This is a genomic window from Flavobacterium sp. MFBS3-15, assembly GCF_026107645.2.
Taxonomy (GTDB): Bacteria; Bacteroidota; Bacteroidia; order Flavobacteriales; family Flavobacteriaceae; genus Flavobacterium.
Window position 1 is genome coordinate 1 of record NZ_JAPCHV010000005.1, and the last position, 57,005, is coordinate 57,005.

57 protein-coding genes and 1 pseudogene (1 of these 58 running past the window's edge) are annotated in these 57,005 nt (G+C 45.9%); 26 read left to right on the forward strand and 32 right to left on the reverse strand.

The genetic code is table 11. The annotated features are described in order from the left end of the window. Both OGH69_RS05815 and OGH69_RS05820 read right to left on the reverse strand, forming a co-directional pair. Positions 1-1,091 (reverse strand): annotated as a pseudogene (locus tag OGH69_RS05815) (collagen-like protein); the annotation flags it as partial. Further along, positions 1,088-1,573 (reverse strand): T9SS type A sorting domain-containing protein, encoded by a 486-nt coding sequence (locus OGH69_RS05820; protein ID WP_265173509.1) that lies wholly within the window; start codon positions 1,571-1,573, stop codon positions 1,088-1,090. The pseudogene OGH69_RS05815 and the gene OGH69_RS05820, both read right to left, overlap by 4 nt. Positions 1,574-1,972: 399 nt before the next feature. Between OGH69_RS05820 and OGH69_RS05825 the strand changes: the two genes are divergently transcribed. Then, positions 1,973-2,605, forward strand: coding sequence for a class I SAM-dependent methyltransferase (locus tag OGH69_RS05825; RefSeq protein ID WP_265173510.1), 633 nt, complete (start codon positions 1,973-1,975; stop codon positions 2,603-2,605). On the opposite strand, the gene OGH69_RS05830 is transcribed toward OGH69_RS05825, so the two are convergent. From OGH69_RS05830 to OGH69_RS05840, 3 genes are all read right to left on the reverse strand, one after another. Continuing rightward, entirely contained in the window at positions 2,602-3,012 is a 411-nt protein-coding gene (locus tag OGH69_RS05830) for a hypothetical protein (RefSeq protein WP_265173511.1), read from the reverse strand. The two genes, OGH69_RS05825 and OGH69_RS05830, sit on opposite strands and share 4 nt — an antisense overlap. A gap of 84 nt (positions 3,013-3,096) precedes the next feature. Then, entirely contained in the window at positions 3,097-4,212 is a 1,116-nt protein-coding gene (locus OGH69_RS05835) for an AI-2E family transporter (RefSeq protein ID WP_265173512.1), read from the reverse strand. A 71-nt stretch (positions 4,213-4,283) separates the two neighbouring features. After that, the gene (locus tag OGH69_RS05840; protein WP_265173513.1) at positions 4,284-4,844 is read right to left on the reverse strand and encodes a DUF6642 family protein; all 561 of its coding nucleotides are present in this window, start codon (positions 4,842-4,844) and stop codon (positions 4,284-4,286) included. Positions 4,845-4,931: 87 nt separating this feature from the next. Here OGH69_RS05840 and OGH69_RS05845 point away from each other — a divergent pair, with 87 nt between their 5' ends. After that, positions 4,932-6,620 (forward strand): RluA family pseudouridine synthase, encoded by a 1,689-nt coding sequence (locus OGH69_RS05845; protein WP_265173514.1) that lies wholly within the window; start codon positions 4,932-4,934, stop codon positions 6,618-6,620. A gap of 57 nt (positions 6,621-6,677) precedes the next feature. Here the strand turns inward: OGH69_RS05845 and OGH69_RS05850 are convergent, their stop codons facing one another. Continuing rightward, positions 6,678-7,505, reverse strand: a complete 828-nt coding sequence (locus tag OGH69_RS05850; RefSeq protein ID WP_265173515.1) for a helix-turn-helix domain-containing protein — start codon at positions 7,503-7,505, stop codon at positions 6,678-6,680. A 619-nt stretch (positions 7,506-8,124) separates the two neighbouring features. Here OGH69_RS05850 and OGH69_RS05855 point away from each other — a divergent pair. Next, positions 8,125-11,370: a T9SS type B sorting domain-containing protein gene (locus OGH69_RS05855; RefSeq protein WP_265173516.1), complete on the forward strand. Its 3,246-nt coding sequence runs from the start codon at positions 8,125-8,127 to the stop codon at positions 11,368-11,370. Between the two features lie 48 nt (positions 11,371-11,418). On the opposite strand, the gene OGH69_RS05860 is transcribed toward OGH69_RS05855, so the two are convergent. Continuing rightward, positions 11,419-11,862 (reverse strand): DUF4268 domain-containing protein, encoded by a 444-nt coding sequence (locus tag OGH69_RS05860; protein WP_265173517.1) that lies wholly within the window; start codon positions 11,860-11,862, stop codon positions 11,419-11,421. Between the two features lie 59 nt (positions 11,863-11,921). On the opposite strand from OGH69_RS05860, the gene OGH69_RS05865 reads away from it, so the two are divergent. Continuing rightward, positions 11,922-12,563: an NUDIX hydrolase gene (locus tag OGH69_RS05865; RefSeq protein WP_265173518.1), complete on the forward strand. Its 642-nt coding sequence runs from the start codon at positions 11,922-11,924 to the stop codon at positions 12,561-12,563. Between the two features lie 39 nt (positions 12,564-12,602). Continuing rightward, positions 12,603-13,406: a lysophospholipid acyltransferase family protein gene (locus OGH69_RS05870; RefSeq protein WP_265173519.1), complete on the forward strand. Its 804-nt coding sequence runs from the start codon at positions 12,603-12,605 to the stop codon at positions 13,404-13,406. A gap of 72 nt (positions 13,407-13,478) precedes the next feature. Here OGH69_RS05870 and OGH69_RS05875 read toward each other — a convergent pair whose 3' ends face one another. From OGH69_RS05875 to OGH69_RS05900, 6 genes are all read right to left on the reverse strand, one after another. Beyond that, on the reverse strand, positions 13,479-15,620 hold the full coding sequence (locus tag OGH69_RS05875) for an outer membrane beta-barrel protein (protein ID WP_265173520.1): 2,142 nt from the start codon (positions 15,618-15,620) through the stop codon (positions 13,479-13,481). Between the two features lie 111 nt (positions 15,621-15,731). Further along, positions 15,732-16,589, reverse strand: a complete 858-nt coding sequence (locus OGH69_RS05880) for a TraB/GumN family protein (RefSeq protein ID WP_265173521.1) — start codon at positions 16,587-16,589, stop codon at positions 15,732-15,734. A 26-nt stretch (positions 16,590-16,615) separates the two neighbouring features. After that, entirely contained in the window at positions 16,616-17,470 is an 855-nt protein-coding gene (locus OGH69_RS05885) for a TraB/GumN family protein (RefSeq protein WP_265173522.1), read from the reverse strand. Positions 17,471-17,489: 19 nt separating this feature from the next. Beyond that, on the reverse strand, positions 17,490-18,131 hold the full coding sequence (locus OGH69_RS05890) for a hypothetical protein (protein ID WP_265173523.1): 642 nt from the start codon (positions 18,129-18,131) through the stop codon (positions 17,490-17,492). Positions 18,132-18,135: 4 nt separating this feature from the next. After that, complete coding sequence (locus tag OGH69_RS05895; RefSeq protein ID WP_265173524.1) at positions 18,136-18,630, reverse strand: RNA polymerase sigma factor; 495 nt, start codon at positions 18,628-18,630, stop codon at positions 18,136-18,138. A 41-nt stretch (positions 18,631-18,671) separates the two neighbouring features. Then, on the reverse strand, positions 18,672-19,733 hold the full coding sequence (locus tag OGH69_RS05900; protein ID WP_265173525.1) for a DUF3810 domain-containing protein: 1,062 nt from the start codon (positions 19,731-19,733) through the stop codon (positions 18,672-18,674). 221 nt (positions 19,734-19,954) lie between these two features. Between OGH69_RS05900 and OGH69_RS05905 the strand changes: the two genes are divergently transcribed. The 6 genes from OGH69_RS05905 (at position 19,955) to OGH69_RS05930 (ending at position 25,810) form a co-directional block, all read left to right on the forward strand. Next, positions 19,955-20,215, forward strand: coding sequence for a (2Fe-2S) ferredoxin domain-containing protein (locus tag OGH69_RS05905; RefSeq protein ID WP_265173526.1), 261 nt, complete (start codon positions 19,955-19,957; stop codon positions 20,213-20,215). 20 nt (positions 20,216-20,235) lie between these two features. Next, a complete protein-coding gene (locus OGH69_RS05910; RefSeq protein ID WP_265173527.1) occupies positions 20,236-20,529 on the forward strand; it encodes a nucleotidyltransferase family protein in 294 nt (97 codons plus the stop codon). After that, positions 20,519-20,875: a HepT-like ribonuclease domain-containing protein gene (locus tag OGH69_RS05915; RefSeq protein ID WP_265173528.1), complete on the forward strand. Its 357-nt coding sequence runs from the start codon at positions 20,519-20,521 to the stop codon at positions 20,873-20,875. Before OGH69_RS05910 ends, OGH69_RS05915 begins: the two co-directional genes overlap by 11 nt. After that, positions 20,876-22,336 (forward strand): aminoacyl-histidine dipeptidase, encoded by a 1,461-nt coding sequence (locus OGH69_RS05920; protein ID WP_265173529.1) that lies wholly within the window; start codon positions 20,876-20,878, stop codon positions 22,334-22,336. A 209-nt stretch (positions 22,337-22,545) separates the two neighbouring features. Then, entirely contained in the window at positions 22,546-23,583 is a 1,038-nt protein-coding gene (locus OGH69_RS05925; protein ID WP_265173530.1) for a hypothetical protein, read from the forward strand. Next, the gene (locus OGH69_RS05930) at positions 23,543-25,810 is read left to right on the forward strand and encodes a hypothetical protein (RefSeq protein ID WP_265173531.1); all 2,268 of its coding nucleotides are present in this window, start codon (positions 23,543-23,545) and stop codon (positions 25,808-25,810) included. Before OGH69_RS05925 ends, OGH69_RS05930 begins: the two co-directional genes overlap by 41 nt. 49 nt (positions 25,811-25,859) lie before the next feature. On the opposite strand, the gene OGH69_RS05935 is transcribed toward OGH69_RS05930, so the two are convergent. The 4 genes from OGH69_RS05935 to OGH69_RS05950 all read right to left on the reverse strand — a co-directional run bounded on the left by OGH69_RS05935 (position 25,860) and on the right by OGH69_RS05950 (position 28,936). Beyond that, positions 25,860-26,381 (reverse strand): DUF6265 family protein, encoded by a 522-nt coding sequence (locus tag OGH69_RS05935; protein ID WP_265173532.1) that lies wholly within the window; start codon positions 26,379-26,381, stop codon positions 25,860-25,862. 163 nt (positions 26,382-26,544) lie between these two features. Next, positions 26,545-27,360: a helix-turn-helix domain-containing protein gene (locus OGH69_RS05940; RefSeq protein ID WP_265173533.1), complete on the reverse strand. Its 816-nt coding sequence runs from the start codon at positions 27,358-27,360 to the stop codon at positions 26,545-26,547. A gap of 85 nt (positions 27,361-27,445) precedes the next feature. Then, the gene (locus OGH69_RS05945) at positions 27,446-27,847 is read right to left on the reverse strand and encodes a hypothetical protein (protein WP_265173534.1); all 402 of its coding nucleotides are present in this window, start codon (positions 27,845-27,847) and stop codon (positions 27,446-27,448) included. Between the two features lie 186 nt (positions 27,848-28,033). Continuing rightward, on the reverse strand, positions 28,034-28,936 hold the full coding sequence (locus tag OGH69_RS05950) for an NAD(P)/FAD-dependent oxidoreductase (protein ID WP_265173535.1): 903 nt from the start codon (positions 28,934-28,936) through the stop codon (positions 28,034-28,036). Positions 28,937-29,236: 300 nt separating this feature from the next. Here OGH69_RS05950 and OGH69_RS05955 point away from each other — a divergent pair, with 300 nt between their 5' ends. The 8 genes from OGH69_RS05955 to OGH69_RS05990 all read left to right on the forward strand — a co-directional run bounded on the left by OGH69_RS05955 (position 29,237) and on the right by OGH69_RS05990 (position 36,641). Beyond that, positions 29,237-29,614 (forward strand): Fur family transcriptional regulator, encoded by a 378-nt coding sequence (locus OGH69_RS05955; protein ID WP_265173536.1) that lies wholly within the window; start codon positions 29,237-29,239, stop codon positions 29,612-29,614. Positions 29,615-30,015: 401 nt separating this feature from the next. Beyond that, positions 30,016-31,089, forward strand: a complete 1,074-nt coding sequence (gene prfA, locus OGH69_RS05960; protein WP_265173537.1) for a peptide chain release factor 1 — start codon at positions 30,016-30,018, stop codon at positions 31,087-31,089. Between the two features lie 339 nt (positions 31,090-31,428). Then, positions 31,429-32,001 (forward strand): ATPase, encoded by a 573-nt coding sequence (locus OGH69_RS05965; protein ID WP_265173538.1) that lies wholly within the window; start codon positions 31,429-31,431, stop codon positions 31,999-32,001. Continuing rightward, complete coding sequence (locus tag OGH69_RS05970; protein WP_265173539.1) at positions 31,988-32,167, forward strand: hypothetical protein; 180 nt, start codon at positions 31,988-31,990, stop codon at positions 32,165-32,167. Before OGH69_RS05965 ends, OGH69_RS05970 begins: the two co-directional genes overlap by 14 nt. A 1,138-nt stretch (positions 32,168-33,305) precedes the next feature. Continuing rightward, entirely contained in the window at positions 33,306-33,596 is a 291-nt protein-coding gene (locus OGH69_RS05975) for a helix-turn-helix domain-containing protein (protein WP_265173540.1), read from the forward strand. Beyond that, a complete protein-coding gene (locus OGH69_RS05980) occupies positions 33,577-34,431 on the forward strand; it encodes a reverse transcriptase family protein (protein ID WP_265173541.1) in 855 nt (284 codons plus the stop codon). Before OGH69_RS05975 ends, OGH69_RS05980 begins: the two co-directional genes overlap by 20 nt. 427 nt (positions 34,432-34,858) lie before the next feature. Further along, positions 34,859-35,698 (forward strand): orotidine-5'-phosphate decarboxylase, encoded by an 840-nt coding sequence (gene pyrF / locus OGH69_RS05985; protein WP_265173542.1) that lies wholly within the window; start codon positions 34,859-34,861, stop codon positions 35,696-35,698. 133 nt (positions 35,699-35,831) lie between these two features. Continuing rightward, on the forward strand, positions 35,832-36,641 hold the full coding sequence (locus OGH69_RS05990; protein ID WP_265173543.1) for an ABC transporter substrate-binding protein: 810 nt from the start codon (positions 35,832-35,834) through the stop codon (positions 36,639-36,641). A 234-nt stretch (positions 36,642-36,875) separates the two neighbouring features. On the opposite strand, the gene OGH69_RS05995 is transcribed toward OGH69_RS05990, so the two are convergent. The 3 genes from OGH69_RS05995 to OGH69_RS06005 form a co-directional block, all read right to left on the reverse strand. Next, complete coding sequence (locus tag OGH69_RS05995) at positions 36,876-37,313, reverse strand: thioredoxin family protein (protein ID WP_265173544.1); 438 nt, start codon at positions 37,311-37,313, stop codon at positions 36,876-36,878. Positions 37,314-37,594: 281 nt separating this feature from the next. Continuing rightward, on the reverse strand, positions 37,595-38,308 hold the full coding sequence (locus OGH69_RS06000) for a DUF4197 domain-containing protein (protein WP_265173545.1): 714 nt from the start codon (positions 38,306-38,308) through the stop codon (positions 37,595-37,597). Between the two features lie 12 nt (positions 38,309-38,320). Continuing rightward, positions 38,321-39,049, reverse strand: a complete 729-nt coding sequence (locus OGH69_RS06005) for a DUF4197 domain-containing protein (RefSeq protein ID WP_265173546.1) — start codon at positions 39,047-39,049, stop codon at positions 38,321-38,323. Positions 39,050-39,208: 159 nt separating this feature from the next. Between OGH69_RS06005 and OGH69_RS06010 the strand changes: the two genes are divergently transcribed. Beyond that, a complete protein-coding gene (locus OGH69_RS06010) occupies positions 39,209-39,334 on the forward strand; it encodes a hypothetical protein (RefSeq protein WP_265173547.1) in 126 nt (41 codons plus the stop codon). Here OGH69_RS06010 and OGH69_RS06015 read toward each other — a convergent pair whose 3' ends face one another. From OGH69_RS06015 to OGH69_RS06035, 5 genes are all read right to left on the reverse strand, one after another. Further along, positions 39,335-39,832 carry a hypothetical protein gene (locus OGH69_RS06015; RefSeq protein ID WP_265173548.1) on the reverse strand — a complete coding sequence of 166 codons (498 nt, stop codon included), beginning with the start codon at positions 39,830-39,832 and terminating at the stop codon, positions 39,335-39,337. Between the two features lie 100 nt (positions 39,833-39,932). Continuing rightward, positions 39,933-40,490, reverse strand: coding sequence for a DUF3226 domain-containing protein (locus tag OGH69_RS06020; protein WP_265173549.1), 558 nt, complete (start codon positions 40,488-40,490; stop codon positions 39,933-39,935). Beyond that, positions 40,490-41,560 carry an AAA family ATPase gene (locus OGH69_RS06025; RefSeq protein ID WP_265173550.1) on the reverse strand — a complete coding sequence of 357 codons (1,071 nt, stop codon included), beginning with the start codon at positions 41,558-41,560 and terminating at the stop codon, positions 40,490-40,492. The genes OGH69_RS06020 and OGH69_RS06025 overlap by 1 nt, the downstream gene beginning before the upstream one ends. A gap of 154 nt (positions 41,561-41,714) precedes the next feature. Next, entirely contained in the window at positions 41,715-45,137 is a 3,423-nt protein-coding gene (locus OGH69_RS06030) for a methylmalonyl-CoA mutase family protein (protein ID WP_265173551.1), read from the reverse strand. Positions 45,138-45,529: 392 nt separating this feature from the next. Then, positions 45,530-46,177, reverse strand: a complete 648-nt coding sequence (locus OGH69_RS06035; protein WP_265173552.1) for a VOC family protein — start codon at positions 46,175-46,177, stop codon at positions 45,530-45,532. Positions 46,178-46,312: 135 nt separating this feature from the next. Between OGH69_RS06035 and OGH69_RS06040 the strand changes: the two genes are divergently transcribed. Together OGH69_RS06040 and OGH69_RS06045 are read left to right on the forward strand one after the other, a co-directional pair. Beyond that, positions 46,313-47,233 carry an EamA family transporter gene (locus tag OGH69_RS06040; protein ID WP_265173553.1) on the forward strand — a complete coding sequence of 307 codons (921 nt, stop codon included), beginning with the start codon at positions 46,313-46,315 and terminating at the stop codon, positions 47,231-47,233. A 58-nt stretch (positions 47,234-47,291) separates the two neighbouring features. Beyond that, complete coding sequence (locus tag OGH69_RS06045; protein ID WP_265173554.1) at positions 47,292-48,533, forward strand: T9SS type A sorting domain-containing protein; 1,242 nt, start codon at positions 47,292-47,294, stop codon at positions 48,531-48,533. A gap of 67 nt (positions 48,534-48,600) precedes the next feature. Here the strand turns inward: OGH69_RS06045 and OGH69_RS06050 are convergent, their stop codons facing one another. From OGH69_RS06050 to OGH69_RS06070, 5 genes are all read right to left on the reverse strand, one after another. After that, positions 48,601-49,245 carry a hypothetical protein gene (locus OGH69_RS06050; RefSeq protein ID WP_265173555.1) on the reverse strand — a complete coding sequence of 215 codons (645 nt, stop codon included), beginning with the start codon at positions 49,243-49,245 and terminating at the stop codon, positions 48,601-48,603. A gap of 11 nt (positions 49,246-49,256) precedes the next feature. Continuing rightward, the gene (locus tag OGH69_RS06055; protein WP_265173556.1) at positions 49,257-50,408 is read right to left on the reverse strand and encodes a DUF4274 domain-containing protein; all 1,152 of its coding nucleotides are present in this window, start codon (positions 50,406-50,408) and stop codon (positions 49,257-49,259) included. A gap of 21 nt (positions 50,409-50,429) precedes the next feature. Next, positions 50,430-51,587, reverse strand: a complete 1,158-nt coding sequence (locus OGH69_RS06060; RefSeq protein ID WP_265173557.1) for a DUF4274 domain-containing protein — start codon at positions 51,585-51,587, stop codon at positions 50,430-50,432. Between the two features lie 6 nt (positions 51,588-51,593). Beyond that, entirely contained in the window at positions 51,594-52,196 is a 603-nt protein-coding gene (locus OGH69_RS06065; protein WP_265173558.1) for a DUF7822 domain-containing protein, read from the reverse strand. A 127-nt stretch (positions 52,197-52,323) separates the two neighbouring features. Then, a complete protein-coding gene (locus OGH69_RS06070; RefSeq protein WP_265173559.1) occupies positions 52,324-52,911 on the reverse strand; it encodes a DUF1543 domain-containing protein in 588 nt (195 codons plus the stop codon). A gap of 113 nt (positions 52,912-53,024) precedes the next feature. Between OGH69_RS06070 and OGH69_RS06075 the strand changes: the two genes are divergently transcribed. The 4 genes from OGH69_RS06075 to OGH69_RS06090 all read left to right on the forward strand — a co-directional run bounded on the left by OGH69_RS06075 (position 53,025) and on the right by OGH69_RS06090 (position 55,002). Beyond that, on the forward strand, positions 53,025-53,537 hold the full coding sequence (locus OGH69_RS06075) for a hypothetical protein (protein ID WP_265173560.1): 513 nt from the start codon (positions 53,025-53,027) through the stop codon (positions 53,535-53,537). 154 nt (positions 53,538-53,691) lie between these two features. After that, positions 53,692-54,255: a YeeE/YedE family protein gene (locus OGH69_RS06080; RefSeq protein WP_265173561.1), complete on the forward strand. Its 564-nt coding sequence runs from the start codon at positions 53,692-53,694 to the stop codon at positions 54,253-54,255. Between the two features lie 8 nt (positions 54,256-54,263). Continuing rightward, positions 54,264-54,677: a DUF6691 family protein gene (locus OGH69_RS06085; RefSeq protein ID WP_265173562.1), complete on the forward strand. Its 414-nt coding sequence runs from the start codon at positions 54,264-54,266 to the stop codon at positions 54,675-54,677. 7 nt (positions 54,678-54,684) lie between these two features. Next, the gene (locus tag OGH69_RS06090) at positions 54,685-55,002 is read left to right on the forward strand and encodes a hypothetical protein (protein WP_265173563.1); all 318 of its coding nucleotides are present in this window, start codon (positions 54,685-54,687) and stop codon (positions 55,000-55,002) included. Positions 55,003-55,130: 128 nt separating this feature from the next. Here the strand turns inward: OGH69_RS06090 and OGH69_RS06095 are convergent, their stop codons facing one another. Both OGH69_RS06095 and bglX read right to left on the reverse strand, forming a co-directional pair. Next, a complete protein-coding gene (locus OGH69_RS06095) occupies positions 55,131-55,898 on the reverse strand; it encodes a glycoside hydrolase family 16 protein (protein WP_265173564.1) in 768 nt (255 codons plus the stop codon). After that, positions 55,895-57,005 carry the 3' end of a beta-glucosidase BglX gene (gene bglX, locus OGH69_RS06100; RefSeq protein WP_265173565.1) on the reverse strand. Its footprint extends 1,193 nt past the window's final position, so only the last 1,111 of its 2,304 coding nucleotides appear in the window; its start codon lies off the right edge, out of view; it ends in the stop codon at positions 55,895-55,897. Before bglX ends, OGH69_RS06095 begins: the two co-directional genes overlap by 4 nt.

Consider the following 57,005-nt stretch of genomic DNA (forward strand, 5'->3'; position numbering starts at 1 on the left):
AAGCCTATTGGCCCGGTCGCGCCAATGGGTCCGGTTGCACCCGTTGCCCCTGTGAGACCTATTGGCCCTGCCGGTCCGGTTGCACCAACAGCACCTGTTGCACCTGTAGCTCCTGTAAGGCCCGTTGGTCCTGCAGGTCCTGCAGGTCCCGTAAGTCCGATTGGCCCTGTTGCGCCAATGGGTCCTATTGGTCCTGTTGCTCCTGTTGCCCCTGTGAGACCTATTGGCCCTGCCGGTCCGGTTGCACCAACAGCACCTGTTGCACCTGTAGCTCCTGTAAGTCCTATTGGTCCTGCGGGTCCTGCAGGTCCCGTAAGTCCTATTGGTCCGGTTGCGCCAATGGGTCCTGTTGCGCCTGTAGCTCCTGTAAGTCCTATTGGTCCTGCTGGCCCTGCTGCGCCAGCAGCTCCGGTTGCTCCTGTAAGACCAACTGGTCCTGCTGCTCCGGTTGCGCCAGTAGCTCCTGTAAGCCCGGTTGGTCCTGCTGGGCCTGCCGGTCCTGTTAATCCAATCGGTCCTGTTAATCCAATCGGTCCTGCTACTCCCGTTTCTCCTATTGGCCCTTGTGGTCCGGCAGGTCCGGTTAATCCTATTGGTCCTTGTGAGCCTGTAGCCCCATCAGCTCCGGGTGTTCCTGCCGGTCCCTGCGGTCCCTGCGGTCCCTGCGGTCCCGCCGGCCCTGCCGGTCCCTGTGGCGAGTTGGCCGCATAAAGTGCATAAGGTACACTCATCAGTTGGCTGGTGCCCGAGATGGTATAGTTCGTACCTCCCTCCGGGTCGATTTCGGTCTTGATGAAGTAAGGTCCCGAAGCCCAGTTTATGCCTGCAAAAGTTCCTGTTACGGCGGTTCCTCCGCCTATTTCCATACTCAAAAGTCCGTTGACGTTGGTATTGGAATTGTGGGTTTCTGAAAATACCGGCGTTCCGTCGGGTGAGCCTTGCAATACACTTATCTGTACACCGATTGGGGAATTGGTCACAAGGTTACCTCCTGAATTTCGAACGACCGACTGGTAGCTCATTTTTTGTGGGGCCTGGGCAAATACCATGGCGCCGAATAATAATGCTGCTAAAGTAAATCTCTTTTTCATATACTCTTTTTTACTATTTTAAATGTCTTTGCTTCAAACCTGCCGGAGTATACCTTTAGTATATAGGTTGCGGCCGGGTAGTGATCTACGGGGATTATGGTTTCTGCATCCTTAATGGGCTTTTCGGCAAGGATCCGCCCGTTAAGGTCAAATAGTTCATACCTCAGCCCATCCATGCTTTCGGACTCTATCCGCAACATTAATGTTGAGACTGTGGGGTTGGGGTATGCCACTACGTTAAGAAAAATGGGGCCATGCTCATCATTCCCCAGTACTAAAATCTCGTAAGGCTGCTGCACCCCTTGGGTTATTATCGCTTCCGCACCCGTGAGTGTGGTGTAGGCGACCTGCCCGGTAGAGATTGATGCGCTTCCTCCGCTTCCGGAAGCTTCGGTTCCCGAAGCGGTCACGGCCTCCTGCGCGAGTAGTGCGGGTGCACTTAGGAATGCCGGGATAATAATTAAACGGGTAAATCTTTTCATAAGCTCATAATGTTTATTTTTAGTTGGTTTATAAAATGTGAAAAATATCTGTCGTTATTCTTACCTGATTAAAATTTAAACAGGCGATATACTTTACGGCTATGTTTTTAGGAGGGCAGGTGTTTGTTAAAACTTTACTAAAATTAGCTACAATCCATATTGGTTATCAATTTTTGTTGCGAAATGCAGGAGTTTGTATGCGGAATGCATTATAACGCCCTTACAAAGGTTAAAAAAGTATAATCTTGGGCATCGCTCGTAAGTGTGATTTACAATACCCCAAAAGAGGTATTGTGAAAAATGAAGGAGTGTTCATTTTCTAAACAAATTCGAATTCGAAAGATTTTTATCGTGTACTGAAATAAGGGTATGTTTTATATTTTTGATAAAAACTACGGTATGGATAAAAACGCGAGGCTTGTGAAAGAGGTCTTCAATAAGAATGCTTCCTTCTATCAGGAGCGGTTTATGGACGTAAGTCTGTATGCTGAATCTATAGGCCTGTTTTGTAAAAACCTTCCTTATAATGGTTCCGTACTCGAACTGGCGTGTGGGCCGGGCAACATAACGCGCCATATGCTGGATAAATACCCGGGGCTTAACATACTGGGCACGGACATTGCCGAAAACATGATTGACCTGGCAAGGCAAAATTGCCAGGAAGCTAACTTTGAGCTTTTAGACTGCCGTGACATCGGGAAGCTGGATGAAAAGTTCAATGGGGTTATGATTGGCTTTGTATTTCCGTATCTTTCGAAGGAGGACTGCCTGCAGGTTATTGCTGATGCTGCAGCGTTACTCGAACCTAAGGGTATGATATACATCAGTACCATGGAAGATGATTATGCTACTTCAGGATGGCGCACTTCTTCCAAAGGGGATAAGGTATATATGTACAATCATGAGGAAGGTTACCTTGCCGGCGCATTAAAGGATAGCGGCTTCCGGATTGTGGATACGCAACGAAAACACTATGACGGCTGGGACGGCAAACCTGTAACCGACCTGATACTTATCGGGATTTTGGGTTAGTGGATCCCATTGATGTTATCTTTTTCCTCCTCCACGCTTTTTTGCATAACCTTGATTTCTGTTTTTTCTTTTTTGATAGCCTGGCGCAAAAAGGCAAAGATGCTCATGTAGGCGTTGGCGACAAAAACAAGGGCAAAACCTGCAATGAGGTAGCCCCGCCAGTCATCCAGCAGTAATTTATAGCCTGTAAGTATCAGGAAGAACAGGGTAATGTAGTGGCTAAAGCAATATTCGCAGGTGAAGAGGTAAAAGAATTTTCGTTCAAATATGCTTTTACCGTGCTTGCTGCGGCCAACGCAATACTCCCTGGGCTCACGGAATACTTCTTCGTGAGTAACCGTCCAGGCAACACAGGATATAGGTATTGCGAGTACAAAAAGCCAAAAAAGCTGGTTTGATACTTCCATGGGTCATAAGGTTATGATAGCTAATTTACTCCTATAAACTTTTGCTGATAGTTAAACCCTTACTAATTAGGGTATTTTTCACATTTATGCTTCAGGCGCCTCCTGCGGATTTTCAGGCCTCTTTTTCCTGAACTGGAAGTTGCGGGGCAGGTCATCGCCCAGCAGGTACCCCCAGGGCTCCAGCGCGTCGATGCGGTCAAAAATCACTTTCATGATGGCCATGATCGGTATTGCCAGGAACATACCCGAAATGCCCCCGAGGATTCCCCCGATGATAATCCCAACGATGGATGCGATAGCATTGATCTCGACCTTGGAGCTTACGATCATCGGTACCAGGAGGTTGTTGTCTATAAGCTGTACGACCACATTCACAATCAGTATTCCCACGATAATGGAAAGATCGGTAGTTCCGGTGAGCGAAGCTACTATGGTTAGCAAACCTGCTATTATAATGCCTATATAAGGAATAAGGTTAAGCAGGCCTGTAATTACACCAAGGAGTATGGCATATTTCATTCCGATGATCATCAGGCCTACTGATGTCAGTATCGAAACGATGACAAACTCTATCATAAGGCCCACAATGTAGCTTTGTACCGAAACTTTTATGGTTGCAAGTATCTCCTGCAGCTTTCCGTGATGTTTTTCATTAAACAGCTTGCATAGGAATTTTATGAAGTGATTGCGGTAAAGCAGGATAAGGAATATGTATATAGGTATCAGTACCAAATTCATCATCGTATCAGAAAACGACACGAGTGTAGTGCTTACCATTGTTGTGCCCGAATCGAGCGAGCTGTCTGCTGCTTTGCTGATGAGCTTTTCCTGTTGGTCCTTATCAAGTTCGAAAGTATCCGTTACATACCCCTGAAGATTATGGTAATGCTGCATGAGGTTAGCCTTCATGGTGTTCCAGTCGTTGGCCATCTCTACAACCTGCATCGAAATGAAGTAGAAGATGCCTCCAATGAAAAGCACAAAAAAAGTCACTGTAAGCAGGCATGCGAGTGCATTGGGCGTACGCATTTTCTTCTCCATGAAGTTGGCGATAGGGCGGAGCAATATTGCAAACAGCATGGCCATGAGCAGCGGTACGATAACCGATTGCCCTAAATACAGGATAGCTGTTACTGCTACAACGATGAACAGTATAAGCGCAAATTTTGCATAGAATGGAAATCGTACAGTTTGTTTCATAAGGTTATAATTGGCGAATCAAATATAACCTAAAAACAGATGGGGTTTTCTCAATAAATACTTAAAAGAAATCAATAATACAGCCTGAAATCCAACAGCTTGCACAATGCATAATATTTGCGGTGCAGTTCTTCTACAATCTCAATCACATCGTCCTCATCTTCAAACAGGCCAAAGAAAGCTTTGTCAAGATTGCTGCTGGTAACCTTTCCGAATTCAGCGCCATATCCCGAAATGGCTTTCGCGCCGGTTACGTCCAAAAAGTATTGCGCTTCGTCAGATGTAAGGTCCAGTACTTTAGCATTTGCAAAATGGATGATCTTGCCCTTCATGCGGCCTTCAAAAATTTCGGCAATCTCTTCAATACTGTAATAATAATCATTGAGGCAAACGGTATTCTTTTCGCCTTCCATTACGAGGTAAATGATCTCGTAATTTTTAAAGTTATGGTCGTTATACAGCAGCGCGTTCAGGCTGTCTTCGAGTCCTTCAATGGTGTCGCAGGTCTGATATATGCTGCCGATACCCAGCTCCCATGCCAGCTGCTGCAGGTTGGTGTAGGTTTCGGTTACCGCTTCACTTTCAACGTCGGGCACTGCCTCGAGGCAAAAGATAAACTTTTCATCATTCATAGTACCCCAAAAATAATGCGTTAAATTATATCCGGCAATTTACTGCAAAAGAAATATCCACTACTTTCGCAGTCTTAAAAAACGATTTTGCCATACGACAGCCAAAATAAGGTTACCTATTATGCGGAAGCATCCGTACAGGGGATTGCCCTGCCTGAACGGTTTACCTTTCCGTTTTATTATGAGCCGCACCCATTGGCCGAAATTGCCGCAGAAGAGCTAAAGCACTACCTGGAAACGCAAACAGACCTTGACCATAATTTTGGCATTATCCCCGGAGCGGAAGGGCTGGTAATAGGCAAGATGTTCGGGGTGCTGGTGGTACAGGATGCCGAAGGGAAGCTTGGGTACCTTTCCGGCTTTTCCGGCAAGCTTGCAGGTTCCAATGACCATCCCGGTTTTGTGCCGCCGGTTTTTGACATGCTGGAAGAAAACAGCTTTTTCCTGAAAGAGCAATACATACTTAACAGCATCAACGACCGGGTGAGTGAAATAGAGTCGGATGAAAATTATAAAAACCTAAGGCAGGAATTTGCACTTCTATCAGCCGAATCGGAAGCTGAAATTACTGCCCTTAAGGCAAAGTTGAAAAGCAATAAGGACGAACGTAAAAAGCTTCGTGAAGAAGAACGGCCATTGCTGAGTGAGAAGCATTTTGCGCGCCTGGAAGCCTACCTTGTGCGCCATAGCCTTAATGACAGGCACCAGTCACGAATGCTTGCGGCCTATTGGAAGCAAAGGCTTGACGAAGTGCAGTCGCAATTGTCGGCATACGATTTGGAAATTGAAAGCCTGAGGAAAGAACGTGCCGAGAAGTCGGCTGCATTGCAGCAGCAGCTCTTTGAACAATATGTCTTCCTTAATAAAGATAAGAAGGAGAAAAGCCTTCATGCCATTTTCAGCACAACAGTTTTTGGCAAGCCACCTGCTGCGGCAGGCGAATGTGCTACGCCTAAATTATTGCAGTATGCCTTTCTCAACGGTTACAAGCCTTTGGCGATGGCTGAATTCTGGTGGGGTGCGCCGCCAAAATCGGAGGTGCGAAGCCACGGGCAATTCTATCCGGCCTGTACGGGCAAGTGCAAGCCTATACTGGCCCATATGCTGGAAGGAATGGCACTGGATGATGATCCCTTTCTGCTCAACAGGGGAGAGGGCAGGGAACTGGAAATTGTGTATGAGGACGAGAGTTTTGTTGTGGTGAATAAGCCTGCCGAACTGCTATCGGTGCCGGGCATACAGGTATACGATTCGGTATATGCGCGGTTGAAAGGGATGTGGGGCGGCATTGAGCCGCTTATTATCCACAGGCTGGACATGTCGACTTCGGGGCTTTTGGTTGTTGCCAAAGTGAAGGAGGTGCATGAGCATATCCAAAAGCAATTCCTGAAGCGTTCGGTTACCAAGCGTTATACAGCGTTGCTCTCAAAGCCGATAGAGGGCATTGAAGGCGAGATAAGCCTGCCTTTGCGCGGCGACCTGGACAACAGGCCAAGGCAGCTGGTTTGTTTTGAATTTGGCAAGCCGGCGGTAACGAAATGGAAGGTAGTGGAAAAGGATGAAAGAATGACACGAATCCATTTTTGGCCCCTAACCGGGCGCACCCACCAATTGCGCATGCATGCCGCCCACGAACTGGGGCTTAACGCACCTATCGTTGGCGACGACCTTTACGGCACCGCATCAGACAGGCTATGCCTGCACGCTGCCTTCCTGAAGTTCATACACCCGGTGACAGGCAAGACGGTCAAGTTTGAAGTGAAGGAAAGTTTTTAGTTATCGGCGACATTGTTCCTGCCATCGATTTTTGATTCCTGCTCTTGCAGTTAAAGATTACAGGCTGTTAATGCTTAACTGTTTTGGAGCGAATGGTTGTGACCTGGCTACGAACTCTGTAGGCGACTCCCCTGTGAATTCTTTAAAGTCCCGTATGAAATGCGACTGGTCAGAAAATCCGTTTCCGTATGTGAGATCGGACCATGCCAAATCTTTACCTTGCTGAATGTCGCGGTAAGCACATGTAAACCTTACGATGCGCTGGTAGGTTTTGGGCCCTGTGCCCATCTGGTCTTTAAATATCCGCTCCAATTGCCGTTTCCCGACTGAAAGATGATCGCTTAACGCAGTAATGCTAAGGTTGGCCTGATGCGCACGCAGTAGCCTGCATGCCATAACAAACCTATTGTTATTATCCGATATGCTGTTAAGCCTCTTAAGCAGGTACTTTTCGGCGATGGCTATCATGGACGGGGCATCAATGCAATTGCTTATTTCTTCCCCCATTGACTTTATACCGGCATCAAGAAGCGACTCTGCATCTCCTACCACATTAATCAGTGAAGCGACGGGGAAACGGAACAGGCTTATGAGGCTTTCCGGCTTTAGGCGTATTCCAAACATTACCGATCCGGGTGCTATTTTCCATGTAACGGTATGGTCATACAGCCCTGCAAAAAATACACGGTGGCTTTTTTCCCATCCGCCGTTACTATGCAGGTGGTGGCTGGGATGATCATTGGTTTGTATAATAAGCTCAACCGTACCGAGGGGTAGGCATGACTGTGCACGAAAACCCGTTGCTCCGGTTTCAAGGCAATGCAGCCAGTAGCAATCTATGTACGGGCGCAGTACATCTGAAACAGGAAATTCACAATAGCTCATTTGATAAGTGGTTTGGTATGCAAATGTACAGATTATCAGTTAATTATTAAATAAAGGTTTGCCGGACTGCATTATTTTGCTATCCGGCACATTTCGATTGATGGCGACATTCTGGCTTCATTTAGTGAAAAAAGAAACTAAAAAGATCATGCAAATTATACGGCTGAATGGTGGAAAAATTTAATTTAAGATTTTTTTGGTAGTCTCCGTGAGAAAATTCAACTCATTTTTAATCCATTTTATTATTCTATTATTAAAAAATAAATACTAAAAAATCAAATTTTATCAATATTATATTGTTTTAGTATTAAATAAATGATTATATCGCATCAATATTTAAAATTTAACAAAAAACAATTTTTAAATACTACTCAGCGTCTTAATTGTAATTATCTGTATTTCAGTTTGTTATTATTTTTTTAAAATATCTAAAAAATGAATATTGCATTTATAATCGATGAAATACAAAGCTAACTAACTAGAAATCAATATATTATGGCTCAATTTTCGTAATATTGTATAAGTAAAATGAAGAAAAGAGTTTCGTGTTCTTAACTTCTTGTAAGAATGAATGTTAAGGTATGGGACATAATGTTAAGGTAAAATTTGAAAATTGACTATGAAAGTATTAACTACATTTTTAGTTTGGGTTATTTTATTTACAACTTCTGTAAATGCACAATTAGCAGATTTCAATTTGCAGGTAAATAAAACTGATGAAACATGCTCGGGTAATGGCTCACTGACATTTTTGGTGTCCAACACTACGCCCAATTCTGCTATGCTATATAAGGTATATCTATTGCCTGATACAAACAACCCTATTGCGATATTACAGGAAAATACACTTACCAGCCTTTCGGCAGGAAGCTACAGGGTTATTGCCATGCAGTCTTTGGGTGATGAGCTGAATACGCAGTCAAAGGACATTATTATAGAAAAAAACATCCAGCCGTTTAGCTTTGAGATTGCGGCTGAAGGGCAGGGGTGCAGCGGCAGCGGCACAATTATAGTGAATGTGCTGGAAGGTACTGCTGCCTCTTATGAGATTATTTCCGGGCCGGTACAAAGGCCGCTCCAGCCTTCAAACATTTTTGCAGGGCTACCTTCTGGTAGTTATAATATAAGGGCTTTTAATACCTGCGGCGCCGGTAAGGTTAAAACCTTCAACCTTAGCGTAGTGAATTCGCAGCTATCCATTTCCGATGCCACTTATGCTGAAGGAGGAACGGATTGTGACAGTATTACCATAAACAATACAATCACTCCAACAGGGGGACAGATCAATTACCCATTGACAGTACGCCACACACTCAGCCCGATGACACTGGGAGGAAACGAAATTGTTTTGAACCAGATCATTCCATCCGGGGCTCCTGATTCAGTTGTGCTTACGGCTGTTCTGCCACGTCTCGAGGAACCGTATGATTATGACATTACCGTAGTTGACAACTGCAGCAATACCTATCAAAGGGAAGGCAATGTGCTGGATCCGGATCTCGAACTTGGCCTATCTACAGGGGATGCTCCATGTGCCCAAAAATATATCGTGATAAACACTTCTAAGTTTACGACCTCTTATACCGTTGCGGTAACCGGACATCCTGAGGGATTTGACCCATCGCTATATGATATTTCAGGTACATTTACACAACCTGCAGTAAATTTTGGAAGCCAGACTAATCCGCTGCCTTTTGGCACTTATGTGATCCAGGTGACCGATTCTTGCGGAAGGACAGCTTCGGAAAGTATCAATGTGGAATTTATTCCTTTGGTGCCCGTAGTTACCGCAGCCAACAACGGATGTTTTTCTGAATTTGGAAAAATAAGGATAAGCATTCCGCAGCAAATGCTTGTAGCAGCTAAAATTATTGGGGCACCGTCGTCTTATGGGCAAACATTGCCTTACGACGTGACCAACAAAATAAACGCACAGGGCATGCTGGTACTTAATAACCTGCCGCTTGGCGAATACACTATAGTGTTTACAGATGACTGTGGTTTTGAGTATGAAAAAAAGATATTGGTTCCTGAGTATGTTGAAAAACAATTCAATATTGCATCATTGCCTGCCTGTGGCGAAGGATACGGATCAGTTCGTGTACGCAGCGGCAACGGCAAAATAGTAGCTGCACAAATTGTAGCGACGTCGGCACTAGGTTTTTCACTGCCGTATGACGTTACCAATATGATAAGCACACAGGGACATGTTTATATGGCAGGGCTTCCGGAAGGCACCTATACATTCAGGGCTACCGATGTATGTGGCGTGGTAAAGGACCAGGTAGTAAATATAGAAGGATACAGGCCGGTTGAAAATAGTTTTTCGTTCACACCAAATTGCGGTGGGTTCTCGGTGACTGTTTCTGATACCAGCAACGGTACTGAGGGAGCAGGATACTGGCTGCAAAAATTCAATACTAATACAGGCACATGGGGACATCCTTCAACAGGTGTGGCATATACCGAAGGCACAGTGCCGGCCAGCGCTAACAGTATAAGGCTAAATAACAGTGCTACGCGCCATAATCTTAACTACTCCGGCAAATTCAGGATAGTTAAAAAATTTGAAACCTTCAGCAATGGCAGTGCAGAAAATGCGATATGCCTTAGCGTACTGGGTGAATTTGAATATACTGAAGGCTTTTCGATCAACAGTGCCTATTCGCTTGCCTGCCTTGGCCAGCCTGAGAATGTGATGCTTGATGTAACGGGATATCCGACTGCCTTCAGGATCGTTAAAAAAGACAATGTTCCGTTTTTGGTTGATAATGGCTCAAGCAATGTGTTTGAAAACCTTATGCCTGCCGAATATGTTTTTGAAATTGAAGATGACTGCGGCAACATTGTAAGGAAAAGGTTCAATGTGCTTTCACTGCCTTCTATTGCCGATGCTACAGCTCCTGGCGACATGATAATATGCACGGAGCCGGGTACGGTCCAAAATCACGAATTCCACCTTACAGACCAAAACCCTAACATTTTGGGTCCGCTGCACAGTTCGATGTATACCATTACCTACCACCTTACACAGGCTGATGCCGATAACGATGTTAACTCTTTGCCTGAGTATTATACCAACATTTCCAATGGGCAGCAGATATTTGCCAGGGTGGTACACAATGAGATTGCCATCTGCCATGCCGTAACTTCTTTCAGGCTTTTCATCGGAGAATACCAGGAGCCGGAAATAACAACTGAAGGTACTATATGTGATGGAGGAAGGCTGCAATTGACCGCAGAAGCAGGCTTCGCAACTTACGAGTGGTCTACAGGCGAAACTACCCGAAGCATTTTTGTTACGGAGCCGGGCAACTATACGGTAATTGTAGGAAAAGCTTATGGTGACAAGCTATGTGAAGGATTTTCAGAAATTGAGGTGAAGGCTTCTTTCACCCCATCCATCCGCAGCATAGAGACGAAAGACTGGACAAGGGATCAGAATGAAATAGCCATCTATACCGATGAGCCGGGCGAATACCTTTACTCGATTGACGGCACGAATTACCAGGAAGAGCCGGTATTCACCGGATTGGAAACGGGCCTCTATACCGTGCATGTAAAAGATGCGGCCGGTTGTGGCGAAATAACTAAAAAAGTAGTACTGATGTACTATCCGAACTTCTTTACGCCAAACGGTGACGGTGTTCATGACAAGTGGCGTATCCCGTACTCAATCATGGAGCCTAACATGAAAGTAACCATATTTGACCGCTACGGTAAGCTCATTACGCAATTTGGCCCTAACTACGAAGGATGGGACGGTACGCTCAACGGGCTCCAGCTTCCTTCAACAGACTACTGGTTTGTTGTAAACCGTGAAGACGGCAGGGAACTGAGAGGACACTTTGCAATGCTGCGATAGATAAATGATCATATAGAAAAATGGTTGCCATCTGGCAACCATTTTTGTTTACGTATTGATGTCCAGATCTCGGATGTAGTCCTCATATTCATAAAAGAAACGCTCAAAAGCATCCATGCTGAGGTTGAAGAATCGGAATATTGCTGCCCAGCTGGCCATGTTATACAGGCTTATGCCGGTCAATTCCACCCATACGCGGCTAATGACCTTGCCATTTTCAAGGTAAAAATTCCGCTCGAATACCGCTTCCGGCAAAAACTCGTCAAGCAATATGTTTTTAAGCGACTCCATTTTTTCAAAGTAAATGATGCGCTTGTCGTCCTCCCGCGGTTCAATGTCGAGCATGACCTGCGCTTTTTTGTTGTCGACATAAAATTTGAAGGTAACATCCTTTATTTTAGTGTCATACAACAGCCATTTCCTGGGATAGGCATCTGCGAATGCCGTCCAGAATTCCTTTTTCATTTTTTGGGCCTCTGCCTTGCTGAACATACAATTTTTGTTTTAATGCTTTTTGGAGTATCTTTAAGGTTGAAACCACAACTCCTGAAATGCTTTTTACCGAATTTACCAAATATATCCCAAAGATACTAAACCAGCAGCTTCCCGCCGTGGAAGCACACATGAAAATGTCGCCCCTGGAGCGTGTGCCTTCACTGGAAAGGCAATTCTATAAAGATAAGAACCCCCGCATATCGGCTGTCATGATGCTGTTCTATCCCATAGGGGGCATAACCCACCTGGCCCTGATAAAGCGCAATGCCTATCCGGGTGTGCATTCCTCCCAAATATCGTTTCCCGGAGGTAAAGCAGAGCCGGATGACAAAACCCTTGCTGATACTGCTTTGCGCGAAACCTTCGAGGAGATCGGGGTTTTACCCGGGGCAATGGAGGTCGTCATGCCTTTTTCCGAGATCTACATACCCCCGAGCAACTTCCTTGTATACCCGTTTTTAGGGGTTGCGGAAGAAGAACCCGATTTCATGCTGAACCCTGAAGAGGTGGTAGAGCTGATCCACCTGCCGATCGATGTCCTGATGGATGACGGCATCGTTGAGGATGTTGAGATGGAAACCTCTTATGCGCAGCGCATTAGTGTGCCTGCCTTCCGTTTTAGGGAGCATATCGTTTGGGGTGCTACGGCCATGATACTCAGCGAGCTTAAAGAAACGATAAAAACAGCCTTAAAATAGTATCGTTTTCGTAAGTTTGCGGTTTACTTTGCTATAATCATGGGTTTATTCAAAAGAAATCCTTTCGGACATATACTTTTCCTGAAAAAATGGCTCATACGCGTGTTTGGGATGCTTACCCACCGCCGCTACCGGGGCTTTAATGAGCTCCAGATAGACGGATCGGAAATCATCCGCGCGCTGCCTGACAGGAATGTCCTTTTCATTTCCAATCACCAGACGTATTTTGCCGATGTCGTGGCCATGTTCCATGTGTTCAATGCCGCGCTGAAAGGCCGTGAGGATAACATAAAGGATGTGATGTACATTTGGAGGCCCAAGCTGAATATCTACTACGTAGCCGCGAAGGAAACCATGAAAGAAGGCCTTCTTCCGCGCATTCTCTCCTATGCCGGCGCCATAACCGTAGAACGTACCTGGCGTGCCAAGGGCAAAGAGGTACAGCGTGAGGTGAACCCGAACGATACGGAGAACATCCGTATGGCGCTTGAGGATGGCTGGGTGATTACCTTTCCGCAAGGGACAACAAAACCGTTCAAGCCCATCCGTAAGGGAACGGCACATATCATCAAACAGCACAAGCCTATTGTGGTGCCTATTGTTATCGATGGCTTCCGCCGCTCATTCGACAAAAAGGGACTTAGGATGAAAAAGAAGGGTATACTGCAGTCGTTCATCATTAAAGAACCGTTGCAGATCGACTACGATAATGAAAGCGTTGAATCGATCATCGAAAAAATAGAGTATGCCATAGAGCAGCACCCATCCTTCCTCAAGGTGATACCGGCCGAAGTGATGGAACAGCAGGAAGAGCTTAACCAACAGAGGAAGTGGCAGTATTAGGATTAAATTCCTTACCTGGAATGAAATAAATTTACCTATTAACTGAAAAGAGAGGCCCACAAGCCTCTCTTTTTATTTTATCACCCCGTCCTGCGACGGCTGCTGTTGCTGCCCGTTGTTCAGGATGTTGCTCTCCTCGGCCTGCTTGTTCCGGGTAGGGATCTTGTAGCTGAGAGAAAAGCCCACCCTCCTTGAGTCGAAGCTGCTGTTGTAGTGCAGGTTGGTGCCCACCGCGCCAAACTCCTGCTTGTTGGTATTGAGCAGGTCGTTTACATACAATGATACCGACAGGTTATCTGACATGAATTTTCTTGACAGCGTAAGGTCCAGCGACTGGTACGCAGGGCGCTTTACGGTATAGTAATAATAATTGCCTCCCGTGGTCGTAGTGCTGAAGTTGGCCATAAGTTTTACCTTTTTCGGCAGGATGATCTGCGAAGAGGCATGAAAGTTCCACACGGCTTTGGTGTCCAGCCCCGGTATGTCGTGCAGCTGGTTGCCGGCATAAAGGTATATGAAATTGATCTCATCCGGATTGAAGTCCATTTTCAGTACGGCGTTTAGCCCTTTGGTAAACAGCATATAGGGCAGGGGCAGGCCGATATTAAAGTTGCGGATGCTCGAATTGGGTACATTTACCGCAACGCTGGCAGCGCCATTCTCATTCTGGATGATGCGGTTTACAATGATGTCTTTAGCGTCGGTATACGAATAGCCTATCGAGAAATATTCAAAGGCGCTCAGCTCGATCTCATAATTATTAAAGATAGAGGGATCGAGGTTGGGATTGCCGAAAAAGCCTACGTTAGGGTTCTGGTAGCTGGTGTTGTTGGGGTTAAGCGACCCGGTATCGGGGAGGCTTATTTTTTTATTGAAGCTTGTGTTGATGTGCACCTGCGGCATGAGGTTGTACTGTACCGTCGCATTCGGGAAAAAGCGCGTCAGGTTGAAAGGTATCAGGTCATCGGTGTCGGTATTGCCTTTGATGTCATACGATTCCAGCCTTCCGCCAAGGATAAAGTCGAACTTCTTATAGGTTACCTGGCCCTCACCATAGGCAGCATAGGTAGACCGGGTATATTCAAGATTGGTGTTACCAAAGCTTTCTGCGGTAAAATCGAGATGGTCGGCCAAAACACCGGCGCTCACCTTTGTCTTATCCAGCAGGTTGAACTCCTGTGTATAGTCGGTCTTGAACTGTACAAAATCCTGGTCGCTGTTGTTTTCCAGCACACTATTGTCGTTAATCCGTGAAGCGAGGCCGAAGTCGCTTTTATTGCTGTTGTAATTCAGCCGGAAATCGATTTTTTTCAATGTATTTTCAAAACGTTTTTGATACGTGATCATCCCGTCATGGTAAGCACGGTCGGTCATGCTTTTGTCATCCGTAACAAAAATGCTACCGGAAGGTATCTCTGTACCCGAAGCCGACACATACGAAGTGTTCTTGTTGGTATTGAAGTCGTAATTGAGCAGCAGCCGGTCTTTGCCCAACTCAATCTTTACGCCGGTGCGCAGGTAATAAAAGCGGTTCACCCTGTCGGAGTAATTTTGGGTCAGCAATACATCATCGGCGGCAAACCTGCTGGTCTGGTAGCCATCGCCGTAGCTTTGGCCGCCATTTACCTGCCAGCTGTAGCCCTTGCCGCCCGAGCTCACGAGCAGGCTGTTGTTGAACCGGTGCCTTGACTCGTCATACCTGGTATAGCTGTACCCGTTGGAATAGGTGGCCGATAAATACTGCTTTGAATTTTTTGAAGAGATGATATTGATGATTGCACCGCCGGAGGTTGCCGGGAATTCTGAGCCGGGGTGCGTAATGATCTCTACCCTTTCAATGGAGTTGGCGGGCAGCCCTTCCATATAGGAGGTAAGCTCGTTAGAGTAGATGTTCAGGGGGCGTCCGTCCATATATACCTGCAGCGCCTTTCCCTGGTACATCATCCCCGCTACGTCGGATATGATGAGGCCCGGAAGCTTTTTAAGCCCGTCCATAAGCGAACCCGAATTGAGGTGCGGCTGGTCTTCAAAATTGAATATCGTCCTGTCGGCCCTTCGTTCGATGGCCTTCTTCTTTTTTTCGATCACAATCTCATCCAGTTCGGTATCCATGGCGCGCAGGGTATCGTTCTTTATGGTATCGTTGGCAGTCTCTACCTGGGCAAACAGGCCGAATGAGGTAAAGGTAATGAGTAAAGAGTAGATGTATTTCATAGGTTGGTAAGGTATTGTATTGGTCGTATATGAAAAAGCCTGTACAATTTACAGGCCAAATCACGTATTTATGTAAGATTTTTTTTAAAATATAACGTTGCCGCGGCAGAATTATTTTACAGCTTCTACTTTGTAGCCTTTTTTACGTAATAGCATGATAACCCCTTCGGTTCCTGCTAAATGTGTAACCCCGAAAGCAAAAAAAGTTGGCTTAGCTTTGGCGGCTTCTTCTATTTTGGGTATCCATGCCCTATTTCTTTCACTCAGTATGATATCGGCATAATTGCTGTATGTCTTATTATCAGAGTTTCTTATAAAGTTTTCAAGCCCTTCGATATCCTCTTCTTCATACATCGCTGCCATGATTTTTGCTTTTTTCCTGCCATTAGCTAAATTGTCTTTAATGTTTTTCATTAGTCCTTCCAGCTGAATGGAATAAGGGATCCTATCATACATCATAACTTGGAACTTTATTTTTTCAAGGCCGAAGGTTTCCTTACCCTGTCGTTTTGTAATCGCGACTATTTCCTCTTCATAGGATTTTGTGGTGCAGTCCAGAATTTTAGAGGTAAGCATCATATTTATAAATTCCGGCTTAAGGGTATTATGGATTCGAACTGACCTTCCTTTATTCTCGATAAAATATGTATCTAAAAGTTGAAAATCTTCATCGCTAAGCATACTTTCAATTGTGATCCCTTCTTTCATGTCACGGGGAGCTTCAGCAAATTCCTTTTCAAAATCAGGATCCTGGTAATCTATTTCAAGGTATAGCTGTTTTGTACTCCCTATAGCGTCGGTAATTTTGTTATCCATTTCTATAGTACAGGCTGAATGGAGCGTACCAAACAAATACGATGGCTCTGCCAGTCCGTTTCCTGAAATTTTCCACAAGAGTGATTTTTCAAGTGCTTGTGAAGTACAGCCTGAACAAATGATTAGAAGGAGTAATGCAAAATAACTTTTCATACAGAATTATTTTGTACTTTAAATTATTACTTCACAGCTTCTACTTTGTAGCCTTTTTTCCTCAGCAAAGCAATCACGCCGTTTTCACCACCCAAATGTGCTGCGCCTACCCCAAAGAAAGTAGGTGTTTTTTTTGCGGCTTCTTCAATTTTCGAAATCCAGTTGGCATTGCGCTGGTCCAATAGCACATCGGTATTGTCGCCGTAAAATTTATTTTCCTCGTCGTTCATGAAATCCATCAGGGCGTTAAGGTCTTTGGCATTGTACAGGTCAAGCATTTTTTTAAACATAGCCCTGCCTTTTTCGGTACCTTCTTTAGCCGACTTTATGAGTTCCTTCATTTGCTCCTCGTACGATATGGCATCGAATACCGCCATCTGCTCGTCCAGCGTTTCCAGGCCGTAGGTTTGCTCGTTTTGCTCTTTGGTCACTTTCATCAGCGCTTCTTCAACCGACTTGATAGGGCAGTCAACCATTTTGGGCATGACCATCATCCCTGCCATCGACGGCTTGAATTTATCCATCATCTTTACGCCCATGCCTGTATTTTTTACAAGGTACTCATCAACTACCTTTAAATCCTCCGGGCTGGACATAGAAGTCATTGTTTTTCCGTCCTTCATCACCATGCCGCTCATCATTTTCAAAGGTATGGATGGGTCGTCCATGTCCATTTCAAGGTACAGCTGCTTTGTGTTGTCCAGCGCTTTCAGGGTGCTTGCTTCAAGGGTATTGTCGCATACAATGTGCATCGTGCCATATAGGTACGACGGACTGCTTAACCCGTTTCCGGAAATTTTCCAAAGCAGGCCTTTATCCAGTTTTTGTGCATTAGCAAACAGGCTGATAAGGCTAAGGGTGATGATCAGTAGGTTTTTCATGGCTGGTTTATGTATATGTTTAAAAGTCAAGTTTTTTCAATTCTTCATAATTGCGGTGCAGGCGTTTCAGCAGCAGGCCGTAGATAAGCTTGTAGAAAAGCCATACCACCAGTACAAACAGCCCGATGAATATCACAGCGCCCCCAATGTATATGAGGTAGAATATATGTGCGTTGCCTTTAGCTTCAGATTTATTGAGCGCTTCGATGAGGTTTTGGTCGTTCATGAAGAAAATGATAAAAACGACAATCGATGACAATATGATGAATGCCAGGTTTGCTATGATGTAATGCGATACGGTCCTGCGTGTCCTCAGGATGTTGTCCATGAGCATTTTTACATTGTCTGTGGCGGTTATTTTCCTGTAGTTGATATAGAACTTGCAGAAAAAATAAATGATGATGATGTAACCCATGACTGTCATGGGTATGGTAACATAATCTACGTGAAAGCTTTCCATTTGCCTGGAGCTTTGATTGTCCTTCATAAGGAACGATATGCCCAGCCAGAATACAAATTCCAGTACGCTGATGATGAGTATCCATTTTACGATGGAAGACGACTTTTTATGCAGCATCGCATAAATGTCCTGCTCGGAGAATTTGGGGAAATTCTCCGCATTCCTCTTCCAGTTTTGTTTTAATATATCCAGTTCGTCCATTTCGTTATGGATTTAATATTTTTTTCAATTTTCCTTTTATCCTGTTCATTTTTACGCGGGCGTTTACTTCGCTGATGCCCAGCGTTTCGGCAATCTCGGTATAGTCCTTGTCTTCCAGGTACATGAACACAAGCGCCTTTTCTATGTCATTTAGCTGCTGCACGCCCTGGTACAGGAGTTTTATATGCTCCTCTTCCTCGTAGTTGTATTCGTCCTGGTCTACCTTGTGCAGCTTGGTGTCAAATTCTATGGTATCTACCGTACGGGCCTTTTTACGGTAAAGGGTAATGGCGGTGTTCAGCGCGACCCTGTAGGCCCAGGTGGTAAATTTCGCATCGCCCCTGAACTGGGGGAAGGCTTTCCACAGCTGTATGGTTATCTCCTGGAAAAGGTCTTTGTGGGCATCTTCATTGTTGGTGTAGAGCCTGCATATCTTATGGATCAGGTTTTGGTTTTCCTGAAGCTGGTTTACAAATGACTTTTCAAGTGATGAACTCATGCTGCATTGGTAGGTGAAACATCAAATTTGTTACAGCGATGCTATAATTCTTTATCGGAATAATAATTGACCAATAGCCCCACAAACTTGCTGTAGGTCTTGAGTCCATCCTTTTGGCTGTTGGCTTTGAGGAACTTATCGTAAACGAACTCAAAAATATCCTCGACGAAAGAATCGTATTCCTCACTGAATTTTTCGCTCTCCTTAAAGTTGGCCAGCACGCCCCTGCTGATGAGCGGCGCAAGGCTTTTGGCCAGCTTCTCATCTTTTTTGGCGATGTTGTTCATGCAGTATTTCAGGGCAAATGAGTACCCCGAATATTTAAAATAAGGGTCATCGTTGTAAATCGATGCCATGTACCCGATGAAATTGGCCTCGCTCTCGCTGGCATAGCCTATCTGGTGCGACATTTCGTGGCAGGCTGTGGTGGGCAGGTTGTATTTGGGCAGGTTGCAGTTTACCTGTGCCTCGTTGGTAAACGGGTTCAGGTAGCCGCCAAAGCCCATGTAGGAGAGGGGTGTGCTCATAAGCGACGACTTGATGCTCTCGTGCTCAAACGCAAAATAAGGGAAAGGCTTTGCCAGGTTTTGGTACCCATTGATCGATTTGGCATAAATCTCTTCGACGGTATAAGGGTTCACGACTTTCAGGCTGTCGTTCTTTTCAATCTGAGCGTGCATGGCATTGGTTTTTACGATGAGCCTTTTGGTAAACGCTACGAGTTCTGTCAGTTCATAGTCCTTACCCATACCCATTTTTTCGTGCAACGGAACACGCCTGTAATTGAGCGCCCATAAAAAATTGAACAGGAAATAAAATATGGAGAATGCCGCCGCCATCGTCAGCAGGTTATCCTTATATTGCTTCCGCCAGGTCTTGCGCTTTATCCACAGCCACCGCAGGCACAGGATGATGGCGATGAAGTAGATGATGTCGCCGATGGAGATTCCCGTCCACCCGAACACTACGCGCGACCCTTTTGATAACAAAGGGAAGAGGCCGTTGCTGTAAAAGCGCTCCACAAAATTTGGGAAAAGCCCAAGAACATTTACAATAATGATCTGTACAACCAGGAGCAGGGCGAGTAGTTTCTTTTTCTTCATCGGGCGGTATTGATACTGTAAAGATAGTGTGTTTTGATTAGAATCTGAGGGCGTAAATTCCGCAAAGATGCGCAAAGGAGCACAAAGGCACGCAAAGTTTTATATCCTGAAGTTCATATTTTTTTCTCTTTTCCTGAACTTTTTTTCTTTGTGAAACTTTGCGTCTTCTTTGTGCATCTTTGCGGTATAGCTTATTTTTGTCATAGCAAATACGAACCCCAATGAAGAAGATAGACGCACCGGAAAAGGTTATATTCATTTGCGACGGCAAAAAATGCGGGCGGTACAGCAAAGAGCTGTACAAAAGCTTTAAGCGCCTGATAAAAGAGCACGGCCTGAAGCATGATGTGGAACTCACTTGTATGCAATGTACCAACAACTGCAAAACCGCACCCAATATTTGCCTGCAGCCGCAAAATGCCTGGCTGGGTGAGGTGGAGGAGAAGGACGTAAAGGATATTTTTAAGAAGTATATAGTATAGATTTCCATTATCTTTGTTTCATGGAATTAGCCAAATCTAAAATAGAAGCTATAAAAGACTACTTTAAATCAAAACCTGTTTTAAAGGCATATCTTTTTGGTTCTTACGTTAGGGGAGAAGCTGATGAAAAAAGCGACATAGACCTGCTGGTGGATTTGGATTATAAACAAAGGATAGGTTTGCAATTCGTACAAATGAAGCTTGACCTGGAGGATATGCTCAAAGTTAAGGTTGACCTCATATCATCCGATGCAATGTCAAAACACCTAAAGACTTCCGTGGATACCGAAAAACAACTTATCTATGCGAAGTAAACCGGGAGACAATGCCAGGCTTCAGCATATCCATGACGCCATACGTGAGATTGAAAATTATGTGAAGGCAATCACATTTGAACATTTTTCTGATAATTCCATGATGCTGTTTGCCTGTATAAAGCAGCTCGAAATTATCGGGGAAGCCAGCAATCATCTTTCAGATAACATAAAGGGCCAATACGAATCTGTCGAATGGCGGCAAATTATCGGGCTTCGCAATATTTTTGTCCATGAGTACTTTGGCATAGATAAACATATCGTGTGGGATGTCATACAGAATGACCTTCCGCATTTCAGGCATTCCATTGAACTAATTATAGAAGAACTAAACAAACAAATATAAATGAGCCAGGAAATTAGGAACCTTGAGCCAAAAGCGCTCTGGAATAAATTTGCCGACCTGAACGAAGTGCCGCGCCCCTCTAAAAAAGAGGAGAGGGTAATTGCCTTCATGAAGGATTTCGGGAAGAAACTCGGCCTTGAGACTATTGAGGACGAAGTAGGCAACGTGATCATCAAAAAGCCGGCCACCAAAGGCATGGAGAACCGCAAGACAATCGTGATGCAGAGCCACCTCGACATGGTGCACCAGAAGAATGCCGACACGGTATTCGACTTTGATACGCAGGGCATCGACATGTATGTGGATGGCGACTGGGTACGTGCCAAAGGGACGACCCTTGGTGCCGACAACGGCCTTGGCGTAGCTACCATCATGGCAGTACTGGAAAGCACCGACATACCGCACCCGGCCATCGAGGCGCTTTTTACCATTGATGAGGAAACCGGCATGACCGGTGCGATGGGCCTGAAAGGCGGACTGCTCAGCGGCGAAATACTATTGAACCTTGACACCGAAGAGGACGATGAGATCGACATCGGGTGTGCCGGTGGGGTTGATGTTACTGCCGAAAGGGGCTATGATGAAGAAGACGTTCCGGAAAACTCCGTAGGCTACAACATTACCGTAAAAGGGCTGAATGGCGGCCACTCGGGCATGGACATCCACAAGGGGCTGGGCAATGCCAACAAGATCATGAACCGCCTGCTGTTTGACAGCTTTGAGAACTTTGGCCTGCAGATTGCCGAGATAAACGGGGGCAGCCTGCGAAACGCCATTCCGCGTGAGAGTTTTGCCAAAGTGATCATTTCCGAAATCTTCGACGAGGCTTTTGTATTCGACATGCAGGAAGTCATCAACGACATCAAAACCGAATTCAAAACCACAGAGCCGAACCTTGAAATACTCATTGAAAAAGCCGACACACCGGCCAAAATAATGGACCTTGGCGTGCAGGAAGGGCTTATCCGTGCCTTGTACACTGCCCACAACGGCGTGTACCGCATGAGCGCCGACATGGCTGATTTGGTAGAAACCTCCAACAACATTGCAAGGGTTATCGTGAAGGACGGCAAGCTGTACGTTGGCTGCCTTACACGCTCATCGGTAGAGAGCAGCAAGTTCGACCTGGCCAATGCATTGCGCTCGGCATTTGAGCTGATCGGTTGCGAGGTGACCTTCTCCGGTTCGTACCCGGGCTGGACACCAAACGTAAACTCGCCGATCCTCGACGTGCTGACCGACATCTACGAAAAGCAAAACGGCAGCAAAGCGAATGTGGTTGCCTGCCACGCCGGGCTGGAATGCGGCATCCTGGGCACGAACTATCCTAAAATGGACATGATATCCTTTGGGCCAACCATTAAAGGCGCGCACAGCCCTGACGAAAGGGCGAGCATTTCATCAGCACAGAAATACTGGAAGTTTGTGTTGGAAATACTGGAGAATATCCCGGTGAAATAACGTAATTATGTAAGTAAAATGTCATATTGAGCGCAGTCGAAATGCGGCATTTTATCTGTAACAAGCTTCTCGACTGCGCTCGAAGTGACAAAAAAAACTTATTACAAACCTGTTTAGAAATAAGCAGGTTTTTTTATGAAAATAATTAAAGGAAAACATATACTTTTAACACACTTTTACGTTAGCTCATTATAATCCCAACCTTACTGATGAAATCCCTGTTCCTGTCGCTCTTCGCGGCACTTTTGCTATTATCGTGTACCGACCACAAAGCCACTCACGTGGAGCGCTCCTTCTATTTTTGGAAGAACACTTCCTGGGGACTTGCCGACGCGGAAGAGACACTGCTGAATTCGGTAAAAGCCAAAAAGCTGTACGTGAAATTCTTCGAGGTGGAGTCTGATGACCTTTTTGGCAGCATCCCAACGGCTAAGACGCGTTTCCACCTGTATGACCCGGACAGCAATTATACCGTGGTGCCGGTGGTGTACCTGCGCAATGAGGTATTTAAAAAATGTACCCGCGGCAGCCTCGATTCGCTCGCGGACAATGTAAATTTCCTGATTAAGAGATATGTCGTGCAGGTGACCAGGGACAGCGCAAATTTTGGGCGCCTTAAAGAATACCAGATGGACTGCGACTGGACGCCTTCCACAAAAGACAATTACTTCTATTTCCTCAAAAAGCTAAAGGCACTCTCGCAGAAGAAGATCAGCTGTACGTTGCGGCTCTATCCGTATAAATACCCCGATAAAATGGGCGTTCCCCCGGTAGATAGTGCCATGCTGATGTGCTACAACCTGATCCATCCGCTGGATGATAAAAAGAAGAACACCATACTGGATATCGATGAGCTGGCCAGCTACCTCGATACCGGTGAAAAGTACCCGCTGCACCTCGACATCGCCCTGCCGGTATATTCGTGGGCACAGCTGTACCAGAACAATAAGTTCAGGGCCATCATGTACAGCAACCCTATGGCTGACGGCGGCTTCCGGAAAACGGAGGGGCTGTGGTATGAAGCGATACGGGACACCGTGGTAGATGACATATTCATCCGCAAGGGCGACAGGATCAAGCGGGAGGAAGTGACCAAAGAAGCCCTTGCCGAAGTGATACAACTGATAAAGAAAAACGTCCCGCTGGACGATACCATTACCGTATCGCTCTTCCACCTTGATGAATCACAATTAAAAAACTACAGCCATGAAGAAATCGCTCGCCTTTACACTGCTTTTACTGAGTAGCTTTGTACCCGCTGCCCGCGCCTGCTGGTACTATCCTACAGGCGACGACATCCGTTTTTGCTTTTTTAAGGATTATCTTGAAAGGTATCCCGGGTATGGCATGTTCAATTATACCGCCACCTATTTTTCGTATGATCCGCCAATAGATTACCGGCAGGACGCTGCCACCGACCCAAATATCGCATTGTGGAGGAGTTACTGCAACAACAAGGTTTCTGCGGAAAGCGTAGAGGATGCCGTGTATACAGAGTTGCTGCTGTCGCGGCATTCTGATAACGCGATGATTCAATACCTCCACAGCATAAAGGATTTTGAGGCGCTTGAGTATTTAAAGTTTGCCAAAGAGATCGAGAGCATGAATGAATATTACGAAAATCCGTGGGAACGCGATTGGGACATCGTTTCGCCCAAGCGCAAGAGCAGGATAGATATGGCCATTGAGAAGGCAGGATCTGTAAAGAATACGCTGATTAAGTCACGGTATTATTTCCTGGCCATCCGCCTGGCTTTCTACAATAAGGATTATGAGAGTGTACGAAAAGTGTACGACAATCATTTCGCCAAAAAGAAGCCCGAAAACATCATCGATTACTGGAGCCTGTACTTTAGGGCCGCCGCCGAGAAAGACCCCGCACTGCAAAGCTACTATGCGGCACTGGCTTTCGCGAAAGCGCCGGACAAGCGTTTTGTGGCATCCTATTATTTCCACAACGAGATTCCGCTTGCGGACGTGCTCAAACACGCTAAAAACAAAAAAGAGGCCGCGGAGATCTACGAAATGGCCGGCATGCGCAAAACAGATTATTCGCTCAAACTGCTCGAGGGCATTTACAAAAATGACAGGTCGTCCGAAGCCTTGGGCTTTTTGCTGGTACGCGAAATGAACAAGCTGGAGGACTGGATTTACACCCCGTATTATTCGTATTTCAGCCCCTCGTTATCCGAAGATTCCTGGGATCCCGAAAAGAACACTACGCCGCTATTGCTGCAAAGGATAGCCGACGACAGGCAATATGCCGCAAAGCTGCTGCAATTTGTCAATTCGGTTAACCCGGATAAAGTGCACGATGCTGAGGTATTCCGTTCGGCGAAGGCCTACCTGCTGTTCATGGTAAAGGACTATGAGGGCTGCCTGTCGTATATTAATTCGCTGAAACACAATCTGCCAAAAGATTCACAGCACCAGTTGGCACTCGTCAAAGCATTGTGCCTGACCGCCCACCAGCCGAAAGGCAGTGCGGTAATCCCTGAGGCTATTAAGCAATTGCTGATGTCGGAAAAAGAGGGGCATAACGAAAAGTTTGTTTTTGCCATCGGCCGCGAACTGGAGTACCTGGGCAACACAACCGATGCCGCACTGATCTATTCGCAACTTGAGAACATGGAATGGAAGTCGAAAGACCAGCGTACACCCTATTATAATGATTACTACAGCTATTGGTTCGAATATCTTGACGGGGCATATAGCACTACCGCGGTGAAAAGCCTTATTTCGGCCATAAATAATAATCATAAAAAGGATGCATTTTCCAAATGGCTCTATGCCAAAGCTACGGACGTGAACCAGCTGAATGACCTGTTAGGTACGAAATACCTCCGACTCAACAGGCTGCAAGAAGCACAAGCGGCCTTTAATAAAATGATACCCGACTCGCGCACATCAGGATACCTTGATGAAAATCCTTTTTATGAAATGAAATATACGCCCGATTTTGTGGAGCGACGGGACAGTATACAGTTCACCAAGGCCGACATAACAAAACACCTGATAAAGTACATCGCAAAAGGTGCCGACCCAGCCGAAAAGGACAGGGATTATTACAACTTCCTGGCGGGTACATGCTACTACAATATGACCCAAAACGGCAATAGCTGGTATATGAGGCGCTACGAATGGTCGAGCGTCGAACTTACCAGTTCGCTGCCCGATGAGGCGGACTTCCATAATTGCGATTACGCAAAGCAGTACTTTTTGAAAGCGTATAAATATGCCAAAACACGGAAATTCCGTGCGCTGTGCTTAAGGCTGGCGGCAAAATGCGAGCACAAGAAAGTGGAATATTGGCACGAAACCACAAAAGACGATTATAACACCAGCAGTTACGATTATGCTCTTGCCCACAATAGGTACAAGGACAAGTTCAAAAGGCTCTATGCGTCCTATTACAGTGACCTGTATGAATCAGGATGTGCTTCATACTTCAGGTATTTTGAGGCACGGCGGTAACGAGAAAACCCTGCTGAACGGCAGGGTTTTTTGTTCTATAGAGCCAATATTACTGCCTCTTCATGGCAAAAGTTTCGGTTGCAGGCTTGCCTTTTTGCATGCCGGATATTTCGGCGACAAGCGAGTCGTTATTGATCTTGTTGTAGGTTATCTTATTCGGGTAATCGTGATTGGGGTTCTCGAAAACCATTTGCGTATCGGTTGATGAGGTTAGCTCGAACGGTGTGGCCTGGCCGTTGTTCTGCCCCGGTACGGTAACGTTGTACACCAGTTTTCCGTTTGATTCCTCCAGTTGGATGCTTTCAGAGAAAACAGTATCCTTGCCGATCACGAAATAACTCTCGCCGTGGTACACCGAGTCGTTTTCCTTTTTCCATTTTTCGGTCAAAATGCCCTCGGGTGTCATGTTACCCCAGCTACCGATCAGCCATGCCGCCTTCTCAAGCTGCGGGTAGGTTTTGGCTGCGGGAGCTGTTTCGGTTTGGGTTGCTTCTGTTTCTTTCTTGCCGTTGCAGGAAAATATAGCCCCGCATACCAGAGCAACTGATAAAATTGTAATGGTCCGTTTCATGATTATTGATTTTGTTTGGTGCAAAGATGTATTTTGGAGCAATGGCAAAATTGTAAAAAACCGACATTAGGATTTTTTATTATGAATTGATTGCGGCGGAGTGAGCACGTCTCGCTCCCCTCTCCTTCGGAGAGGGGCCGGGGGTGAGGACTCGTGTTCCAAATCATTCATCAAAAACAAAATGCTTCGCCATCTCTAAATTCTCCGAAAAATACTGCTTCGGGTTCAGGCCGGTAAATTCCTTAAAATCCTTAATGAAATGTGCCTGGTCGTAAAAACCGCCATCGTAGGCCACATTGGTAAAGCTCACGAATTCCTTCTTTTCAATGAGCTGCAGCGTATTCTGGAAATGTATGATGCGGGCCAGGAACTTCGGCGAAAGCCCCACAGCTGCGACAAACTTACGCTCAAGCTGGCGTTGGCTTATTTCGAGCTCGTCCGCCAGTTTGTCGATGCTCACACTGCCGTCACTTGTAAGCAGGGCCTCCACGCAGTATTCCACATCGCGGTTGTCAAATGCTACCGAGTGCAGTTTTTTCATCAGGAACGCCTCAACGGTGGCTTTGCGGGCTTGATTGTCGGCGCAGGCAATCATCGCCTGTTCCAGGGCAATGCCGTCATTGCCCCACAGTTCGGCCACGGTGAGCGCACGCCCGGTAAAATCATTTACGTCGAAATCAATGAAAGGCTGCAATCCCGCCGGGTTGAACCGTGTGCTGAACAGCCCCACAGCTCCAGTAGGCTCTACCTCGATGAACGATTTTATCTGCCCGTAAATGATGCCGCGTGGCTGTAGAAACGAGGTTCCGTCCGGCTCATGCTTTTGAAACAGCTCTCCGTAGTTGAAGATCAGCTCAATGCACCCGTCGGGAAAAATGCGCTCCCGTTCTTTAGGGGCGTCGGCACCGGCATCCAGGCTCCAGTGGTAGCGCAAGTATGTTGAAAGTCCGGGAGAAGGGTCGTAGGTTACATATTCCATATCCTGTAAATGTAACGATATGACTTTGGATAAATAAAAAACAGCCAATCATTTTGACTGGCTGCCTAAATTTTTATATGAAAGATTATTTCCTGCCGTAATAAGAAGCAGAATCCTGATCTTCTATCCTTATTGTATTATTATTGTCCCGGAACTCTATCTCATAGGTCCAGTCGCCGCCATAATGCTCTACATGATATACATTGTCTCCCAGGTTTTCCCATGTAAGATCGAAGGAGCTGCTTGTGGAAAGGTGGTATTTGCCACCGCCATCGCCATCAATCTCATAAACGGTACGGTTGTCCTGAATGGCGGTATAATTTCCGGATGCAAGATCTTCAAAACCCGTAAGCTTCCATTTGCCAACAAACTTATCAGTGCTGTTATTATTGTTCCCGGTTTCCTTGCTGTCATCGCCTGAACAGGCTGTGAACATAATTATAATGGCCAGTGGCAATGCTCTCAAAGCTGTTTTCAAATTTTTCATTTTAGTTAGGTTTAGTGTTCCGGACAAAAATGTAAAATATTTTTTAACGATGCGATACCTATTAATAGGTATTTTGCTGTAACTGGATTAGTAGTTTTCTGATACAGATCTACCTGCATACAGTATGGCTTTGCTGTGTTTCGAAATGCATTATCCATCGCTTAAAAAAAGCAATAATGCGATATTTTAAAACACCTCTGCCGCCAGTTCCGCATTGATCAATGCCCCGGCCTTCATGCCGGAAGCCACCGCAATCGCCACCGCCCTTTGCCCATTGGTACAATCGCCTGATGCATATACCCCGGCAACATTGGTACGCTGCGTCTCGTCTACCACGATAAGGCCTGATTCGTTTATGGTACACCCCAGTTTTTCCGGAATGTCGGTGTGCTGTACATTCACGGGCTTCGAATAGATGGCATCAATGCTTTGGCGGCTGCCGTCTTCAAAAACAATGTGGGTTACATAGCCATCGGTATGCTCCAGTTCGGCAATATTCGCCTCATTTACAGGGATATTGTTTTTACCGAACTTCTCTAACTGCTCTTTCGTAAACTCCGCCTTGCCATTGGTATAAATGCTGAGGCCGTCTGTCAGTTGCGACACCAACAGGGCATAATGATAGGCCGCATCGCCATTGGCCAATATTGCTGTCTTTTTGCCGCGTATTTCGTAGCCGTGGCAGTAGGGGCAATGCACCACCGACTTCGCCCAGCATTCCGAAAAGCCTTTTATGTCGGGCATCATGTCGACTACGCCTGTCGCCACCAGCAGTTTTTTTGCAGTATAGGTTGTCCCTGACGCTGCCGTTACCATAAACCCGCCACCTGTCTTCACGGCATCCGTCGCCGTATCGGTAATGAATTCCACGGTAGGGTAGGTGAGCACCTGTTCTTTGGCTTTGGCCGAAATATCGCCCGGCACGGCGCCATCGTGGGTAATGAAGTTATGCGAATGCGGCGTAAACCGGTTGCACGGCTTCCCGCTGTCGATGATGAGCACGCTGCGCAGTGTCCGCCCCAATGCCATGGCCGCCGACAGCCCGCTGTAGCTCCCGCCGATGATGATAACGTCGTATGTGTTTTTCATTTGAATTTTGAGAGTTATTATTACGCTTTTTACCACATAGGTACATAGGATTCATAGTTGTTTTTATAGCGCTTAAGGGAACATATTGGCACATAGTGAAGCTTAGCTTCAATCTCTGTGTCACTAAAGCACCCTTAATTAGCGACTATGAATCCTATGTACCTATGTGGTTAAATTTTTATGAGTGAAAATCCGCCCAATTCGGAGCTCGTCCGCACGGCAGGAGCATCATTTGTTCCAAACTTTTTTTGGCAAATATAAATGAATTTCGTATTATTGCAACATAATTGCATTAATAAAATGAAACGCCGCAACACCCCTGCCAAGAACACCATACTTAACCTGCTGAAAAACGCAGGAAATGCCCTGAGCCAGGAAATGATAGAAGCCGAAGTAAAAGGCGAAATGGACCGCGTGACCATCTACCGGGTGCTGAACAGCTTCTGCGAGGACGGCGTGACCCACCGCATCCTGAGTGACGAAGGCAAGTACTATTTTGCCCTGTGCCTGGACTGCCACCACCATGAGCACCACACGCACGACCATTTCCACTTCCGGTGTGTGGGGTGCCAAAAGGTAGAATGCCTGGAGGAACAGGTTACGGTACAGCTGCCACAGGGCTACCGTAGGGAAAGCATCAGCAGCTGGGTAACGGGGTATTGTGCCGGGTGTTCGTAGAGTGCTGATTTTTTAGCCACGAATTACACTAATTTCCACAAATTTTTCCGATGATTCCCTAAATTTATTTAACCACATAGATACATAGGTTTCATAGTATTTATTGAGGAGACATAATTTCACATAGATGAAGCTACGCTTCACTATGTGTTATTCGATTGCTTCCTTTTTGCATTCATCCACTAAAGCTATGTATCTATGTGGTTAAAAAATATTGCAAAAAGGGCAGGGAGTAAAATTGGTGGAAATTAGCGTAATTCGTGGCAAAACTTCATGATAGTACCGCAATTCCCGTAGCTCCCCTCTCCTTGGGAGCGGGGCTGGGGGTGAGGTCAAAAATAACCGTGCATCATTGGAACAATTTTTGTAATTTTGCACCTCGAAAACAAGGAGAAAGACAAATGTTAGACAGGTTACAATTCATAAAGCAGCGTTTTGACGAGGTATCGGACCTGGTGATCCAGCCGGACATCATTGCCGACCAGAAGCGCTATGTGCAGCTCAACAAAGAATATAAAGACCTTAAGGCGCTCGTGGACAAACGCGAGGAGTACCTTAACGTGACGGGCAACCTGAAGGAAGCCCAGGAGATAATTGCCGACGGCAGCGACCCCGAAATGGTCGAAATGGCCAAGATGCAGCTGGACGAGGCCAAGGAAAGGCTTCCGCAGCTGGAGGACGAGATCAAGTTCATGCTGATACCGAAGGATGCCGAAGACGCGAAGAACGTAATGGTTGAGGTTCGTGCCGGTGCCGGTGGCGACGAGGCCAGTATTTTTGCGGGCGACCTGTTCCGGATGTACACCAAGTACTGCGAGAGCAGGGGATGGCGCACCAGCGTGGTCGACATGAACGAGGGTACTTCGGGCGGCTTCAAGGAAGTTATCTTTGAGGTGACGGGCGAAGACGTATACGGCACCCTGAAGTTCGAGGCCGGCGTGCACCGCGTACAGCGCGTGCCGCAAACCGAGACCCAGGGCCGCGTTCATACCTCGGCGGCAACCGTTATGGTGCTTCCGGAGGCGGAGGAATTCGACGTGCAGATCGACATGAACGACGTGCGCATCGACCTGTTCTGTTCGTCAGGGCCGGGCGGCCAGTCGGTAAACACGACCAAGTCGGCCGTACGTATGACGCACATCCCAACGGGCCTTGTGGCACAGTGCCAGGACGAAAAGTCGCAGCACAAGAACAAGGACAAGGCACTGCAGGTACTGCGTTCGCGCCTGTACGAAATGGAGCTGGCCAAAAAGCAGGAGGAAGACGCCAAGAAACGTTCGTCGCAGGTAAGCAGCGGCGACCGTTCGGCCAAGATACGCACCTACAACTACTCGCAGGGGCGCATCACCGACCACAGGATCGGCCTCAGCATCTTCGACCTGGACGGCTTCATGAACGGCAACATCCAGAAAATGATCGACGAGCTCCAGCTAGTAAACAATACCGAAAAGCTCAAGGAAAGCGAAGTATATTAATAAGGATCCCGGCGTGAGTCGGGATTTTTTTTGCTCCAAATACCGCACGCCCGTGTCATTCTGAGCGCAGTGCAACGGAGTCGAAGAATCTCTCCTCTGTCATTTCGACCGTATCCGCCGCCGCGGAGGAGTGGAGAAATCTCTTAATCCGAGTCCTCTCCCCCGGCCCCTCTCCGAAGGAGAGGGGAGCGAGACGTGCTTACTCAAACCCTTTAATTGTGTGACCCTTCGGGCAGGAGTGAAGCTCATTCCCCTCCCCTGGAGGGGTGTCCGCCGCGGCGGACGGGGTGGTTAAAATCATCAAATCAACCAACAACCAAAATCCTTATCTTTGCCTCAATGGACAAAAACCTTTACATCATCGCGGGCTGCAACGGCGCGGGCAAGACAACTGCCTCGTTTGCCATACTGCCGGAAATGCTGGACTGTAAAGAGTTCGTCAATGCCGACGAGATTGCCAGGGGATTGTCGCCGTTCCGGCCCGATGCGGTAGCGTTCGAAGCGGGCAGGATCATGCTCCGCCGCATCGACGAGCTGATGGAGGCAGGCGAAACATTCGCCTTTGAAACCACACTTGCCACCAAAAGCTATAGCGGCAGGATACGGCAGGCACAACGATTGGGCTATAAGGTAACGCTGCTGTTCTTCTGGCTCGAAAGCATTGAGCTGGCTATTGACCGCGTAGCCACACGGGTACGCGAAGGAGGGCACAACATCCCGCCCGATGTGATAGCCCGGAGGTACAAAGGCGGCATACGGAATTTATTCGCCATTTACCTGCCGATTGTTGACGAAACGCTTATCTTTGATAATACAACGGGGCCCGAATTGATTGCGGGAAAAAATAAAACAGACGGCCTGAGCGTTTTTAACGAAACAATGTTTAAAAAAATAAGTGATGAAAACGGATAAACTGACCCAACACCAAAAGAAAATCATCGATGCCATGGCAAAGGTCAGTGATTACCTCATTGCCTACAAAAAGCGTATGGACAGCCCGTTGGTGGTAAGCCAGAATGGCAAGATCGTCCACATCAAGCCCTGGCTCAACGAAGCCGATACCACTAAAAATAAGTAAGCCTCCCTGTGGAGGTTTTTTCTTTTCCATTTCGAACGGAACGCAGTGGAGAGAGAAATCTCCTCTGTCATTTCGACCGTATCCGCCGCGGCGGAGGAGTGGAGAAATCTCTTAATCCGTGAGTCCTCTCCCCCAGCCCCTCTCCGAAGGAGAGGGGAGCGAGACGTGCTTACTCAAACCCCTTAATTGTGTGACCCTTCGGGCAGGAGTGAAGCTCATTCCCCTCCCCTGGAGGGGTGTCCGCCGCGGCGGACGGGGTGGTTAAGACTACTTTTTAGGGCGTGCCGCTCCACTGCGTTACACGTCGGGCTTTCGGCTTTATCTGCCTCCGCAGGCTACGGCAGGAATGGGCTCTATCCCTCACGGGGTGGGTAGTAAAATATCTTCTTACAAAGCTGATAACAATCCTTACTAAAAATTTAACAAATATTTCTGACAGTAATATTACTGTCAGAAATATTTTTTCTTATCTTTGTACCAGTTCTTTGAAATTGTTTCGAGCCAAATACTAACTGGAGTACCTTATAGCTTAATTCGTTAAGCAACCCGAAAGGGTATTTTGAGACAACAAGCATTCTAGTGATGCCCGCCGTGCCGCGATACGAATTGCGCGCGATGTGGCTACGCCGTTAGCCGCGAAAGGTTGCCGCGTTCAAAAGATACATTATAAGATGTATTTACTATCCACTAAGAATATGCCATATTTATTAAGGCATTTATATTTTTCTATTAATTGTCATATGTTCATTAAGAGCAGGAATATTAAGGTTGTGTACAGAGAGCATTGTCAACGCAGTTAGTATGGGCGACCTCGGCATGAGCAGGAACGATAGTCGTTCCATTATTAACAATTAAAAGTATTATATCATGTCTAGAAAACAAAGAAACAATCTAGTCGATGGCCTTATCAATTCGATTCAGGACATCAAATCAATGAGCCAGTGCTCTCTTTCGGTAACAGACCTAACCGTCCTAAATGAAGCAATTGAAAAATTGCAGAAGTTGAAAACAAAGAAAGGATTAACCAACAAACATCTTCAACCTCAAGTTGTAGAAATTGTTGAGGTGATTACCTTTTATTTAATTAACCAATGTAGACAAACTTCCGTTTAACCGACACACCTTAATTTTTTTCACCATGAATCTCGGATCAGTAATAAAAAAAATACGTCAAGATCGGAAGCAAACTCAGACGGAGTTTGCTTCTGCTTGTGGTATTACCCAAACATATCTTTCTCAAATTGAAAGTAATTCAAAAGAACCAAATCTTTCTACTTTAAAGGAAATAAGCAAAGCAATTGATGTTCCTCTGCCTATCTTGTTTTTTCTTTCATTAGATAAGCAAGATATTGACCCAAAAAAAAGAGCTGATTTTGAATTATTATCACCTAAAGTAAAAGAGTTAGTAAATGAATTCTTCGGATTATAAAGCTTCAGAATTAAAGAGAATAGGGGCTATCGTAAAATTTTCACGAGAACGTCTTTCATATCTTATAGAGAATCCTGATGAACACTATCGAGAGAGGACAGAAGAAAAGAAAGATAAAAAAGGAGATTATAAGCGTTATCTGGACGGAACTATTAAAACCCGTACGATTTCTCCCTCCAAAGGCGATTTGAAATTTGTACAGCATAAAATAAAGAATCGCATTTTAAGTAAATATGTATTGCCTAAGAATATTCATGGAGGAGTAAAACGAAGAAGTAATATTACTAATGCCAAGGTGCATCAAGGTAAGAAATTTGTATTTATGACTGATTTACAAAATTTTTATCCGTCTATAAATGCTACTATGGTATATGATGCATTGATCAGTCTAGGAGAAACTCCTTACTTTGCCAGTCATATTTCTAAATTGACGACGTGGAAGAATCAGGTTCCACAGGGGGCACCAACCAGTACACATATCTCAAACATTGTTTTTCTTAAAACAGATAGAATCCTTATTGATTTTTGTAATAAACGTGGCATCACTTATACCAGATATATAGATGATTTAACTTTTTCATCTCCAAAAAATTTTCAAGAGGATATCTCAGAAATTTTGACAATCATTCAAAATGGTGGATTTTTAATTAGTAGGAGGAAAACTGTATATGGAGGTAAAATAAAATTGATTACAGGGATAGAGGTTTATCATAATAAAATTGATGTACCGCAAAAAATAAAAGATTTAGCCCGTACAGAAGTCGACCTTCCTGTAAAGCCATACACTGATTATTGTAATCGTGTATGGGCTACAAATAATAAAATTTATAGATAAGTACCGTGTGATTGATTGCTGTAAATATCACTCTTCCCGACCTGCAAGGTTTTCAAAACTTTGTAAGTCTGTTATGTTTCGCTCATCTTACCTATAAGTCTCAAAGACCTTGCAGGAGTTACAGGATTTCGTTTCAAAATCTACACGGGATGAATTAGTGAAATTTGTGTAATTCGTGGCTAACAAACCACCCCGCCCTTCAGGCACCCCTCCAGAGGAGGGGAAAAAGCTGCACTCACACCCAAAATCATTGCGCAACTTTGCGAAATAAATCACTTTTAACCCCACCCAAACCTTTTTATACCCCTAAAACCCTCCCGCACATACCCTAAAATCCCCTCTGGCATACCCTAAAATACCCCAACATCGGCCCTAAAACCACCCTGTGTGACCATAAAATTTCCTATTTTTGCGCAAACAACACGACATGACAACACAACAATTATATGCCGAGATCATCAGGAAAAAATCGTTCCTCTGCATCGGCCTCGACGTCGACCTCGACAAGATCCCGCCGCACCTGTTGGCAACCGAGGACCCCATATTTGAATTCAACAAGGCCATCATCGATGCCACGCACGACCTGGCTGTGGCCTACAAGCCCAACACCGCATTCTACGAGGCGTATGGCCTGAAAGGTTGGCATTCACTGGAAAAAACCATCAACTACCTGAACGAAAAGCACCCTGAGATCTTCACCATCGCCGATGCCAAGCGCGGCGACATAGGCAATACCTCGGCCATGTATGCCAGGGCGTTCCTCGAGGACCTGGCGTTTGACTCCGTTACCGTGGCGCCCTACATGGGCAGGGACAGCGTGGAGCCGTTCCTTGCGGTTAAGGACAAGTTCACCATACTGCTGGCGCTGACCTCCAACGGTGGCGCCTTTGATTTCCAAACGCAAAAGGCAGGCGACGGCGAGCTCTACAAAACCGTGCTAAAGACCAGTAAAACCTGGCAAAACAGCGAAAACCTGATGTACGTGATCGGCGCTACCAAAGCCGAATACTTCACTGAGGTGCGCAAAATCGTGCCCAACAGCTTCCTGCTCGTTCCGGGGGTGGGCGCGCAGGGGGGCAGCCTGAGCGAGGTGTGCCGCTACGGCATGAACGATACCGTGGGGCTGCTCGTCAACTCGTCGCGGGGCATCATCTATGCGTCTAATGATGAGGATTTTGCAGAGAAAGCAAGGGGAGAAGCCCAGGCCATGCAGCAGGAAATGGAGGCCATCATCATCGATTGGCAGCTGTCGAAAGCGCTTGATTAAGATACGATTACAATAAAGAAAATGTCACATTGAGCGCAGTCGAAATGCGGCATTTTCTTTCTCAATAAGCTTCCCGACTGCGCTCGAAGTGACAAACCTAACGTACTCTGGTGTTCACGATAACATAATTACAATGAAAACTTACACCGACCAGACCGGCCATACCATAACCCTTTCGGCAACACCCAAACGCATTGTGTCGATTGTGCCTTCGCAAACTGAACTGCTGTTCGACCTGGGGCTGGAGGACAGCCTTGTGGGCATCACCAAGTTTTGCGTGCACCCGTACCATTTGAAGTCGACCAAAAAGATCGTGGGTGGTACCAAGAAGGTGCATTACGAGAAGATACGCCTGCTGCAGCCCGACATCATCATTGCCAACAAGGAGGAGAATACCGAGGAGATCGTCAACACCCTGCGGGAGATCGCGCCCGTGTGGACCAGCGATATTATTACCATACAGGACAGCCTGGACATGATCGCGGAGTTCGGAAAAATCTTTGCAGTACGCACTGCCGCCGCGCAACTGACGGACAGGATCAACTACGCCATGGCCGATTTCCAAAAGTTCATGGCAGGGAAGGCGTGGCTCAAAACCGTGTATTTCATCTGGAAGGAGCCGTACATGGTGGCGGGTAAGGAGACGTTCATCAATGAGATGATGAAGCTGAACCATTTTACCAATATTTACGAAGAGCGCGAAGGCCGCTACCCCGAAGTGATCGTGCAGAAAATGCGCATCCAGGGCGACCCCGAAGTGCTGCTGCTATCCTCCGAGCCTTATCCTTTTAAAGACGAAGATGCCTTTGAACTGGGCAGGCATACGCACCACGCCAAAACGGTATTCGTGGATGGGGAGATGTTTTCGTGGTACGGCAGCCGGATGGTAAAGGCGTTCGCCTACTTTAAGCAATTGCAGGAAAGGCTGGAGGAGCCTGTTTAAGAAATTTTGCAACCTCACAATTGTTTTTTTACCACAAGGGACACAAGGTTTTTTCACTAGGGACACAAGTAAAGCAAGTTCATGGTGAAGTTCACAAAGTATTACGCTTCGCTTTGTGAACTTATGCGCACAGCTTCGTGACCTTTGTGCGATCATTGTGTCCCTTGTGGTAAAAACAAAACCATTAATGGTTAAAATTCTACTCAATGTAGAGAGTAATTTGTGGCAGGAAAATTATTTCCTCATCTTCCTGAAAAGGAAAATATATTCTTCAGCGGTATCAAAATCCTCGTAGCCGATCTTGCCAATCACCTTGCCGTATTTGTCCAATGTAACTATGAATGGGAAAAAGCCGTCGCGGTTGTACTTTTCCGTTAAGATCATCTTGGGGTCGTTGACGTTCACCGGCTCGGGATCGCCTTTCTTTTCGAGGAAATCAGCACGCAACAGTACCCAGTCGCTTTGGGCCGCGGCTTTGAATTCGGGCGTCTGCCAAACTTTTTTCTCCAGTTCCATGCAGGGGAGGCACCAGTCGGAACCCGAAAATACCAGCAGTATGTTCTTGTTGAAGGCTACGGCTTTACGTTTTGCAGTCTCCAGGTCGGTATGCCATTCCTGCGAAAATCCAACAACATTCGACAGCAGGCACAACAGGATAAAGCTCTTTTTCACGTCTTCTGATTTTTTGCAAATGTAGTCAAGTAGTGCTTCCGATTGCTGAAGGCAGTTATAATTTTTTCAGAAAATTAGGAAGGGTATCGCGTTCGAGTGGAAGCCCCGGTATTTTAAGGCAATATTAAACTAAAAATGCCGGTACCCTACGTACCGGCATTCTTCTAACTAACCCTAACCAAATGTGAGAAAACCATTTATTGTATGCAAATTACTCAAAAATATTTCTGTCCAATGTTAAGGCTATGTTATTTATAGCGTCTTGATAATTAAAAAATTAGCTATTTGTTATCCTGCTGTGCGAACACCCTTTTCAGCAGGTCTGAAGTACGTGCGGAGATGTTGTTGCGGATTTCTTTTTCCTCCACGGCGATCATCTTGTACACCCCCTCAAGGGCTTTGTTGGTCACGTAGTCCGTCAGGTCGGGGTTTACCTTTTGTACCATGGGCAACTTGTTGTATTGGGTAATGATGTTGTTCCAAACCTTATCGGCACCCACCTTGCTGAACGACGACTTGATCACCGGGTTGAACTTGGTGTACAACTGTGAATTGGTCTGGCCTTTCAGGTAGGTTGTGGCGGCCTCGTCGTTGCCCATCAGTATGTTTTTGGCGTCATTGAAGGTGATGTTCTTCACTGCCGATACGAATATCGGGGTGGCTTCCTTTACTGCATTTTCGGCAGCGCGGTTCATCATGAGAAGGCCTTCGTCGGCAAGCTTTCCTAACCCGACCGTACGCAGGGTCTTATCCACTTTCTGCAGTTCTTCGGGAAGAAGGATTTTTACCATCTGGTTTTTGTAGAAACCATCGGTCTGCGTAAGCTTTGTAACCTGCTTGTCGATCCCGTTATCCAGTGCTTCGCGGAGGCCGGCCGCAATGTCGGCATTATTTAGTGTCCCGAGTTGCGGTAGTTGCGAAGCTACCTGCTGCAATTCGGCACAGCCGGAAAAAAGGAAACAAATGGCGAGAAGCGGTATAAAAAGCTTTTTCATGGTGTAGGATATTTACTTTTGATCCTGTAAAGCAAACACTTTTTTCAATAAATCGGAAGTACGCGACGATAAATTTGTCCTAATATTTTTCTCCTCGACTGTAATCATTTTGAATACACCCTCAAGGGCTTTGGTAGTAACGTAGTCGGTCAGGTCGGGGTTCACTTTGCTCACCAGCGGCAGGGCGTTGTATTTTGCAATGATGCCGGCCCAAACCTTGTCGGCGCCTACCTTGTCCAGCGATGTTTTTACCACGGGGCTGAATTTGCCGTAGAGTGGGGTGGTGGTCGTTTTTTGGAGGTAAGCCGTAGCCGAGTTGTCGGCACCCATCAGGATCTTCTTCGCATCGGTGATGGTCATTTTGGTAATGGCATCGACAAAAATGGGCGTAGCCTCTTTCACGGCGTCTTCAGCGGCGCGGTTCAGTACTTTGATGCCTTCATCGGCCAGGCTGGACATTCCCATCTGGCGCAGTTTTCTATCTACTTTTTGGAGTTCCGGCGGCAGGAGTATCTTCACGGCTTCGTTTTTATAGAAACCGTCTTCCGCAGTTAGTTTGGTGACTTCTTTGGTAACGCCGTTGTTCAGCGCTTCCTTCAGCGCCTTGCCAATGTCGGCATTACTGAGCGAACCGCCCCCCGAAATCAGGTCTTTACCTTTGCCTACAAGGTCTTTGAGTTGGGCGTTGGCATTGGCAGACAATGCCATGACAATAAAGAGTGAGAAGAGTATTTTTTTCATTTTTATGAGGTTTCATATATAAAAACAAAAACTATACCTAAATGTTTCATTTTTGTTTTGATGGAGGCCCAATAGGCCCAAATTTAGTTTAGCAAAAGTTAAAAGCTTTCCTTTTACAATGTAGGCTCCCTAACTTAGTTCAACTAAAAACCACACACCATGAACAAATTGATAAGGGCCCTCATAGCGGGCTGGGGCGCAAAGAAAATTGGCGGCGGCTGCATCGGCACCATCATCGCTTTTGTAGTGATTTATTACCTGCTGGGGTACTGCGACAGGATGTAACTAACTGCCGTCGACAGTTGCTGTTGCTGCCGTATTCATTGCCGCCCGGTAATAATGCGCGGCAACGAGCAGCAGCAACAGGCCGTCTTCGCCTTCAAAAGGCTTTTGTGCTGTCACTATATAATTTGAAGCCAGCTTTTTCCAGGTGAATTCCTGTTTTAATTGCAGTACCTCTTCGCCTTTGTAGCTCTCCAGTATATAGGCCCAGCTAAACCAACCCTTTGGCTTTAGGGTATAGAAGTGGTGCATTTCTTTTGCACGGGTTATTACGGTGCCACGCCATTTCGTCTTTACCTCAAACAGCGGGTTGCCATCCTTAATTACCTCGCCGTGTATTTTCCAGAAGCCTTTGGCCTGAATGGTGTAAGCGGACTCCCCTACCATTATTTCCGCGTCCTGCGAATACCAGTTGGGATAGTGCAGCGTACCGGCAGGCTTACCATCAATGCGCAACGTGTAATGACGGTTCTTTTCGGAAGTGATGATGATCGTTTGCATAGGGATGTGATTGTAGCGCTAAGTTAGCCAATACCTTCCCGGAAGCCAAAAATGTTGTTACAGATGATGGCGGGGTTGTTACAGATTTTAATGTCTGTAATTAGGTAAGATAATTCTTCAAAAATTCCTTTAGCGGATTTCCATATTCAGCGTCAAGGTTCCAACAGCTAAGAGTATAGTCTCTTACTGGTTCTTTAGCTTCTAATTTTTGAAATGACAAATAAGAATAAATTTGGATTTTAAGGTCAGGAACTTCATAATTATTATTCTTTGATGTCAGGCATTTATCCAGAACATCAAAACATTCAAAAATTCCCTGATGCTCTTCAATAGTCATCCTTTTTAGCAATTCTTCTAAGGCGCCAGTATCTGAATTATTAGGAAAAAGAAAAACTTCAAATTCAATTCCTGTTTTGTCTTTTTGCTCGTTGATATTATTCATTGCCGCCTGAAAATCAGAATCAGCATCAAATATTAATAGATTAATTCCTCCTTGGTCAGTATTTTGTAGAAAGTAATTTTTTCCTAAGTGAATACTGTCTTTTCCTTTTACATCAACATATTCAATATCTTCAATTCCAAAATGATACTTCACGTAATCTTTCAAAAACTTTCCATCGGCTTTCCCTTCACCGAATAATACTACAGGCCCTTTCATTACCTTAATTCATTTTCCTGCTCAATGGCAAATTCAAATTCTTCAAAATCATAACGATATGCTTTAATATCGCCATTTGGAAGTTTTTTTAAAGTAAAAGATTTTGTCTCATTTTGAAAATCTATAAAATCGTTTTCTTCCAATACTTCTTTAAATGACTTTAAGAATTCATTGTTATGTGTTGAAATGAATAATTGAACTTTATTGAATGAAGCAACGGATAAAAGAATTTTAACTACTTCTTTATATCTGGAATAGTGGAACCCCGTATCTATCTCATCTACACAAAGGTGTTTACCATTTGACATGGCTATCTCCATAATAATTCTAAACAAACGTATAGTTCCGTCTCCAAACATCGGTAATGGCAGCAATGAGTCTTTATCATCAAGCCAAAGTCCAATAATCGGGGTTTGGTCGATATAATTTAATGTAATTTCTACATTGGAAATATTTGGCACCAAAAATTTTAGGCTTGATATTAAACTATTTTTACTTTCTTTACTTATAGAAAAGTTAGCTGTAAAAAATCTTACAAGATCACTTGAATAATTCGCTGTCGAATAAACATATGGAATATAATCATCAGTTCCTTCAAAATTTTGTCTTGTATCAAACAATCTATATTGAAAAGCACTATTATTGGTTCGTGCCTTTAACACTTCTTCAATGTTTAGAAACTTAATGTCATCGGACAATTTTTGCTGTTCAACTTTATCTAAATCTTTTCGAAACACAGGTTCTAGCACTAAATTGAAACCATTTCCATTACGGTATTCAAGTGATACATTTATAGTTTTTTTTGCAGAAAACGTATTTAAAAAAAATCTAAACGGGTTCTCGAAGTAAGCTTTATCTAAGACTATATTTTTAAACAATAACAATCCTTGAAAATTTCGTATAGTCTTAGAAATATTATTCTCGAATAATAAACTTTCCAAAAAACTACTCTTTCCAACATTATTATCCCCAAGAATTATATTATACTTTCCAAATCTCTCAACTGAAAATTTGTCAAAGCATTTAAAGTTTTCTATAGAAATATTTTTGATATGTTTTATCTGCTCCATATAACAAAACTACGTAAAAAGTATATTAATCAATATAACTTTTCATAAATCAATAGTTTTTTATTCTTCAATATTACAACAATACAAAAAGCCTCCCATACGGAAGGCTTCTATCTAAAAATCTAATGATCTAAAATCTAATAATCCAAAAGGATTACATATTCCTCCTGTACTGCCCGCCCACTTCAAACAATGCCGAAGTGATTTCGCCCAGCGAGCATACCTTGGCGGCATCCATCAGCTGTTCGAAGATGTTCTTGTTTTGTACCGCAGCATCCTGGACCAGGGCAAGCTGTTTCTTAACTTCTTCCTCATTAGCCTTGTGCAGGTTTTCGAGGGTTGCGATCTGGAATAGTTTTTCTTCTTCTGTAGCTCGGATTACTTCCAGCGGCACCACTGTTGGCGACCCTTTCGAGCTTAGGAACGTATTCACGCCGATAATCGGGAACTCGCCGGTGTGCTTCAGTGTTTCGTAGTACAGGCTTTCCTCCTGTATCTTGCTGCGCTGGTACATGGTTTCCATGGCGCCAAGCACGCCGCCACGCTCGGTAATGCGGTCGAATTCAGCCAGTACTGCTTCCTCCACAAGGTCGGTAAGCTCCTCGATGATGAACGATCCCTGTATCGGGTTCTCGTTCTTCGTAAGGCCCAACTCCTTGTTGATGATCAGCTGTATCGCCATCGCACGGCGCACGCTTTCCTCGGTAGGGGTCGTGATGGCTTCGTCGTATGCGTTGGTATGCAGCGAGTTACAGTTATCATATATGGCGTACAAGGCCTGTAGTGTGGTACGGATATCGTTAAAGTCGATTTCCTGCGCGTGCAGCGAACGGCCTGATGTCTGGATGTGGTATTTCAGCATCTGTGCACGCTCGTTGGCGCCGTACTTGTTCTTTAAAGCTTTTGCCCATATCTTGCGCGCCACACGGCCAATCACCGCATATTCAGGGTCGATGCCATTGCTGAAGAAGAACGACAGGTTTGGCCCGAAATCATTGATGTTCATGCCGCGGCTCAGGTAGTATTCCACGTAGGTGAAGCCGTTCGCCAGCGTAAAAGCCAACTGCGTGATAGGGTTGGCGCCCGCCTCCGCAATGTGGTAGCCCGAAATGGACACGGAATAGAAGTTTCTCACATTCTTGTTGATGAAGTACTCCTGCACGTCGCCCATCAGCCTCAGCGCAAATTCGGTCGAGAAGATGCAGGTATTCTGCGCCTGGTCTTCCTTGAGGATGTCGGCCTGAACCGTACCACGTACCTGTGTAAGGGTGCGGGTTTTAATTTCATTATACACATCAGCAGGCAGCACCTGGTCGCCGGTCACACCCAGCAGCATCAGGCCGAGGCCGTCGTTGCCCTGCGGCAGGTCGCCGTTGTAGCGCGGACGTTCCACGCCCTTCGCCTTGTATATCTCGTTTATTTTGTTGTCAACCTCTTTTTCAAGGCCGTTTTCTTTAATGTAAAGCTCGCACTGCTGGTCGATGGCGGCATTCATGAAGAAGCCCAGCAGCATCGGCGCAGGCCCGTTGATGGTCATGCTCACCGAGGTCATCGGGTGGGCCAGGTTAAAGCCCGAATACAGCTTCTTGGCATCGTCAAGGCAGCAGATGGAAACACCGGCATTACCGATTTTACCATAGATGTCCGGGCGGTGGTCAGGGTCGTTGCCGTATAGCGTCACACTGTCAAACGCCGTAGAAAGGCGCTTGGCCGGCATCCCGAGGCTCACGTAGTGGAAACGCCTGTTGGTACGCTCCGGGCCGCCCTCGCCCGCAAACATACGGGTTGGGTCCTCGCCCTCACGCTTGAACGGGTACAAGCCCGAAGTGAACGGGAATTCCCCAGGCACGTTTTCCTGCAGGCACCAGCGCAGTATGTCGCCCCAGGCACTGTATTTCGGCAGGGCCACCTTTGGTATCTGCGAATGCGAAAGCGATTCGGTATGCGTCTGTATGTTGATTTCCCTGTCCCTTACCTTGAAGGTATACACAGGATTTTTGTACTTATTCACTTTCGTGTCCCACGTCAGGATGATCTCCCAGTTGTAAGGGTCGAGGTCCATCTTCACGCGGTCAAACTCGGCCACCAATAGCTTTACCAGGTCCGCATTCGTACCCGATTTTGGTGTTACCGGCTCAATACCGAACTTCGCTAGTTCCGGCTTCACGCCACCAACTGTTTCGATAGTTTTATAGATGCCGTACAGCTTTTGAGCTACTTCCTGCTGGCTGGCAGCGGTTTCGTCATACTTGCGGTTGTTCTCGGCAATTTCGCTCAGGTAGCGCGTGCGGTGCGGCGGTATCACGAAGATCTTCTCGCTCATCTCGCGGGTGATTTGGAACGTTGAGTTCAGGTCGGCGCCTGTGCGCTCAACGATCCTATCCATTATCTTTTTGTACAGCGTGTTCATGCCCGGGTCGTTGAACTGCGAAGCAATGGTACCGAAAACCGGCATGTCATCAGGGTTCTTGTCCCACAGGTTGTGGTTGCGCTGGTATTGCTTTTTCACATCGCGAATGGCATCGAGTGCGCCGCGCTTGTCGAATTTGTTCAGGGCTACCAAGTCGGCAAAGTCGAGCATGTCGATCTTTTCGAGCTGTGTTGCCGCTCCAAATTCAGGGGTCATTACGTACAATGATACATCCGAATGGTCCAGAATCTCCGTATCGCTCTGCCCGATACCCGACGTTTCCAGGATGATGAGGTCGTATTTTGCGGCCTTCAGGACCTGTATGGCTTCGGCTACATATTTTGATAGTGCAAGGTTCGACTGCCTTGTGGCCAAAGAGCGCATGTACACCCTCGGGTTGTTGATGGCATTCATTCGGATGCGGTCGCCCAGCAGCGCCCCGCCTGTTTTCCTTTTGGAAGGGTCAACCGAGATAAGCCCGATGGTCTTTTCAGGGAAATCAATCAGGAAGCGTCGCACCAGCTCATCAACCAGTGATGATTTACCCGCACCGCCCGTGCCGGTAATGCCCAGCACCGGTATTTGTGACGTTTCATTTTGTTTATGGATGGCATCAAGCGTTTCCTTAGCTATTTCCGGGAAGTTTTCTGCCGATGAAATAACCCTTGCGATGGCTGTTGGGTTTTTCTCTTCCAAATGGTCGATTTCACCGTTAAGCTTATCGCCCACAGGATAGTCCGATTGCTTTACAAGGTCGTTGATCATCCCCTGAAGCCCCAGCTCGCGGCCATCGTCGGGCGAATAGATGCGCGTAATGCCGTACTCGTGCAGTTCCCTAATTTCCTCAGGAAGGATAACCCCGCCGCCGCCGCCGAATATCTTTATATGCCCCGCGCCTTTTTCCTTCAAAAGGTCGTGCATATACTTAAAATATTCATTATGCCCGCCCTGGTAAGAGGTCATTGCGATTGCATTGGCATCTTCCTGAATGGCGGTGTTCACTACTTCCTCCACACTGCGGTCATGCCCCAGGTGGATCACCTCCACGCCGGTGGCCTGAATGATGCGGCGCATGATGTTGATGGCGGCATCGTGTCCGTCAAAAAGCGATGCGGCAGTAACGATTCTTACTTTATTCTTAGGGATATAAGGTACGGCTTGTTCCATTGTCAAATATTCAATTTTGAGAGCGCAATTTACGTATTTATTAAATTTTTAAAGACAGGCAGGCAGAAAAATATTCATATCAGAAATCGTTTGCGAAATTTGGGCGTGCCGCTCCACTGCGTTACGCGTCGGGTTTTCGGCTATATCCCTTCGCTGCGCTACGGGGATGCCGCCTCACCCGAGGCTGAAAGCCGAACTGGCAAAGCAATCCCTCACGCGGTCCTCACCCCCAACCCCTCTCCGAAGGAGAGGGGAGCCGGAACGTGCTTACTCCAACGTGAAGATGGTTAGATTTTTTATGCATCCCGACTCCGCCCGATGTGACAACGTTAAGCAACACCAAAAACGTAACTATCATTACAACCTTTTCAGTTCGAACGCAGTCGGGAACACTACCGCACCATGTGCCCCAAAGTACCATCATGAAAATACAGCACCCGTGTGCGGAATGACTGCGCCCTGAAGTTTGTCGGGTACCAGTCCCGGCCCTTGCTGCCCAGGATGAACAGGCCGTCGTCATCGCCCACCACGGTAAAGTTTTCTCCCCTCGGCTGGCGGTGGAAGATGGGCAGGCCGAATTGCTTTACAAGGGTGTCAGCAAGGTGTGTTACATTGTTGGTCACCAGCCCGATCTCGCTGATGCTGATGTACGAACTGCTGCTGAAGGTATAGTTGGAAAAGGTCTTATTGCCGTAGCGGGTAATGAATTCGAGGATGTTGCCGTTGTTATCGAGGAAATAAAAGGACTTTGCATCCCAGTTGGTAAAATCGATGATGTCGCCTTTTTCGGCGGCGATGATCTCGGTGCGCCACTTCATGAGTTTGTAAGCTTCCTCAAAGCGGTTGTTGGGCACATCGATGGCAAAGTGATATACGGGCTTTACACTGTCGGACTTGCGGAATATGAGCTTCGTAGTCCCCACGCGGAATGTTACCAGTTCCTTTTCCAGGGAATAAGCATCCAGTCCTAAAACACGTTTGTAAAATTGCACTGTTTCGGAAATGTTATCGCTAAGCAGTTCAAGTTCGATGATCGTCATTCGGAAAAAATTGGCAACTGGCTAATTTAATCATTCCCGGCTGTATTTTAATTAAATAAAGATTAAAAGTTAGGCCTCTCCATCTCAAAATCGACAAACTATTCGCTACATTTGCGGCAAATTATCATAAGCGCCATGCGGTTCTCAAAATACTACGCTGCCGGCATTACTGCCTTCCTCATTTGGGGGTTCTTTAGCTTCGGCCTCAGGCCAATCAACCACTACCCATCGCTCGACATCCTTTTTTACCGATTGTTCTTCTGCGTACCCATCATGGTGGCTATAACGCTGCTGTTCCGCAGGCATACCATCGCAGAGACCCTCAATGTGGTCAGGGCCATGAATAAGCCTGAAAGAACCCAACTGCTCGGGCTTACGCTGGGCAGTGCGTTGCTGCTGATTGCCAACTGGTTCCTCTTCATTTTCGTGATGAACCATATCAGTGTCAATGCGGCGTCGTTTGCCTACCTTGTCTGCCCGATACTTACTACAGTTTTGGCATTCTTTATCCTTCACGAAAAACTCACATCTCTTCAGTGGCTTGCGGTAGGGCTTAGTGCACTGGGCTGTGGCTTGCTGTCGTACAACAACTTCATGTCAATATTTTACAGCCTGCTGGTAGCGCTGTCCTATGCGCTTTATATGATCATGCAGAAAAAAATTGTGGGGATTGATAAGTTTTTCCTGCTCAATGTACAGTTGATTATCATAGCCATTGTTGTGTTGCCCTTTTATCCTGAGTTCAGCGGGCCAATACCTGCGGAAGCAACATTCTACGTGTATATAGGCATCATTGCGGTAGTTTTTACAATCATACCCTTGTTCCTGAACCTTTATGCTCTTAAAGGAATCAATTCCTCATCTGTAGGAATGCTGCTCTATATTAATCCATTAATTGGGTTTATGTTGTCAATATTTTATTTCCACGAACAGATAACACTATACCAGGTACTGGCTTATGCTGTCATTTTAGTCGCAATCATATTGTTTAATATGAAGAATTTGCCACAGATTACCAAACCTGAGGGCACACGCAAAAGCCGTATATCATATTAAGGCTTAAAGTATTCATAATCAGTTGTGATTTTGAAATCCAATTGCGTAATTTAAACTTATGAAAACAGGGCTGATCATATTTTCCTTTCTGTGGCTTTGCCATCCTGCCGTGGCACAGGTAGCAGGCTGTACCGATCCGCTTTCCAACAACTACAACCCTCAGGCAACCGTAAATAACGGCACGTGTACTTACAGTTCGGCTTCTGTAGCGCCTGAAAGTTCGGTAAACTTGTCTGATGAAGTTGAGGAAACCTCCGGCCTTGTCAAATGGGAGGAGCGATTGCTTACCCATAACGACAACACCGACCTGAAGCTCTATGCACTGGACAGCATTTCGGGGGCAGTATTGGAAACTTTTGCAGTTACAGGCACTTCCAATACCGACTGGGAGGAGATCGCGCAGGATAATCAATATATTTACATAGGCGACTTTGGCAACAACAGCAACGGCAACCGCACCAACCTCAGGATCATAAGGGTAGGGAAGGAGGAGCTGCTTTCGGGAGACATACAGGCCAACTCCATTCATTTTTCGTATTCCAACCAAACCGATTTTAACCCAACCGGAGGCAACAATACCGATTTTGACTGTGAGGCATTCGTTGTTTCCAATGACAGCATTTACCTGTTTACCAAGCAATGGGTCAGTAAAAAGACCAGCGTATATGCCCTGCCCAAAACGCCCGGTACGCATATTGCCCAAATCAGATCAACTTACGATGTAAGCGGACTGATTACAGGGGCTACTTATCAGGAAGATAAGAAACTGGTAGTGCTTACGGGCTACAGTACACTGCTGCAGCCATTCTTCTACTTGCTGTATGATTTCAAAGGACATGAGTTTTTCAGCGGCAACAAGCGTAAAATATCGATGTCATCCATGGGTTTCCACCAGGTGGAGGGAATTGCAACAACGAACGGCCTGGAATATTTCGTATCGAACGAACATTTCGTGAAAGCCCCACTTTTCAATATAGCCCAAAAGCTGCACAAATTCGACTTGTCGCCTTATTTGCAGGAATACCTGGAAAACCTGTCGCTGGCCACCGCGCACAATGACATCCGGAGCAGGATACGTGTGTATCCCAATCCTGCGGGTGATTATCTTTATATAGAAATTGAGCCGTCACTAATAGGCATCCAATACAATTTCATCGACATGAATGGCCGCAATGCACAAACCGGAACTCTCGACAGCGAGCGCAACAGGCTCGACATCGGCAGGCTGCAATCGGGGATATATGTTATCAAGGTAAGTGAATTCCCGGATTATTCGTACCGGTTGGTGAAGAGGGGTTAGAATTTTTTAGTGATAAGGTTTACCACCTGTTCGCCCTTTTTCCTGTCATTATAACGGAGGTTAACAGTCAGCAAGCCTTTCGAACTTTAATAGAAATTCCAGTAACATCCTCCTTGCCGATGGCCGTTTTCCCCACCTTTAGTGCTGTGGTAAAAGCGCCAGTCAGGCTGATGGATAGGCTCTTGGTAGCAGGGTCAAACCCGTAAGTAGCCCTTTCCGGCTCGAACAGGCATTTGGCATCGGGGATGGCAGTCTTGAATTCAGTATTGTAGGGTGTCATTATTTCTAATGGGAACTCCAATGCCACGCCGCCTTTCTGAAGAAACTCGATCCTGCCTTCGCCCGATTTTTCGTCCCTTCTTTCAAGCGTCTCAGTACAGGTAATGGGGATATAGGAAACCTTATCTTCTTTGGCATGGTTGAATTTCAGGATCATGCCCGTTTGCATGAAGTCTACATCATACACCCATTTCGGTACGAGGTCAAGGCTGTAAAAGGCCGAATTTCCCCCTGATGAAGTCTGCAGCCCGTTCATCCAGACTTTTTTAATGGCTGCCCTCAGCCCATCCCTGAAAAAGGTGATCTCGTCATAAAATACCGATTCATCCATATCGCCAGCCTGGAGGTACATGTTTTCAAGTTTGGGGTAATACTTTTGCGCATTGCAAGTGCAGGCAATGAGCAGGAGGAAGGGGAGGAGGGCTTTTTTCATAGAGGATAAAATTAATACATAAACACCGGTATTGGCCTTTTTATTTCATTTTCAGGTATTTCGCTCTTGGTTCTGTCTTTAAAAATATCATCCTTCGGGTCGTACGCCAATTTTCCTTCGGGATATTTTTTACCTGCCATATTCTGTTCGATTTCTTCCATAAGCCTGAACGCATCCCTGTTGATATCCTCAACCTCTTCAGCAGAAGCATACGTTTGAAAATAAGTGGGACCGATGCGCCAGTATACCAGTTTTGCTGTGGCTGATTCGCATTTTTCATGCCTGATCACAGCGAACATAAATTCAAGGTCTTCATCCCAGTCAAATGTATTGGCGAAGTTGTGCAGGCCTTTTGATGTCTTCAGTTTATTTACCCTTTTGTGTATTGCGGTAACCTGCATCTCGCGGAATTTTTTATCGTTGGTTTCGCGGTTTTCTTCACTGTTTGCGCCATATTTCACTAACAAGTCGTTAGCCATAATACCAACCGTCATGTCGCGGAGCTTCGCAATTTCTTTCAATCGTTTTGCAAATTGCGGATAGGCAGGTGCGTTACTGCTGGTTAGTGCCTTTAGCGCGGTAAAATGGTACGCGTCACGGTCCGGTTCCAGGTTAAAGGCTATCTCGTCAATAAAAAGATCGATCTTGTCGGGCTGGTCATGCACATTAGTGTCAAATACCTCTTTTATCAGGTATTCGTTAGTGCCTGTCATCGATTTTTTGAAGAGTGCGGTAATTTCCGGTGTAAAGTGGACGGCACGTATTTTTCCAACAATCTTGCGGGCTTTATCGGCAACTTTAGGTACGAATGACCTTAGCAGTTCGGAATATCTGGTAATCTCTTGCGGGGTTGGCTCAAAATCGTTCAGGGCATCCACACCGTTGAGTTTATGTGATTCCAGTATTTCACGGTCTTTACTAAATATTTTCATGAAAACATCATTAAAATCACTGCATTTGTACACCCGCTCCAGTTTTGAAAGAAGGTCATACAGTTCTTCGGCCTGAGTTGTGATATACAACTGTGCTACAAGTTCTTCTTTATCTGTTGGCTTCAGCAGGTCGTGCAGGGCGAACCAAAACTTCCCGTCACGTTTTGCAAGTTGTGTCTCGCAGGTTTCCCTATCGCGGCCTGAATATTTTTGTAATTTTTCAAGAATCATAAGCCAGTGGTTTATTTCACGTTAATACATATATGATGGGATACCCTTTTTTATTTCATTTTCAGCAATATTGCTCTTTGTCCTGTCAAATCCGTGATCGTTTTTCGGGTCATATTTCAGTTTTCCGGAAGGATATTTGCCATCGGCCATTTCTTGTTCAATTTCACGTTGCAGGCGGTACATGTCTCGGTGGTATTCTTCCAACTGTCCTATTGTCGTGAACTTTTGGTAATAGTTGGGTTCACTGCGCCAGTACACCAACTTTGCGGTAGCGGCCTCGCATTGCTCATGGCGTATTACGGCAAGCATGTGCTCCACATCGTCATCCCAGTTAAATTTATCGGCAAAGGCATGTAGCGCTTTGGCAGTCTTTATCTTTTCAACTTTCTCATGAATCCCTGCCACTTGGGCTTTACGGAGCCTGAGTTCTGCCGCTGCTCTTTCTTCAGGGCTAATTTTTCCGTAACGCACCAGTATGTCACTGGCCATGTCACGTACCTGGCTGTTTCCGGAACGGGTAAGTCGCTGCACGTCTTTGGTAATCTCGGGATAGGCGGGTAGGTTCTTGCTCCAAAATGCCCTGATTGCATTAAAGTGGTTCTGGCTGCGGTTGGGTTTTAAATTGAACATTAGCCCGTCGAGAAACAGTGCTGCTTTTTCAGGCTGGTCGGCGCAATTGCTTCCCATGGCTTCGTTGGCCAGGTTGGTATTTTTGCCGGTAATTATTTTTTTGATCTCTTCGATGATGCCACTGCCGAAATGTTTAAGTTCGATCATGCCGAGTACCTTTAGGGTTTCCGTAACGATAGTATCTTCCGCTGATGCAACCAAGATACCATATCTTTCCATTTCTTCTGGTTCCGGAATGATCGTATGCAGCCCCTCTTTTCCGATAGGCCTGTTGGCCATGAAAAATCCCTCATCGTCGTCGGCAACGCTAATCTTTACATCAGAAAAATCCCAGCCGCCATATATCTCTTTAAGCCTTTTCAGGATTGTTTCCAGCTCGGCTGTTGCATCAGTAATAAGCAGCTTTTCGACTAAAATATCTTTATCGTTGGCCGACATGGTAAGGTCAAAAAGCGCCTCCCAAAATTTGCCGTCCCGTTTTGCCAGCTTCGCTTCACAGGTTTTCATGTCGGCACCTGAGTATTTTTGCAGTCTTTCTACTAAGTTCATTAGCAATTATTTGTTGTCATTATAGTTGAACTGGAAATACAGTACATCACGCCAGCAGCCCTCGGCCAGCCTTTCTTTCCATTCGTCTTTCAGTATGATTACTGCAGCTAAGATGTCCTTTAGCTGCTCATGCTCCAGGTTGAATATATGCTCCGGGCCGATGCCATACTCTTTAATGACATCAATCTCCTCACCCCTGAAAAAGCAGCTTTTGGCCTCACGCACATTCACTTCTTCAAGCCCTTCGGCAGAAAAATAGTTGTCATTTTCATCCGTGTATAATGAATATATTTCACCGTTTTCAAGCTGGGTATATTCTGCATCGATCGGGTCGAGAAAGGCTTTGGTTTCAGCCACAAAAGCTTCAAACTCCTCCTGGCAGCTCATTTGCTTTGTCGCTGCCAGGAAATCAAGGATGAAGTAAAGTGCTTCCCTGCCCTTTACAAAATCGGCCCTGATGCCTACTTTAGGGTCAAATAATGCCGACTCCACAGGTTCCGGGTTAAACCCTGCCAGCACTCTGTAGGCGTAGGGTATGCTGTAGGGATATTCGCCAATGCTCGTGTATCGGCCGTCTTTCAGGCCGTAAATGTAACTTCGGTTTGCCATATTGTTGGTTTTATTAATGAGCTAAATATAGGGGAATTACTAGAAACGTTACGACGTGAAATAAATTATTTTAGAAGAATTTTGCTTTGTCAAATCCTTTTAAACCCCTATACAGGCATGAGTGAAGCTACTCCCTTTCCTTTGGGGAGGGTTGGAGTGAGGCCTGTTTCCCCAACTTCAAATAGCCGACATGCAGCTCATCTTCAGCACCGTCATTCAGTTCAATGCGAATGCTGTAGCGCGCTTTCAGATTTTCAGGGAGCAAATCCTCTACTTTGTGCATGTCGTCCACATCCAGCGCATATTTATTGTCAATATGCGACGCTGCGCCCTTAAATCCCCATTGCTTGTAGAAATCTGTCTGCTTTGCGGCGTTTATGGCATCGGTCATTGTAGTGGCAACGACCAGTATTTTATAATGGTATTCTTCAAACTCACCCCGTCGGTATCCGCCAAGGTTCAGGAAAAACAGTTTTTCGCGAGTATTGGTGGTTTTTTCTTTTGGGACAATAGCTATGGAATAGCCCCCAACCTGCGTCACTTCGCGCCACGAATCTATGTGGAGTTGGCCCCCATCAGGCCAAAAGGCATACATATCGGGCTTCAGTTCCTGTATCGAATTTCCGATACCAAAAAAAATATCGTGCTGTTCCGTGAGCCTTCCTTTAGGTGTGCAGCCCAGCAAAGTCATATATAATTTGGGTGTTGCTTGCATAGTTTTTTAAAGTTATTCAAAAAAAGTTTAATATTTTTTTATCATTTTAAATTTTTGGTTCAGTTTTTGGAATGGTACATTTAAACAATAAAATAACATTAAATTTTTAGAACATGAAAAAGATATTTTTACTATTGAGCATCATTGGCACATTTACGTTTTCAAGCTGTACGGTAAATGATGACGACGGCCATGACAATGATACAATCAGCGAAGTATTTATCGTTGACAATGTAAATTTCATTGCCAGTGGCGATTTTCAGGCAATTATACCTTTGAACCCTAAAATTTATGCATCCGATGTAATTCTGGTATACCGTTGGGCAGGGGTTAATGCTTTGGGTAGCGATATATGGGAGCCGATACCTACAAGTTATAGTTTTGATAACGGTGATGAGCTAAAATACTTCTTCGATTATTCTGTAGATGACGTAGTAGTATATCTTGAGTCGAACTTCGATCCTATGCTTAGGCAGGATTTCTCACTGAATCAGTCGATTAAGATCGCTATAGTTCCGGGATATTTCTCAACCACTGTAGATACCAGCAATCACGATGCCGTAATGAGTGCCCTTAAAGATCTTAACGGCGGTGTATCGATGCCTGTTGAAAAGATAAGGCTGTAAACATAAGAGTTCCATCATCCAATAAATCAAACTGAACAGCAACAGCTCCCAATCGGGAGCTGTTTTTTTTATGCCCTGCCTTGCTGTATGGCGTAAATATAAATCCCTATTTTTGTCCAAATAAACAAATAAACACATCAACAAATAAACTATTATGTATAGCTTTTTCGGAACATGGCCCTGGTACATCTCGGGCTTCATTATAGGGACAGTCATGCTCGCGCTCATTTATTTCGGTAAAACATTCGGCATGTCGTCCAACCTGCGTACGATGTGTACCATCATGGGCGCAGGAAAAACCTCGGAATTTTTCCGTTTCGACTGGAAAGCCCAGCGATGGAACCTTGTAGTCGTGCTTGGCGCCATGATAGGAGGCTGGATTGCGGTAGCTTTCCTGAGTGATGGTACCGGCGTACAGCTCAATCCTCAAACTGTAACCGAATTGCAGCAAATGCACATTGATACCCCTACAAAAGGCGAACTTCTGCCTGATGCATTTATTAGTCAGGAAGCGTTGCAGGACCCTAAGGTCATTGGGATATTGCTGCTTGGCGGGCTGTTGGTAGGCTTTGGTACACGCTATGCAGGCGGATGCACATCAGGGCACGCCATCACCGGGCTAAGCAACCTGCAATTGCCATCGCTCATTGCGGTAATCGGGTTTTTTATCGGGGGGCTGGTCATGTCCTGGTTCCTTCTTCCACTTATCTTTAATTAAGCATCCTCATGAAATTCATAAAATTCCTTTTAGTTGGCATCCTTTTCGGGATTGTACTTACAAAATCTGAGGCCGTATCGTGGTACCGCATCTACGAAATGTTCCACTTCCAGTCGTTCCATATGTTCGGTATCATTGGCGTAGCGGTGGTAATGGGCGTCATTGGCATCCAGTTCATCAAGCGCCGCAATATTAAGGATATCACAGGGCAGCCCATCGTAATTCCCGATAAAGAAAAAGGCTTTGCCGGATATATCATCGGTGGGATACTTTTCGGCCTTGGATGGGGTCTTGTTGGTACCTGCCCGGGGCCAATTTATATCCTCATAGGGGCGGGTTTTTGGGGTATCGGGATAGTACTTTTGGGTGCATTGCTGGGAACATACCTTTATGGATTGTTAAAAAGTAAGCTGCCGCATTGATTTTGACATGAAAACCGCCTTCTACATCATCAATTATACGTACTTTATCTGTGTAGGCATATTGCTGCTGTTTGCCTCCATGTTTTACCTGGGCGGTAAAGAGCAACTGCAGTTGCAGCTCATTAACCGTTGGGTGTTCATCTTTGGCCGTATTGTGTTCAATGAAGCCATACTGTTCATTTTCCTGCTGTTCCTTTTCATTGCCAATTTCTATTTCCGTAAGTCAGTGGATTTTAAAACCCGTTTCAGGCTGGTGTTGCGGGCCTTTGCAGGGCTGTCGATTGTGTCGGTACTATTTGTCATTGCCCTGTACGCTTTCAGGTAGGCTATGAAAACATTTTTTATATCTGGCCGCTCCAATTTTCCCTTTAGCGTCCAGAAACTCAATTTTGGGCAAATGAAAAAGGGCGCCATGCAGGACGCCCATTTTCGGAACTAACTTCAAAAACTATTTTAGTTGGAATATACTCTCACATAATCTATCAGGTACTCCTGTGGGAAGATGCTGTCGTCTACATCGGGCCCGCCAAAGTTACCGCCTATCGCCATGTTCAGCAGTATAAAGAATGGCTGGTCAAACGGCCAGTTCTCCTGTGTTTTATTCTCCTGGGTGTAGCTGAAAAGTACTTTTTCGTCTACCAGGAAATCTATTTTTTCGGCAGTCCAGTCCACGGCATAGGTATGCCATCCTTCCTCAATGTCCGGGTAAGCAGTGCGGTGGCCTAAAGCATTCCCGCCGTGTCGGTCTTTAAAGTGCAGGGTATTGTACACCATTCCGGGATCTTTGCCCACATATTCAATGATGTCAATTTCACCGGCCAGAGGCCAGCTTACCTTGTTTATATTCGTGCCCAGCATCCAGAATGCCGGCCAAATTCCCTGTCCTGTCGGTATCTTGGCACGGGCTTCTATGTAGCCGTATTTGAATTCTTTCTTCCCTGAAGTAGTTATGCGGGTTGAAGTGTATTTGTCACCTTCTTTCTTGGCTGTAATGACCAGGTGGCCATTTTCCAGCCTGTGGTTCTCTTTGGTATATACCTGGCGCTCATTATTGCCCCATCCGCATACATTGGGGCATCCATCGCCGGTTTCAAAGTTCCATACCTTCTCATCAAGCTTTTTGCCGTTGAAGTTCTCTTCCCATACCAGCTTGCCTTTTTTTACCTGTGCTGTAACTGTCATGGCCATAAGCACTGCTAGTGCTATTGCTGTTTTTCTCATGGCTTTGCGTCTTTGTTATAGCTGAATCCTGCTTCGAGCGATGTGTATGAGCTTCCGCCCACGAATACCATGAAATCGCCTGGCTCTGCCTCCCATTTTTCATTAGCAGTATAGAACTCTATTGTCTTTTCATCAATGGTAAATGTAATGGTCTTTTTCTGGCCTGCTTTTATCTCTGTAAGCTCAAAACCCTTAAGTTCCTTAACCGGCCTTGTTACCGACCCGATAAGATCCCTGATATATAGCTGCACCACTTCCTTCCCGTCAACTGCACTGTTGTTGGCTACATCAACCGATACTGTAATCTTTCCTTTACCGGTAAACGACGGGCTGCTCAGCTTCAGGTTGCTATATTCAAATTTAGAGTAGCTCAATCCGTGCCCAAAAGGGTAGAGTGGGGTAGACTGCTCATCTATGTAGTGCGACCAAAATACACTTTCTGTAGGTTGCCCGTTGCCAGGCCTGCCTGTAGTTTTATGGTTGTAGTACAGTGGCACCTGGCCCACGCTCCTCGGGAAACTCATAGGCAGCTTGCCGCTTGGGTTATAGTCGCCATAAAGCACCTGTGCAATGGCATGCCCGCTTTGCGTACCCAAATGCCATCCTTCCACAATGGCAGGAATGTGCTCAGCAGCCCACGGAAGTGCCAGAGGCCTTCCGTTAGTCAGTACCAGTACGATGTTCGGGTTGGCCTTGTATACCTCTTCAAGCAGTTCCTGCTGAACGCCGGGCAGCCCAAGCTCGGTACGGCTGCGGCCCTCGCCTGTCTGTAATCCGTGCTCTCCGAGTACCATAATTACTACATCAGCCCCCCTGGCAGCATTTAGAGCCTCGCCAAAGCCACTTTTGTCCGTCATGTTGATCTTGGTCTCCACAACAAATTTCGGGCTGCCCAGTGCAACGTCTGCGCCTTTTGCATATACTATCCGGTTACCTTTGTATTGCTCCAGGCCTTCCAGTACTGATACAGCAGTGTTGTCATCTGCGCCGATCCTCCAGCTCCCCAACGGGCTGGTCTTATCATTGGCCAATGCGCCTATCACGGCTATCTTTTGTCCCTGCTTTTTAAGCGGAAGCAGCTTTTTATCATCATTCTTTAGCAATACT

What these genes read in the sequence shown, in the direction of transcription:
- OGH69_RS05820 (WP_265173509.1), bottom strand. Translation starts at nt 1,573, where the DNA reads ATGAAAAGATTTACCCGTTTAATTATTATCCCGGCATTCCTAAGTGCA.
- OGH69_RS05825 (WP_265173510.1), top strand. Translation starts at nt 1,973, where the DNA reads ATGGATAAAAACGCGAGGCTTGTGAAAGAGGTCTTCAATAAGAATGCT.
- OGH69_RS05830 (WP_265173511.1), bottom strand. Translation starts at nt 3,012, where the DNA reads ATGGAAGTATCAAACCAGCTTTTTTGGCTTTTTGTACTCGCAATACCT.
- OGH69_RS05835 (WP_265173512.1), bottom strand. Translation starts at nt 4,212, where the DNA reads ATGAAACAAACTGTACGATTTCCATTCTATGCAAAATTTGCGCTTATA.
- OGH69_RS05840 (WP_265173513.1), bottom strand. Translation starts at nt 4,844, where the DNA reads ATGAATGATGAAAAGTTTATCTTTTGCCTCGAGGCAGTGCCCGACGTT.
- OGH69_RS05850 (WP_265173515.1), bottom strand. Translation starts at nt 7,505, where the DNA reads ATGAGCTATTGTGAATTTCCTGTTTCAGATGTACTGCGCCCGTACATA.
- OGH69_RS05855 (WP_265173516.1), top strand. Translation starts at nt 8,125, where the DNA reads ATGAAAGTATTAACTACATTTTTAGTTTGGGTTATTTTATTTACAACT.
- OGH69_RS05860 (WP_265173517.1), bottom strand. Translation starts at nt 11,862, where the DNA reads ATGTTCAGCAAGGCAGAGGCCCAAAAAATGAAAAAGGAATTCTGGACG.
- OGH69_RS05865 (WP_265173518.1), top strand. Translation starts at nt 11,922, where the DNA reads ATGCTTTTTACCGAATTTACCAAATATATCCCAAAGATACTAAACCAG.
- OGH69_RS05870 (WP_265173519.1), top strand. Translation starts at nt 12,603, where the DNA reads ATGGGTTTATTCAAAAGAAATCCTTTCGGACATATACTTTTCCTGAAA.
- OGH69_RS05875 (WP_265173520.1), bottom strand. Translation starts at nt 15,620, where the DNA reads ATGAAATACATCTACTCTTTACTCATTACCTTTACCTCATTCGGCCTG.
- OGH69_RS05880 (WP_265173521.1), bottom strand. Translation starts at nt 16,589, where the DNA reads ATGAAAAGTTATTTTGCATTACTCCTTCTAATCATTTGTTCAGGCTGT.
- OGH69_RS05885 (WP_265173522.1), bottom strand. Translation starts at nt 17,470, where the DNA reads ATGAAAAACCTACTGATCATCACCCTTAGCCTTATCAGCCTGTTTGCT.
- OGH69_RS05890 (WP_265173523.1), bottom strand. Translation starts at nt 18,131, where the DNA reads ATGGACGAACTGGATATATTAAAACAAAACTGGAAGAGGAATGCGGAG.
- OGH69_RS05895 (WP_265173524.1), bottom strand. Translation starts at nt 18,630, where the DNA reads ATGAGTTCATCACTTGAAAAGTCATTTGTAAACCAGCTTCAGGAAAAC.
- OGH69_RS05900 (WP_265173525.1), bottom strand. Translation starts at nt 19,733, where the DNA reads ATGAAGAAAAAGAAACTACTCGCCCTGCTCCTGGTTGTACAGATCATT.
- OGH69_RS05905 (WP_265173526.1), top strand. Translation starts at nt 19,955, where the DNA reads ATGAAGAAGATAGACGCACCGGAAAAGGTTATATTCATTTGCGACGGC.
- OGH69_RS05910 (WP_265173527.1), top strand. Translation starts at nt 20,236, where the DNA reads ATGGAATTAGCCAAATCTAAAATAGAAGCTATAAAAGACTACTTTAAA.
- OGH69_RS05915 (WP_265173528.1), top strand. Translation starts at nt 20,519, where the DNA reads ATGCGAAGTAAACCGGGAGACAATGCCAGGCTTCAGCATATCCATGAC.
- OGH69_RS05920 (WP_265173529.1), top strand. Translation starts at nt 20,876, where the DNA reads ATGAGCCAGGAAATTAGGAACCTTGAGCCAAAAGCGCTCTGGAATAAA.
- OGH69_RS05925 (WP_265173530.1), top strand. Translation starts at nt 22,546, where the DNA reads ATGAAATCCCTGTTCCTGTCGCTCTTCGCGGCACTTTTGCTATTATCG.
- OGH69_RS05930 (WP_265173531.1), top strand. Translation starts at nt 23,543, where the DNA reads ATGAAGAAATCGCTCGCCTTTACACTGCTTTTACTGAGTAGCTTTGTA.
- OGH69_RS05935 (WP_265173532.1), bottom strand. Translation starts at nt 26,381, where the DNA reads ATGAAACGGACCATTACAATTTTATCAGTTGCTCTGGTATGCGGGGCT.
- OGH69_RS05940 (WP_265173533.1), bottom strand. Translation starts at nt 27,360, where the DNA reads ATGGAATATGTAACCTACGACCCTTCTCCCGGACTTTCAACATACTTG.
- OGH69_RS05945 (WP_265173534.1), bottom strand. Translation starts at nt 27,847, where the DNA reads ATGAAAAATTTGAAAACAGCTTTGAGAGCATTGCCACTGGCCATTATA.
- OGH69_RS05950 (WP_265173535.1), bottom strand. Translation starts at nt 28,936, where the DNA reads ATGAAAAACACATACGACGTTATCATCATCGGCGGGAGCTACAGCGGG.
- OGH69_RS05955 (WP_265173536.1), top strand. Translation starts at nt 29,237, where the DNA reads ATGAAACGCCGCAACACCCCTGCCAAGAACACCATACTTAACCTGCTG.
- prfA (WP_265173537.1), top strand. Translation starts at nt 30,016, where the DNA reads ATGTTAGACAGGTTACAATTCATAAAGCAGCGTTTTGACGAGGTATCG.
- OGH69_RS05965 (WP_265173538.1), top strand. Translation starts at nt 31,429, where the DNA reads ATGGACAAAAACCTTTACATCATCGCGGGCTGCAACGGCGCGGGCAAG.
- OGH69_RS05970 (WP_265173539.1), top strand. Translation starts at nt 31,988, where the DNA reads ATGAAAACGGATAAACTGACCCAACACCAAAAGAAAATCATCGATGCC.
- OGH69_RS05975 (WP_265173540.1), top strand. Translation starts at nt 33,306, where the DNA reads ATGAATCTCGGATCAGTAATAAAAAAAATACGTCAAGATCGGAAGCAA.
- OGH69_RS05980 (WP_265173541.1), top strand. Translation starts at nt 33,577, where the DNA reads ATGAATTCTTCGGATTATAAAGCTTCAGAATTAAAGAGAATAGGGGCT.
- pyrF (WP_265173542.1), top strand. Translation starts at nt 34,859, where the DNA reads ATGACAACACAACAATTATATGCCGAGATCATCAGGAAAAAATCGTTC.
- OGH69_RS05990 (WP_265173543.1), top strand. Translation starts at nt 35,832, where the DNA reads ATGAAAACTTACACCGACCAGACCGGCCATACCATAACCCTTTCGGCA.
- OGH69_RS06000 (WP_265173545.1), bottom strand. Translation starts at nt 38,308, where the DNA reads ATGAAAAAGCTTTTTATACCGCTTCTCGCCATTTGTTTCCTTTTTTCC.
- OGH69_RS06005 (WP_265173546.1), bottom strand. Translation starts at nt 39,049, where the DNA reads ATGAAAAAAATACTCTTCTCACTCTTTATTGTCATGGCATTGTCTGCC.
- OGH69_RS06010 (WP_265173547.1), top strand. Translation starts at nt 39,209, where the DNA reads ATGAACAAATTGATAAGGGCCCTCATAGCGGGCTGGGGCGCAAAGAAA.
- OGH69_RS06015 (WP_265173548.1), bottom strand. Translation starts at nt 39,832, where the DNA reads ATGCAAACGATCATCATCACTTCCGAAAAGAACCGTCATTACACGTTG.
- OGH69_RS06020 (WP_265173549.1), bottom strand. Translation starts at nt 40,490, where the DNA reads ATGAAAGGGCCTGTAGTATTATTCGGTGAAGGGAAAGCCGATGGAAAG.
- OGH69_RS06025 (WP_265173550.1), bottom strand. Translation starts at nt 41,560, where the DNA reads ATGGAGCAGATAAAACATATCAAAAATATTTCTATAGAAAACTTTAAA.
- OGH69_RS06030 (WP_265173551.1), bottom strand. Translation starts at nt 45,137, where the DNA reads ATGGAACAAGCCGTACCTTATATCCCTAAGAATAAAGTAAGAATCGTT.
- OGH69_RS06035 (WP_265173552.1), bottom strand. Translation starts at nt 46,177, where the DNA reads ATGACGATCATCGAACTTGAACTGCTTAGCGATAACATTTCCGAAACA.
- OGH69_RS06040 (WP_265173553.1), top strand. Translation starts at nt 46,313, where the DNA reads ATGCGGTTCTCAAAATACTACGCTGCCGGCATTACTGCCTTCCTCATT.
- OGH69_RS06045 (WP_265173554.1), top strand. Translation starts at nt 47,292, where the DNA reads ATGAAAACAGGGCTGATCATATTTTCCTTTCTGTGGCTTTGCCATCCT.
- OGH69_RS06050 (WP_265173555.1), bottom strand. Translation starts at nt 49,245, where the DNA reads ATGAAAAAAGCCCTCCTCCCCTTCCTCCTGCTCATTGCCTGCACTTGC.
- OGH69_RS06055 (WP_265173556.1), bottom strand. Translation starts at nt 50,408, where the DNA reads ATGATTCTTGAAAAATTACAAAAATATTCAGGCCGCGATAGGGAAACC.
- OGH69_RS06060 (WP_265173557.1), bottom strand. Translation starts at nt 51,587, where the DNA reads ATGAACTTAGTAGAAAGACTGCAAAAATACTCAGGTGCCGACATGAAA.
- OGH69_RS06065 (WP_265173558.1), bottom strand. Translation starts at nt 52,196, where the DNA reads ATGGCAAACCGAAGTTACATTTACGGCCTGAAAGACGGCCGATACACG.
- OGH69_RS06070 (WP_265173559.1), bottom strand. Translation starts at nt 52,911, where the DNA reads ATGCAAGCAACACCCAAATTATATATGACTTTGCTGGGCTGCACACCT.
- OGH69_RS06075 (WP_265173560.1), top strand. Translation starts at nt 53,025, where the DNA reads ATGAAAAAGATATTTTTACTATTGAGCATCATTGGCACATTTACGTTT.
- OGH69_RS06080 (WP_265173561.1), top strand. Translation starts at nt 53,692, where the DNA reads ATGTATAGCTTTTTCGGAACATGGCCCTGGTACATCTCGGGCTTCATT.
- OGH69_RS06085 (WP_265173562.1), top strand. Translation starts at nt 54,264, where the DNA reads ATGAAATTCATAAAATTCCTTTTAGTTGGCATCCTTTTCGGGATTGTA.
- OGH69_RS06090 (WP_265173563.1), top strand. Translation starts at nt 54,685, where the DNA reads ATGAAAACCGCCTTCTACATCATCAATTATACGTACTTTATCTGTGTA.
- OGH69_RS06095 (WP_265173564.1), bottom strand. Translation starts at nt 55,898, where the DNA reads ATGAGAAAAACAGCAATAGCACTAGCAGTGCTTATGGCCATGACAGTT.